Source organism: Paucibacter soli, assembly GCF_037482845.1.
GTDB classification, from domain to species: Bacteria; Pseudomonadota; Gammaproteobacteria; order Burkholderiales; family Burkholderiaceae_C; genus Paucibacter_B; species Paucibacter_B soli.
Genome location: NZ_JBBHJW010000013.1, coordinates 57338 through 113235, shown reverse-complemented (window position 1 = coordinate 113235; position 55898 = coordinate 57338). Strand labels below are relative to the sequence as shown.

Annotated in this window: 52 protein-coding genes (2 of these 52 running past the window's edge); 41 read left to right on the top strand and 11 right to left on the bottom strand. The window is 69.0% G+C overall.

The window, feature by feature from the left end; genetic code table 11:
* The 14 genes in view from WG898_RS23395 to tolA are tightly spaced (at most 45 nt apart) and all read left to right on the top strand, a layout consistent with a single transcriptional unit that may run on beyond the window.
* Nucleotides 1–429 carry the 3' portion of a type IV pilin protein gene (locus tag WG898_RS23395; protein WP_339605192.1) on the top strand. The gene continues 42 nt to the left of window position 1, outside the view, so 429 of the gene's 471 nt are visible here — the last part of the coding sequence; the start codon falls outside the window, past its left edge; it ends in the stop codon at nt 427–429.
* Nucleotides 414–992 (top strand): pilus assembly FimT family protein, encoded by a 579-nt coding sequence (locus WG898_RS23390; protein ID WP_339605191.1) that lies wholly within the window; start codon nt 414–416, stop codon nt 990–992. Before WG898_RS23395 ends, WG898_RS23390 begins: the two co-directional genes overlap by 16 nt.
* On the top strand, nt 983–1696 hold the full coding sequence (locus WG898_RS23385) for a PilW family protein (protein ID WP_339605190.1): 714 nt from the start codon (nt 983–985) through the stop codon (nt 1694–1696). The genes WG898_RS23390 and WG898_RS23385 overlap by 10 nt, the downstream gene beginning before the upstream one ends.
* Nucleotides 1678–2973 (top strand): pilus assembly PilX family protein, encoded by a 1296-nt coding sequence (locus tag WG898_RS23380; RefSeq protein WP_339605189.1) that lies wholly within the window; start codon nt 1678–1680, stop codon nt 2971–2973. The genes WG898_RS23385 and WG898_RS23380 overlap by 19 nt, the downstream gene beginning before the upstream one ends.
* A gap of 5 nt (nt 2974–2978) precedes the next feature.
* Complete coding sequence (locus WG898_RS23375) at nt 2979–4145, top strand: type IV pilus modification PilV family protein (RefSeq protein WP_339605188.1); 1167 nt, start codon at nt 2979–2981, stop codon at nt 4143–4145.
* Nucleotides 4146–4161: 16 nt separating this feature from the next.
* Nucleotides 4162–5298 carry a bifunctional diaminohydroxyphosphoribosylaminopyrimidine deaminase/5-amino-6-(5-phosphoribosylamino)uracil reductase RibD gene (ribD, locus tag WG898_RS23370; protein ID WP_339605187.1) on the top strand — a complete coding sequence of 379 codons (1137 nt, stop codon included), beginning with the start codon at nt 4162–4164 and terminating at the stop codon, nt 5296–5298.
* 45 nt (nt 5299–5343) lie between these two features.
* Complete coding sequence (gene ribBA / locus WG898_RS23365) at nt 5344–6441, top strand: bifunctional 3,4-dihydroxy-2-butanone-4-phosphate synthase/GTP cyclohydrolase II (protein ID WP_339605186.1); 1098 nt, start codon at nt 5344–5346, stop codon at nt 6439–6441.
* 13 nt (nt 6442–6454) lie between these two features.
* Nucleotides 6455–6919 (top strand): 6,7-dimethyl-8-ribityllumazine synthase, encoded by a 465-nt coding sequence (ribH, locus tag WG898_RS23360; protein ID WP_339605185.1) that lies wholly within the window; start codon nt 6455–6457, stop codon nt 6917–6919.
* Nucleotides 6916–7413 carry a transcription antitermination factor NusB gene (gene nusB / locus WG898_RS23355; protein ID WP_339605184.1) on the top strand — a complete coding sequence of 166 codons (498 nt, stop codon included), beginning with the start codon at nt 6916–6918 and terminating at the stop codon, nt 7411–7413. Before ribH ends, nusB begins: the two co-directional genes overlap by 4 nt.
* A 20-nt stretch (nt 7414–7433) precedes the next feature.
* Nucleotides 7434–8624: a pyridoxal phosphate-dependent aminotransferase gene (locus WG898_RS23350; RefSeq protein ID WP_339605183.1), complete on the top strand. Its 1191-nt coding sequence runs from the start codon at nt 7434–7436 to the stop codon at nt 8622–8624.
* Entirely contained in the window at nt 8621–9040 is a 420-nt protein-coding gene (gene ybgC, locus WG898_RS23345; RefSeq protein WP_339605182.1) for a tol-pal system-associated acyl-CoA thioesterase, read from the top strand. The genes WG898_RS23350 and ybgC overlap by 4 nt, the downstream gene beginning before the upstream one ends.
* A 17-nt stretch (nt 9041–9057) precedes the next feature.
* Nucleotides 9058–9771 (top strand): protein TolQ, encoded by a 714-nt coding sequence (gene tolQ / locus WG898_RS23340; protein WP_339605181.1) that lies wholly within the window; start codon nt 9058–9060, stop codon nt 9769–9771.
* A gap of 19 nt (nt 9772–9790) precedes the next feature.
* Entirely contained in the window at nt 9791–10231 is a 441-nt protein-coding gene (gene tolR, locus WG898_RS23335; protein ID WP_339605180.1) for a protein TolR, read from the top strand.
* 24 nt (nt 10232–10255) lie between these two features.
* Entirely contained in the window at nt 10256–11164 is a 909-nt protein-coding gene (gene tolA / locus WG898_RS23330) for a cell envelope integrity protein TolA (protein WP_339605179.1), read from the top strand.
* 3 nt (nt 11165–11167) lie between these two features.
* On the opposite strand, the gene WG898_RS23325 is transcribed toward tolA, so the two are convergent.
* From WG898_RS23325 to WG898_RS23310, 4 genes are read right to left on the bottom strand one after another with little or no spacing between them, the layout of a single operon-like run.
* Complete coding sequence (locus tag WG898_RS23325; protein WP_339605178.1) at nt 11168–11656, bottom strand: DoxX family protein; 489 nt, start codon at nt 11654–11656, stop codon at nt 11168–11170.
* Nucleotides 11653–12351 carry an HvfC/BufC family peptide modification chaperone gene (locus WG898_RS23320; RefSeq protein WP_339605177.1) on the bottom strand — a complete coding sequence of 233 codons (699 nt, stop codon included), beginning with the start codon at nt 12349–12351 and terminating at the stop codon, nt 11653–11655. The genes WG898_RS23325 and WG898_RS23320 overlap by 4 nt, the downstream gene beginning before the upstream one ends.
* A gap of 3 nt (nt 12352–12354) precedes the next feature.
* Nucleotides 12355–13215, bottom strand: a complete 861-nt coding sequence (locus WG898_RS23315) for an MbnB/TglH/ChrH family RiPP precursor modification enzyme (protein WP_339605176.1) — start codon at nt 13213–13215, stop codon at nt 12355–12357.
* A gap of 5 nt (nt 13216–13220) precedes the next feature.
* Nucleotides 13221–13505: a BufA1 family periplasmic bufferin-type metallophore gene (locus WG898_RS23310; RefSeq protein WP_339605175.1), complete on the bottom strand. Its 285-nt coding sequence runs from the start codon at nt 13503–13505 to the stop codon at nt 13221–13223.
* 122 nt (nt 13506–13627) lie between these two features.
* On the opposite strand from WG898_RS23310, the gene WG898_RS23305 reads away from it, so the two are divergent.
* Nucleotides 13628–14191, top strand: a complete 564-nt coding sequence (locus WG898_RS23305; RefSeq protein ID WP_339605174.1) for a sigma-70 family RNA polymerase sigma factor — start codon at nt 13628–13630, stop codon at nt 14189–14191.
* A 3-nt stretch (nt 14192–14194) separates the two neighbouring features.
* Nucleotides 14195–14389, top strand: a complete 195-nt coding sequence (locus WG898_RS23300) for a zf-HC2 domain-containing protein (RefSeq protein WP_339605173.1) — start codon at nt 14195–14197, stop codon at nt 14387–14389.
* 4 nt (nt 14390–14393) lie between these two features.
* Here WG898_RS23300 and pcp read toward each other — a convergent pair whose 3' ends face one another.
* From pcp to WG898_RS23285, 3 genes are all read right to left on the bottom strand, one after another.
* On the bottom strand, nt 14394–15044 hold the full coding sequence (gene pcp / locus WG898_RS23295; protein WP_339605172.1) for a pyroglutamyl-peptidase I: 651 nt from the start codon (nt 15042–15044) through the stop codon (nt 14394–14396).
* A complete protein-coding gene (locus tag WG898_RS23290) occupies nt 15041–18694 on the bottom strand; it encodes a hydantoinase B/oxoprolinase family protein (RefSeq protein ID WP_339605171.1) in 3654 nt (1217 codons plus the stop codon). The genes pcp and WG898_RS23290 overlap by 4 nt, the downstream gene beginning before the upstream one ends.
* A gap of 149 nt (nt 18695–18843) precedes the next feature.
* Nucleotides 18844–19395, bottom strand: coding sequence for a winged helix DNA-binding protein (locus WG898_RS23285; protein ID WP_339605170.1), 552 nt, complete (start codon nt 19393–19395; stop codon nt 18844–18846).
* A gap of 145 nt (nt 19396–19540) precedes the next feature.
* On the opposite strand from WG898_RS23285, the gene WG898_RS23280 reads away from it, so the two are divergent.
* The 20 genes from WG898_RS23280 to WG898_RS23185 all read left to right on the top strand — a co-directional run bounded on the left by WG898_RS23280 (nt 19541) and on the right by WG898_RS23185 (nt 42380).
* On the top strand, nt 19541–20512 hold the full coding sequence (locus tag WG898_RS23280) for a TRAP transporter substrate-binding protein (RefSeq protein WP_339605169.1): 972 nt from the start codon (nt 19541–19543) through the stop codon (nt 20510–20512).
* Nucleotides 20509–21018: a TRAP transporter small permease gene (locus WG898_RS23275; RefSeq protein ID WP_339605168.1), complete on the top strand. Its 510-nt coding sequence runs from the start codon at nt 20509–20511 to the stop codon at nt 21016–21018. The genes WG898_RS23280 and WG898_RS23275 overlap by 4 nt, the downstream gene beginning before the upstream one ends.
* On the top strand, nt 21015–22316 hold the full coding sequence (locus WG898_RS23270; protein WP_339605167.1) for a TRAP transporter large permease: 1302 nt from the start codon (nt 21015–21017) through the stop codon (nt 22314–22316). Before WG898_RS23275 ends, WG898_RS23270 begins: the two co-directional genes overlap by 4 nt.
* A 114-nt stretch (nt 22317–22430) precedes the next feature.
* Entirely contained in the window at nt 22431–24956 is a 2526-nt protein-coding gene (locus WG898_RS23265; protein WP_444718991.1) for a GspE/PulE family protein, read from the top strand.
* 6 nt (nt 24957–24962) lie between these two features.
* On the top strand, nt 24963–26708 hold the full coding sequence (locus WG898_RS23260) for a GspE/PulE family protein (protein WP_339605166.1): 1746 nt from the start codon (nt 24963–24965) through the stop codon (nt 26706–26708).
* 6 nt (nt 26709–26714) lie between these two features.
* Complete coding sequence (locus tag WG898_RS23255) at nt 26715–27947, top strand: type II secretion system F family protein (RefSeq protein ID WP_339605165.1); 1233 nt, start codon at nt 26715–26717, stop codon at nt 27945–27947.
* Nucleotides 27948–28080: 133 nt separating this feature from the next.
* On the top strand, nt 28081–28470 hold the full coding sequence (locus WG898_RS23250) for a pilin (protein WP_339605164.1): 390 nt from the start codon (nt 28081–28083) through the stop codon (nt 28468–28470).
* Nucleotides 28467–28958, top strand: a complete 492-nt coding sequence (locus WG898_RS23245) for a pilus assembly FimT family protein (protein ID WP_339605163.1) — start codon at nt 28467–28469, stop codon at nt 28956–28958. Before WG898_RS23250 ends, WG898_RS23245 begins: the two co-directional genes overlap by 4 nt.
* 51 nt (nt 28959–29009) lie before the next feature.
* Nucleotides 29010–29600, top strand: coding sequence for a type IV pilus modification PilV family protein (locus WG898_RS23240; RefSeq protein WP_339605162.1), 591 nt, complete (start codon nt 29010–29012; stop codon nt 29598–29600).
* Nucleotides 29587–30411, top strand: a complete 825-nt coding sequence (locus tag WG898_RS23235; RefSeq protein WP_339605161.1) for a PulJ/GspJ family protein — start codon at nt 29587–29589, stop codon at nt 30409–30411. Before WG898_RS23240 ends, WG898_RS23235 begins: the two co-directional genes overlap by 14 nt.
* Nucleotides 30392–30859: a pilus assembly FimT family protein gene (locus WG898_RS23230; protein WP_339605160.1), complete on the top strand. Its 468-nt coding sequence runs from the start codon at nt 30392–30394 to the stop codon at nt 30857–30859. The genes WG898_RS23235 and WG898_RS23230 overlap by 20 nt, the downstream gene beginning before the upstream one ends.
* A complete protein-coding gene (locus WG898_RS23225; protein ID WP_339605159.1) occupies nt 30856–34599 on the top strand; it encodes a LamG-like jellyroll fold domain-containing protein in 3744 nt (1247 codons plus the stop codon). The genes WG898_RS23230 and WG898_RS23225 overlap by 4 nt, the downstream gene beginning before the upstream one ends.
* The gene (locus WG898_RS23220; RefSeq protein WP_339605158.1) at nt 34599–35627 is read left to right on the top strand and encodes a hypothetical protein; all 1029 of its coding nucleotides are present in this window, start codon (nt 34599–34601) and stop codon (nt 35625–35627) included. Before WG898_RS23225 ends, WG898_RS23220 begins: the two co-directional genes overlap by 1 nt.
* Before the next feature lie 20 nt (nt 35628–35647).
* Nucleotides 35648–36367 carry a PilN domain-containing protein gene (locus WG898_RS23215; RefSeq protein ID WP_339605157.1) on the top strand — a complete coding sequence of 240 codons (720 nt, stop codon included), beginning with the start codon at nt 35648–35650 and terminating at the stop codon, nt 36365–36367.
* Nucleotides 36364–37023, top strand: a complete 660-nt coding sequence (locus WG898_RS23210; protein ID WP_339605156.1) for a hypothetical protein — start codon at nt 36364–36366, stop codon at nt 37021–37023. Before WG898_RS23215 ends, WG898_RS23210 begins: the two co-directional genes overlap by 4 nt.
* The gene (locus WG898_RS23205) at nt 37020–37421 is read left to right on the top strand and encodes a hypothetical protein (RefSeq protein ID WP_339605155.1); all 402 of its coding nucleotides are present in this window, start codon (nt 37020–37022) and stop codon (nt 37419–37421) included. The genes WG898_RS23210 and WG898_RS23205 overlap by 4 nt, the downstream gene beginning before the upstream one ends.
* Nucleotides 37418–39208 carry a secretin GspD/PilQ domain-containing protein gene (locus WG898_RS23200; RefSeq protein WP_339605154.1) on the top strand — a complete coding sequence of 597 codons (1791 nt, stop codon included), beginning with the start codon at nt 37418–37420 and terminating at the stop codon, nt 39206–39208. The genes WG898_RS23205 and WG898_RS23200 overlap by 4 nt, the downstream gene beginning before the upstream one ends.
* A 118-nt stretch (nt 39209–39326) precedes the next feature.
* Nucleotides 39327–40487, top strand: coding sequence for a sigma-54-dependent Fis family transcriptional regulator (locus WG898_RS23195; protein ID WP_339605153.1), 1161 nt, complete (start codon nt 39327–39329; stop codon nt 40485–40487).
* Between the two features lie 83 nt (nt 40488–40570).
* The gene (gene soxC, locus WG898_RS23190) at nt 40571–41830 is read left to right on the top strand and encodes a sulfite dehydrogenase (protein ID WP_339605152.1); all 1260 of its coding nucleotides are present in this window, start codon (nt 40571–40573) and stop codon (nt 41828–41830) included.
* A complete protein-coding gene (locus WG898_RS23185; protein ID WP_339605151.1) occupies nt 41817–42380 on the top strand; it encodes a c-type cytochrome in 564 nt (187 codons plus the stop codon). Before soxC ends, WG898_RS23185 begins: the two co-directional genes overlap by 14 nt.
* Nucleotides 42381–42383: 3 nt before the next feature.
* Here the strand turns inward: WG898_RS23185 and WG898_RS23180 are convergent, their stop codons facing one another.
* Together WG898_RS23180 and WG898_RS23175 are read right to left on the bottom strand one after the other, a co-directional pair.
* Nucleotides 42384–43679, bottom strand: coding sequence for a 3-deoxy-D-manno-octulosonic acid transferase (locus tag WG898_RS23180; RefSeq protein ID WP_339605150.1), 1296 nt, complete (start codon nt 43677–43679; stop codon nt 42384–42386).
* The gene (locus tag WG898_RS23175; protein WP_339605149.1) at nt 43676–45064 is read right to left on the bottom strand and encodes a phosphomannomutase/phosphoglucomutase; all 1389 of its coding nucleotides are present in this window, start codon (nt 45062–45064) and stop codon (nt 43676–43678) included. The genes WG898_RS23180 and WG898_RS23175 overlap by 4 nt, the downstream gene beginning before the upstream one ends.
* 427 nt (nt 45065–45491) lie before the next feature.
* Here WG898_RS23175 and WG898_RS23170 point away from each other — a divergent pair, with 427 nt between their 5' ends.
* The 3 genes from WG898_RS23170 to WG898_RS23160 all read left to right on the top strand — a co-directional run bounded on the left by WG898_RS23170 (nt 45492) and on the right by WG898_RS23160 (nt 48789).
* Entirely contained in the window at nt 45492–46223 is a 732-nt protein-coding gene (locus WG898_RS23170; RefSeq protein ID WP_339605148.1) for a substrate-binding periplasmic protein, read from the top strand.
* 62 nt (nt 46224–46285) lie between these two features.
* Nucleotides 46286–47839 (top strand): DNA-3-methyladenine glycosylase 2 family protein, encoded by a 1554-nt coding sequence (locus WG898_RS23165; protein WP_339605147.1) that lies wholly within the window; start codon nt 46286–46288, stop codon nt 47837–47839.
* On the top strand, nt 47836–48789 hold the full coding sequence (locus WG898_RS23160) for a DMT family transporter (RefSeq protein WP_339605146.1): 954 nt from the start codon (nt 47836–47838) through the stop codon (nt 48787–48789). The genes WG898_RS23165 and WG898_RS23160 overlap by 4 nt, the downstream gene beginning before the upstream one ends.
* A gap of 70 nt (nt 48790–48859) precedes the next feature.
* On the opposite strand, the gene WG898_RS23155 is transcribed toward WG898_RS23160, so the two are convergent.
* Entirely contained in the window at nt 48860–49537 is a 678-nt protein-coding gene (locus WG898_RS23155; RefSeq protein WP_339605145.1) for a PEP-CTERM sorting domain-containing protein, read from the bottom strand.
* Nucleotides 49538–49709: 172 nt separating this feature from the next.
* Between WG898_RS23155 and WG898_RS23150 the strand changes: the two genes are divergently transcribed.
* A complete protein-coding gene (locus tag WG898_RS23150) occupies nt 49710–51446 on the top strand; it encodes a winged helix-turn-helix domain-containing protein (RefSeq protein ID WP_339605144.1) in 1737 nt (578 codons plus the stop codon).
* Nucleotides 51447–51599: 153 nt separating this feature from the next.
* Here the strand turns inward: WG898_RS23150 and ligA are convergent, their stop codons facing one another.
* Nucleotides 51600–53702, bottom strand: coding sequence for an NAD-dependent DNA ligase LigA (gene ligA / locus WG898_RS23145; protein WP_339605143.1), 2103 nt, complete (start codon nt 53700–53702; stop codon nt 51600–51602).
* 169 nt (nt 53703–53871) lie between these two features.
* Between ligA and WG898_RS23140 the strand changes: the two genes are divergently transcribed.
* A protein-coding gene (locus tag WG898_RS23140) for a diguanylate cyclase (protein WP_339605142.1) crosses the window boundary here: on the top strand, nt 53872–55898 show its 5' portion. 529 nt of this gene lie beyond the right edge of the window; 2027 of the gene's 2556 nt are visible here — the first part of the coding sequence; it begins with the start codon at nt 53872–53874; its stop codon lies beyond the right edge, outside the window.

Sequence of the window (55898 nt, the reverse complement as noted above, 5' to 3'; positions counted from 1 at the left end):
GCCAGGAGCGCCGCTGGCTTCACGCTGGTTGAACTGATAGTCACCGTGGCCATTCTGGCCATACTGGCCGTGGTGGCCCTGCCGGCTTATCGGCAATATGTTGCCAAGAGCCGGCGTGCCGATGCCATTTCGGCCTTGGCCACCGTACAGCAGGCCCAGGAGCGCTGGCGCGCCAACAAGCCAGGCTATGCGGACTCCTTGGCGGACATGGGCCTGCCGGCCAATGCCGATGCCAAGCATTACGACATCGCCATCAAGAACGCGTCGGCAACGGGTTACACGCTTGTTGCCACACCCCGTGCCGGTGGCCTGCAAACGGCTGACAGCGACTGCAGCAGCATGTCCATCACGATGAAGGGCGGTACGTCCAAGTACGGCGCCCTGAACGGGGCCAACTCGGACAGTGCAGATACATGCTGGCCAAAATGAGCAAGCGGCAACAGCATCAACACCAGGGCGTGGGCCTCGTCGAGGTGATGGTCGCACTCGCCATTCTGGGCGTGTTGCTGGGCGTGGCCTGGCCCAATCTGGCCGACATGCTGGCGCGCTACCGCGTCGAGGCGGTGGCCGCCGAGTTGCGCGCCAACCTGGCCTATGCGCGTTCGGAGGCGGGACTGCGCTCGATGGAACTGGAGTTTTGGTTCAATCGCGATCTCAAGCAAAGCTGCTACACCTTGTCGGCGGCAAAAGGGCCAGGGATGGATTGCGTTTGCACGCGGCCTGCCGGAACGGCCTGCGTGAGCGGGCCTCTTGTACAGCTGATTGAATCGAAAACGGTGCAGGTGTCGCGCATGACGGGGGTCGAGCTAAAGCCGCAGGCAGGCGACAGACTGAAATTCGTGGGGGCTCAGATGCCGCCAGTCCCGCCCAATTTTTCCGTGTTGGTACAAAGCAGTCGGGTTGGGCAATTGCAGATCAGCATGAATCCGCTTGGGCGTATCTCGATGTGTACGCCCGACCAATCCATGCCGGGGGTTTCGCCATGCCAGTAGAACGCCTGCACCAACATGGCATGACGCTCGTCGAGCTGATGGTGGGCCTGGCCGTCGGCATGATCGTGGTGGCCGGCGCGGTGGTGATGGCCACCAGCCAGATCGGTGACCACAAGCGGCTGGTGCTGGAAACCCAGGTTCAGCAGGATCTGCGTGCCGCCGCCGACATGATGCTGCGCGACATCAAGCGTGCAGGTGCCTGGCCAAAGGCGAGCACTTCGGTCTGGGCGCCCGATAACAGCTCGCCCGACAGCAACCCCTATACCGGCATGCAAATTCTGGCCGCCGGTGATCCAGCCGCCGTGAGCGGCGACGAGATCGCCTACAGCTACTGGGACGACAAGCAGAATCATGCGCCGCCGGCCGTGCTGCCGCTCGACGCCGAGCAGCATGGCTTCCGGCTCAGAAACAAGCGGCTGGAATACCGCCTGGGTGGCAGCTACCAGCCGCTGACCGATCCGGCCATGCTGGAGGTCAGGGAATTCACGGTCACGCTTAACACCCAGGCGGTGCCGCTGCCCGACTACTGCCTGATGCCCTGCAACGGCTTGGCCAATTGCCCGCCGGCACTGCAGGTGCACGATGTGCGGATCAACATACGCGGTGTAGCCACGCACGATGCCGAGGTCGAGCGAACCCTGAGCCTGCGCGCGCGCGTGCGCAACGATGAAATCGTGACCGGCGCATGCCCGCCAACGCCATGAACGCGCTTGCCTGCCCTCGGTTCCGGTCCGCCAAGGCGGCCCAGCAAGGCGCGGCCACGCTCGTCACGGTGATGGTGCTGTTCTTCGTGCTCGCCATGATGGCCGCCTACGCCAATCGCAATCTGGTATTCGAGCAGCGCATTGCCAGCAACTACTTCCGCTCCGGCGTGGCCGCCGAAGCGGCCGAGTCCGGCATCGAGTGGGCGATCGCCATGCTCAATGGCGGGAATGTGGATGCCAGCTGCCAAGCCGTCAACGCGCCGGGCAGCAACTTCAGGCAGCGCTATCTGACGGCCCTGCCCACCCAGGGATATGGGCCCGTACTGCCCGTTGCCAACTTCAGTCGCGCCGGCTGCACGGCCAATGGTCCGAACACCTGGGTTTGCGATTGCCCGGCCGCTGGCGCCGCGACCAGCCCGGCGGCCAATGCCAGCGCGCTGCAACCCAGCTTTGGCGTGCGCTTTCCCGGCCTGGGATCGCAGAAGAACATCGTGCTGCTCAACGTCACCGGATGTAGCAGCCTGTTGTCGGATTGCGCCACGTTCAACCAGGCCATGGTGGACAGTGCTATAGGGCAAACCTCGGTTACCGTCGGGCTCGGTTTTCTGAGTGCCTTGCGCATGCCGCCGGCCAGCCCGCTGGTGGCCGCACTGGACGTCAACCTCGGCACCAATCTGGGCCTGCACAACAGCGATCCAAGCACCAACGGGCTGGTGGTGCAGACCGGTGGCCAGTTGCTGGGCAGCTCGGACCGCCTCACCAGCGTGCCGGGCACGCCGGCCCAGGACGCGATCGTCAAGCAGGATGCCAACCTGCAGCCGGCGACCATGTTCCGCAGGTATTTCGGCATGTCGCTGACCCGCTACCAGGGTCAACCGAATGTGCGGACGGTGCAGTGCAATGGCGATTGTCTGGCCGCGGCCGGCGTTGCGGCCACCGCGGCGGCCGATGTCATCTGGATCAACGAGGACGCGACGCTGGCTGACAACGTGGTGCTTGGCAGCGCCGCTGCCCCGGTGCTGTTGATCGTGAATGGCAATCTGACCGTGACCGGTCCGATCCAGATCCATGGCGTCATCTACGTCACCGGCAATGTGAAATGGGACAACGCCAGCGCCATGCCTTCGCAACTGATCGGCGCCCTGGTGACCCAGGGCAGCTTCGGCGCCACCGGCCTGGTCGACCTGGCCTACGACCCGCAAATCATCTCCATTCTGAACAAGCAGCATGGCGCGTTTGTGCGCATACCGGGCAGTTGGATACCTGGCCTCAACTGAGCATCATGTTCATATCCTCAGCACATCTTCAGCGCGGCGTGACCCTCATCGAGGCCATGGTGGCCGTGGTCGTGATGGCGTTTGGCATGGTCGCGCTGGCCGGGCTGCAGAGCAATTTCAGGCGCAGTGCCGATGTGGCCAAGCAGCGGGGCGAGGCAATACGCATGTCGCAGCAGGACGTCGAATTGCAGCGCGCGTTTTCCGAGTTGACCCCGCCCGCCAACCCCGCATCCGGCGTGCGGACCTTTGCCGACATCGCGGACGGTGACGAGACCCAGTCCACCGGCACCAACACCAGCTTTGGCATCGAACGCAAGGTTGTCGCGCTGCCGCAGTACGGGGTGACCTCGGTCACCACGACGGTGCGCTGGGCCGATCGTACGGGCGAGCCCTTGACGCTGCAGCTTGATTCCCTGGTCGCGCCGGTTGATCCCGCCCTGGCGGCTTTCCTCCAGCAGCCCGTCGAAGGCGCCCCGGCACGGCGGCCGCTTGAGCGCAACGCGCAGATTCCCAAGGGTGCGAAGAACATGGGCGACGGTACCAGCGTGTTCAAACCGGTGCAGGGCGCCAATCTGGTCTGGGTGTTCAACAACCTGACCGGCATGATCACCAACAAGTGCAATGTGGACAAGGCGATCGCGGACATCTCCAAGGACGACCTGGCCGGCTGCAACATCGTCACCACCGGCTACTTCGTGAGCGGTTATGTGCGCTTCTCCACCGGGGTTGCCGCCGATCCCGAGAGCCCGGCCAGCCCAGCCCTGCCGATGCATGTGCAATTGCAGCTCGTGGACCTTGGCAAATACCTGACGCCGGCCTACGAGTGCTTTGACGATGCACCTGGCGTGGTGGGCGCCCAAAGCGTGGTGGCCTATTACTGCATCGTCTATCCCAACAGCGCAGTGCTGACTACCTGGTCCGGCCGCATCACCTTGAGCGGCATTCCCCTGGGCGCCGGCAACTACCGCGTGTGCCGCTACAGCGCCGACTACGACGGCAGCGGCAAGGTCGACAACGCCGAACACCCGCTTGACTACCTCAAGGTCAACGGCCCGCTGTCCAGGCAGAATTTCCTGGTGGTGAGTTTTGCCAACAATTGCCCGGCGGGGCAGCCCGCCGATCCCGCCAACGGCCGCTTCGTCAACACCGCCACCGCCAGTCTGCAGCCCTGAGGGCTAGACTGCGCGCATGTCCAACCCAAGCCTCCCCGATCGCCATGGCAATGATGCCGATGCCATGGCCCATGCCCTGGCGCTTGCCGAACTCGCCATCGGCCTGAGCGAACCGAATCCGCGCGTGGGCTGCGTCATCACCGATGCGAAGGGCATGGTGCTCGGCGTCGGCCATACCCAGGCAGCGGGCCAGGCCCATGCCGAGGTGATGGCGCTGCGCGAGGTGCAGGCGCGCGGCCACAGCGCATTCGGCGCTACCGCCTATGTGACCCTGGAGCCCTGCTCGCACCATGGCCGCACCCCGCCCTGCTGCGACGCCCTGATCGCCGCCGGCCTGGCCCGCGTGGTGGCGGCCACCACCGACCCCAACCCCCTGGTCGCCGGCCAGGGCCTGGCGCGGCTGGAGAGCGCCGGCATCGCCATCGAGCATGGCCTGCTGGCCGGGCCGGCGCGCGAGCTCAATATCGGCTTCTTCTCGCGCATGCTGCGCCAGCGCCCCTTTGTGCGCATGAAGATGGCCGCCTCGCTGGACGGTCGCACCGCGCTCGGCAACGGCGTCAGCCAATGGATCACCGGGCCCGAGGCGCGGCTCGATGGGCAGCGCTGGCGCAAGCGCGCCGGCGCCGTCCTCACCGGCATCGGCACGGTGCGCGAGGATGACCCGCGGCTGGACGTGCGTGGCATCGACACTCACCTGCAGCCGCTGCGCGTGATCGTCGACGCTCGCCTGGAAACCTCGCCGCAGGCGCGCATCCTGCAGCCACCCGGCCAGGTCCTGCTGGCCTGCGGGCAGGTCGATCTGCAGGGCGCCGCGGTGCGTGCCCTGCGCGAGCGCGGCGCCGAAATCGTCGCCCTGCCCGGCCCGGGCGGCAAGGTCGATCTGCCCGCGCTGCTGCAGTACCTAGGTCAACGTGGCATCAACGAACTGCACGTCGAGGCCGGCCACAAGCTCAATGCCTCGCTGCTGCGCGAGCACCTGGTGGACGAGTTGCTGCTCTACCTGGCCCCCAAGCTGATCGGCCCCGGCCGCGATCTCGCCGCGCTGGACGCGCTGCAAAGCCTGGACGGCGTGCCGAGCTGGGATTGGCAGGCGGTCGACCGCATCGGCAGCGACCTGCGCCTGCGGCTTCGTCCAATGGGTGGTTGGCACTAAGCCTGCGCTCTTCGGCAGCGTCCCGGGCCGCCTACAATGGCGCCCATGCCGATATCCCCTATTCCCGAGCTGGTGGCCGAACTGGCGGCCGGCCGCATGGTCATCCTGGTTGACGAAGAAGACCGCGAAAACGAGGGTGACCTTGTGCTCGCGGCCGAACATGTCACCCCCGAGGCCATCAACTTCATGGCCAAGTATGGCCGCGGCCTGATCTGCCTGACGCTCACGCGCGAGCGCTGCGAGCGCCTGCAGCTGCCGCCCATGGCCACGCGCAACGGTACCAAACATGGCACCGCCTTCACGGTTTCGATCGAGGCCGCCACCGGCGTCACCACCGGCATCTCGGCGGCCGACCGCGCCCGCACCGTGCAGGCCGCGGTGGCGCGCGGCGCCGAGGCCCGCGACCTGGTGCAGCCCGGCCATATCTTCCCGCTGCAGGCCCAGGACGGTGGCGTGCTGATGCGCGCCGGCCATACCGAGGCGGGTTGCGATCTCTCGCAGATGGCCGGGCTCACGCCCGCCGCGGTGATCTGCGAGATCATGAAGGACGACGGCACCATGGCGCGCCTGCCGGACCTGGAGATCTTCGCCCAGGAGCATGGCCTGAAGATCGGCACCATCGCCGACCTGATCGAATACCGCAGCCGCAACGAATCGCTGGTGCAGCGTGTGGCCACGCGCAGCATGCGCACGCCGCAGGGCGACTTTGACTGCCAGGTGTTCCGCGACCGCACCGGTGCCCTGCACCTGGCCCTCACGCTGGGCAGCTGGCAGCCCGGCGAAGAGGTCACCGTGCGCGTGCACGAGCCCTTCTCGGCGCTGGACCTGCTGGACATCGGCCCCTGCAGCCATTCCTGGCCCCTGCCCCAGGCACTCGCGCAGATCCAGGCCGAGGGTCGCGGCGCCGCCCTGCTGCTCAACGCCGGCGAGGACACCGAGGCCCTGCTGGGCCGCCTGCAGCCCGAGGCCAGCGCGCCCGCGGCCAGCAGCATGGATCTGCGCACCTATGGCGTGGGCGCACAGATCCTGCGCGAGCTGGGCGTGCACAAGATGAAGCTGCTGGGCAGCCCGCGCCGCATGCCCAGCATGACGGGTTATGGTCTCGAGGTCACCGGCTTTGTGGCCGCCGGCCAGCCAAGCTGAGGAAGCAGACACCATGCAAGGATCAGACAAGGGCCAGAGCGCCTCGCTGGACGGCCAGAACCTGCGCATCGGCCTGGTGCAGGCGCGCTTCAACGACAAGATCACCAGCGCGCTGGCCGAGGCCTGCACCCAGGAGCTGCTGGCCCTGGGCGTGCCCGAGCGCCATATCCGCCATATCAGCGTGCCGGGTGCGCTGGAGGTCTCTATCGCCCTGCAAGCCATGGCCGACAGCGAGCATTACGACGCGCTGGTGGCGCTGGGCTGCATCATCCGCGGCGAGACCTACCACTTCGAGTTGGTGGCCAATGAAAGCGGCGCCGGCGTGACGCGCGTCTCGCTGGACCGCAGCATCCCGATCGCGAATGCGGTGCTGACGGTCGAAAACGAAGCACAAGCCTGGGCACGCACCGAGGAAAAAGGCCGAGACGCCGCCCGTGTGGCGGTCGAGATGGCCAATTTGATGAAAGAACTGCAGTGAGCGAAGCGAACGAAAACAAGAAGCCCGCGGCCAAGCCAGCGGCCAAACGCGCGGCGCCAAAATCGGCGCGCCGCCGCGCGCGCGAGCTGGCCCTGCAAGGCCTCTACCAATGGCTGCTCACCGGTGAGGACGCCGGCTCGATCGACGCCCACACCCGCGAACAGGAAGGCTTTGGCAAGAGCGACACGGCGCATTTCGACGCCCTGCTGCATGGCTGCGTGCTGGAGGCCGCCGACCTCGACGCGGTGCTCTCGCGCCATGTGGATCGCAAGACCACCGAACTCTCGCCCATCGAGCATGCGGTGCTGATGATCGGCGCCTACGAGCTCAAGCATTGCATGGACGTGCCCTACAAGGTGGCGGTGAACGAGGCGGTGGAACTGGCCAAGTCCTTCGGCGGCACCGACGGCCACAAATATGTGAACGCCGTGCTGGACCGCGCCGCCGTCGACCTGCGCCCGCGCGAGGTCGAGGCCGCCCGCAAGCGCAGCTGAAGCCCCTCCCGAGACAAGGCATGAAGCTGGCCAGGCGGCTCGACCATATCGAGCCCTTTTACGTGATGGAGTGCGCCAAGGCCGCCGCGGAGATCGCGCGCAGCCCGGCCTGCGACCCGGCCCAGGGCGGCCGGCGCATGATTTACCTGAACATCGGCGAGCCCGACTTTGCTGCGGCCCCTGCTGTGCAAGCGGCCGCGCAGGCCTGCATCGCGCAGGGCCGCACCCAGTACACGCCGGCCACCGGCCTGCCGGCGCTGCGCGAGGCGCTGTCGCGCTGGTATGCGCAGCATTTCGGCCTGGCCGTCGCGGCCGAGCGCATCGTCATCACCGCGGGCGCCTCGGCGGCCCTGCAACTCGCCTGCCTGGCCCTGTTCGAGGCCGGCGACGAGGTGCTGATGCCCGACCCCTGCTACCCCTGCAACCGCCATTTCGTGGCCGCCGCCGACGCCAGCGCCGTGCTGCTGCCGGCCGGGCCGGCGCAGCGCTTCCAGCCCAGCGCGGCGCAGATCGAGGCGGCCTGGACCGCGCACAGCCGCGGCGTGCTGCTGGCCTCGCCCAGCAACCCCACCGGCACCTCGATCGACCCCGACGAGTTGCGCGCCATCGTCGCGGCGGTGCGCGCACGCGGCGGCATCAGCATCGTCGACGAGATCTACCTCGGCCTGTCCTACGACGAGCGCTTCGGCCATAGCGTGCTCGCCCTGGGCGAGGACCTGATCTCGGTGAACAGCTTCTCCAAATACTTCGGCATGACCGGCTGGCGCCTGGGCTGGCTGGTGCTGCCGCCGGCGCTGGTGGCGCCGGTCGAGAAGCTGGCCCAGAACCTCTTCATCTGCGCCAGCGCGCCGGCCCAGCATGCGGCGCTGGCCTGCTTCGAGGCCGACTCGATGGCCGAGTACGAGCGCCGCCGTGCCGAGCTGCGCGCGCGCCGCGATCTGGTGGTGCCGGCGCTCGAGGCCATGGGCCTGCCAGTGCCGGTGCTGCCCGACGGCGCCTTCTACGCCTGGGCCGATGTCTCGGCCTATTCGAACAGCAGCTGGGACTTCTGCTTCGAGCTGATGCGCGCCTGCCATGTGGCACTGACGCCCGGGCGCGATTTCGGCCCGGCCTTTGGCGAGCGCTATATGCGGCTCTCGTTCGCCAGCAGCCAGGACGAGCTGCGCGAGGCCCTGCAGCGCATGCGCGCCTATCTGCAGGCACGCGCATGAATAGCGGCAGCGCCTTCGAGCTCCAGCTGCGGGTCTATTGGGAAGACACCGACGCTGGCGGCGTGGTGTTCTATGCCAACTACCTGAAGTTTTTCGAGCGCGCCCGCACCGAATGGCTGCGCGGCCTGGGCTTCGAGCAGGAGCGCCTGCGCACCGAGCTGGGCGCGCTCTTCGTGGTGGGCGCCACCAGCGTGCGCTACCTCAGCCCGGCACGCCTGGACGATCAGTTGCGCGTCACCGTGAAGCCGATCAAGCTGGGCCGCGCCAGCATGGAGCTGGTGCAGCAGGCCTGGCGCGGCCAGACCCTGCTGGCCGAGAGCGAGATCCGCATCGGCTGCGTGGGCGCGGCCGATTTCAAACCCAGCCGCATACCCGCTGCCATCCTGCAGGCCATCGCCATCACGCCTGCGCCCTGACCGATTCTTCTGCAGACATGAACCAAGACCTGTCCATCTTCAGCCTGATTGCCCACGCCAGCCTGGTGGTGCAACTGGTGATCGCCGCGCTCCTGCTGGTCTCGCTGGCGAGCTGGAGCGTGATCTTCAGCAAGCTGCTCTCGCTGGGCCGGGTGAAGGCCAGCAACGAGGCCTTCGAGACCGAGTTCTGGTCGGGCAAGAACCTCAACGAGCTCTACAGCAGCGTTGCCAGCAAGACCGTTGGTGCGCCGCTGGAGCGCATCTTCGCCTCCGGCATGCGCGAATTCCTCAAGCTGCGCGAGCGCCGCGTGGTCGAGCCCACCGCCCTGCTCGACGGCGCGCGCCGCGCCATGCGTGCCAGCTTCCAGCGCGAGCTCGATGCGATGGAGAGCAATCTCTCCTTCCTTGCCTCGGTGGGTTCGGTCTCGCCCTATGTGGGCCTGTTCGGCACCATCTGGGGCATCATGCACGCCTTCGTGGGTCTGTCCAACCTGCAGCAGGTCACGCTCGCCACCGTGGCGCCCGGCATTGCCGAGGCCCTGGTGGCCACCGCGATCGGCCTGTTCGCCGCCATTCCCGCGGTGCTGGCCTACAACCGCTTTGCGCGCCAGATCGACCGCAGCGCCATCACGCTGGAGACCTTCATCGAGGAGTTCTCCAACATCCTGCAGCGCAACGCCAGCCAGCCGGCCCCCGCCGGCCAGCAGGGCCAACGGGACAATACGCGCTGAGGCGCCGGAGCACGCAAGCATGGCAGCCATCGCCTCGCGCGGCCGCGGACGCCGCCGCACCATCAATGAAATCAATATGGTGCCCTTCATCGACGTGATGCTGGTGCTGCTCATCATCTTCATGGTGAGCGCGCCGCTGATCACCACCGGCCTGGTGGACCTGCCCTCGGTTGGCAAGAGCCGCCAGCAGCCCGAGCATGTGATCCATGTGATCGTGGGCGCCGATGAAAAACTCAAGCTCAAGCTCGACAAGGAAGAGCCGCAGCCGCTGCAGCTCAAGCAGCTGGCCGAGCGCGTCAAGACCGCCCAGGGCAGCGACGCCAACACCCCGGTGGTGATCTCGGCCGACCGCAACGTCAAGTACGAGGCGGTGGTGAAGGCCATGGACGTGCTGCAGGGCGCGGGCATCGCGCGCGTGGGCCTGGCGGTGCGCAACGGCCCGGCCGCCGGCGCCAACTGAAGCCGCCACGACCACGCAGCCGCCATGAGCGCCCTGGCCTCACGCTTTCACCATCATCTCGACCGCGACCCGCTGCGTCCGCCACAGGCGCCGGGCCTGGGCCGCGGTTTCGCCTTTGCGGTGGCCGCCCACCTGGTGTTGGTGCTGGCCCTGAGCGCCGGCGTGCACTGGCGCACCCAGACCCTGCCCAGCTACGAGGCCGAGCTCTGGGCCGCCGTGCCCCAGGCCGCCGCCCCGCGCGAGCAGCTGCCGCCCGAGGAGCCGCCAGCGCCCAAGCCTCAGCCTAGGCCAGAACCCAAACCCGCCGAGCCCGACCCGCGCGAGCTGCAGGCGCAGCGCGATGCCCAGATCGCCATCGCCAAGGCCGAGAAAAAGAAGAAGGACCTCGAACAAAAGCGCCTGGCCGAGTTGGAAGCAGCCGAGCGCAAGGCCAAGGAACTGGCCGCCAAGAAGGAGCAGGCCAGGAAGGAAGAACTGGCCATGAAGCAGCGCCAGGCCGAGGCGGCGGCCAGGGACGCCAAAGAGGCCAAGGAAGCGAAGGAAGCCAAGCAGGCCGAGGCCAAGCGTGAGGCGCTGCGCCAGGAGAATCTGCGCCGCATCCAGGGCATGGCCGGTGCCTCGGGCGGGCCCGCTGCCACCGGCAGCGCGCTGCAAAGCTCGGGCCCCTCGGCCAGCTACGGCGGCCGCATCAAGGCGCGCATCCGGCCCAACATCATTTACTCGGACATGCCCAGCGGCAACCCGGTCGCCGAGGTGGAAGTGCGCGTGGCCCCCGACGGCAGCATCATCGGCCGCAAGATCATCAAGCCCAGCGGCGATGCCGAATGGGACAAGGCCGTGCTGCGCGCGATCGACAAGACCGAGACCCTGCCGCGCGATGTGGATGGCCGCGTGCCATCGCTGCTGGTGATCAGCTTCCAACCACGCGAATAGGTCTCAGCGGCGTCGGGCGAGCCAAGCATCCACCGACCAGCGCCCCGGCCCCCACAGCGCCAGCGCGATCAGCAGCGCGCCCCAGAGCTGGTGGCCGGCCAGCGCGGCCGGCGCGATCTCCTCCAGGCTCAGCACCGCCATCACATTCATCACGCTCAGGCCCAGGGCCGCGAAGCGGCCGCCCAGACCCAGCACCAGCAGCACCGGCAGGCACAGCTCGCCGCCGGTGCCCAGGTAGGCGGCCAGCTCGGGCGGCAGCAGGGGCACATGGTATTCGTCCTGGAACAGCGCCAACGTCGTGCCCCAGTCGCGCAGCTTGGTCAGGCCCGAAAGCCAGAACACCTGGGCCACATAAAGCCTGGCGCCCAGTTGTGCCAGCGCCTGTACCTGCTGCAGCAGGACGCGCAAGCTGGCGGGCAGGCGCGCGCCATCGTCCGCGCCGGGGTCGCTCAGGCTCAGCCAGGCCGTTTTTACAAAAGGTCTGAGTTTCATAGCAGTTCCACGCGCCACAGCTGTTGCTGCAGCAAGGCCTGCTGAAGCCAGGCCGAAAAATCGAAGTCCGGATGCGCCGCCAGGCAGGCATCCAGTGCGGATTGCAGATCGGCGCCAGCCAGCAGCCGCGCCATCAGCAGGGCCTGGGCCGCGCCCAGCGGCTCGACCCGGGCGCGCCAGCCCTGGCGCCATACCAGCAAGACCTGACCCTGGCTATCGGCGGGCAGCAGCCGCAGGCCTGGCCGCATGCGCAGGCGCAGCAGGCCGGGCTCGGTGTCGCCAAGCCGCAGCAGGCTGTCGGCGTCCAGGCTGGCATCGGGCGCGCGCTCGGCCTCGTGCATGGCCCATTCCAGGCGGCTCAAACCCAGCCAGGCGGCTTCCATCTCGGGCTGCTCGGCCAGGAACTCATGCAGATCGGAGCCCCATTCGCCCATATCGCCACGCCGCGGCGGCCGCCAGCGCCAGAAGGCCCAGGCCATGGCGGCAAACTCGGCATCCCCCATGGCCTCGCGCAGCTGGGCGAATACCGCAGCCAAGGCGCGCTCGGCCAAGGCCGCTGCATTCAGGCGGTAGGCCAGCAGGCCGCGCGCCGCCCCGCCCTGCACGCCGGCAGGTGCGCGCCAGGGCCCCTCGGCAGGGCCGCCAAGCACGGCCTGGATCAGCTGACGCTGGCGCGCTAGCTCGGTCGCGCTCATGGCTCAGGCCTCCACCGCGCACAGGGCGTCGATGCAGGTCTGGGCCTTGGAGGCCTCGTCCAGCAGCACCGCCAGCTCGGGCACATCGGTGTCCCACTCGATCAGGCTGGGCACGGGCCCGAGGCGTCGCAGCGCATGCCGGTAGACCTGCCAGACCGGCGCATGCACGCGGCTGCCATGGTCGTCGATCACCAGCGCCGGCGTGCGCGCATAGCCGGCCAGGTGGATCTCGCCCACCGAGCCGGGGCTGATCGCATCCACCCAGGCCGCGGCGCGCACGGCGGCCTGCGCCTCCGTGTCACCTTCGTTGAGCGCGTTCACCACCAGGTTGTTGACGTCCAGCAGCAGGCCGCAGCCGCTGCGCCGCGTCAGCTCGTTGAAGAACTCGGGTTCGGCCAGGGTGTCGCCCTGCCAGCCCAGGTAGGCGCTGATGTTCTCCACCAGCAGTTGGCGCCCCAGGCGCTGCTGCACCTGGTCCACATGGCGCAGCATCAGCGCCAGGCTGGCCTCGTTGAAGGCAATCGGCAGCAGGTCGTTGCCATGCGAGACCTCGGCGGCCCCCTGCAGCAATGGCACGCGGGCAAAGCTGGCGTGGTCGGACACGCGCAGCGGCTGCAACTCCGCCACCAGCTCGGCCAGGCGCTCCAGATGCCAGGCATCCAGCCCGCAGGCCGAGCCCAGCGACAGGCCCACGCCATGCAGGCTCAGCGCATAGCTGGCGCGCGCATCGCGTAGCAACTGGCGGCTGGCGCCGCCGGCGGCGAAGAAGTTCTCCGAGTGGACCTCGATGAAACCCAACGCCGGCCGCAAGTCCAGCAGTTGCGCGTAATGCGGCTGGCGCCAGCCTATGCCCAATTGCTTCATGCCGATTACTTCTTCAGCTTGGCCTTGGCTTCCTCGGCCGTCAGGCCCATTTCCTTGGTCTTGCAGCTGCCCTTGGCCACGTACTTCCACTCGTCCGGCGAGCCATCGGTCTTGGACTGCCCGGCGCAGGAATGGCTGCCGCTCAGATTGGCGCAGTCGTTCTGGCCGGCCTTGACGATGCCGAAGCATTTTTCCTTGGCGGCCTTGTCGTCGGCGGCCACGGCCTGGCCGACGGCACCAAGCGTCAGCGCGGCAAGCAGGGCGGAAGAGATCAGTTGGTTGGTGGACATGGAAAGTCTCCGTGATGAATGGGGTTGCTGGAGTGACGCATCATCGCGTCGCCTGCCTTGTGTCGCAAGCGAGCGTCCAGTCCTTACACTCGGGCCCACAAAATCATTCTTCCGGATTGCCGATGGCTGATTTCTCCGCCGCGCTCGAAGGCCTGCGGCCGCAGCTGCTGAAATATGCGCGCCTGCAATTGCGCAACGCCGCCTGGGCCGAGGACGCGGTGTCCGAGACCCTGCTGGCCGCGCTCGAGCGGCCGCAGACCTTTGCCGGCCAGTCGCAGCTCAAGACCTGGCTGATCGGCATCCTCAAGCACAAGCTGATCGACCAGATCCGCCGCAACAGCCGGGAACTTTCTACCTCCACCACGCACGAGGACGAGGCGCCGATCGAGGACGAGCTGTTCGACAGCAGCGGCCACTGGCGCGAGCGCCCGCAGGACTGGGGCGACCCCGAGCATGCGCTGCGGCAAATGGATTTCATGCGCGTACTGGAGGCCTGCGTGGAGTTGCTGCCGGGGCAGCAGGGCCGGCTCTTCATGATGCGCGAATGGCTGGAGCTGGAGACCGAGGAGATCTGTAAGGAACTCGCGATCAGCCCGACCAATCTCTGGGTGATGCTGCACCGAGCCCGTCTGCGCTTGCGCGAATGCCTGCAGCTGAACTGGTTCAGCAGTGCCAAGGAGTCCTGAGTGATGATGATGCGGCGCACCTGCCAACAAGTCAGCCTGCTGCTCATGCAGGCCGAGGAGCGGCGCCTGCCCTGGCGCGAGCGCCTCGTGCTGCGCCTTCATATGCTGGCCTGCGATGCCTGCCCGCGTGTGGCCCAGCAATGGGCGCTGATGCGCGCGGCCAGCCAGCGCTGGCGCAGCTACAGCGAGAAGGAATAGAGCGTCAGGCGATCGTGCCACCGCCCTGGCGCACATCGTTCCTGACGCGCCAGGCCACGCCCAGCGCCAGGCGCACGCCGGCAATCATGGTTTCCAGCGCCATGCTGGGCTGGCCCGGCTGCAGCGCTGCCTGCTGGGGCAGCAAGGGGATGTGCAAGAAGCCGCTGCGCACCTCGCTGCCGGCGAGCTGGTGCTGCATGCCGTAGAACAGATGGTTGCAGACAAAGGTGCCGGCACTTTGCGAGACGCCCGCCGGATAGCCGGCCACTCGCAGCGCCGCCACCATGGACTTGATCGGCAGGGTCGAGAAATAGGCCGCCGGCGCGCCCGCGATCACCGCCTCGTCGATCGGCTGGCTGCCGCGGTTGTCGGCGATGCGCGCATCGTCCACATTGATGGCCACGCGCTCCACCGAGAGTTCGCTGCGCCCGGCGGCCTGGCCCAGCGCCAGCACCATGGCCGGCCGGTGTTGCGCAATGCCCTGGGCCAGGCCCTGCAAGGCCGCGCCGAACACGCAGGGCAGCTGCAGCGCCTGCACCCTGGCGCCAGCAATGAGTTCGCCGTCCAGCGCCCGGGCCACCTCCCAGGAGGGGTTGATGTGCTCGCCGCCAAAGGGCTCGAAGCCCGTCAGCAAGATGACGCCCCCCCGCTTCATCTCGTCTGCTCCTCGGCGCCATAGCCGCCGCCACCGGGCGTCTCGATCACGAACACATCGCCCGGCGCCATCTCCACGGTGGCGATATGGTCCAGTTGCTCGACGCTGCCATCGCGGCGCTCGACCCGGTTCAGCCCCACCGCGCCGGCCGTGCCTCCGGCCATGCCGAAGGCGCCCTGCTTGCGGCCATTGCTGAGAATGCCGGCGCTCATGGCCTCCAGGAAGCGCAGCCGCCGCACCCCGCCGTCGCCGCCGCGCCAGCGCCCTGCACCGCCCGAGCCGGCTCGAATCGCATAACTCTCCAGCCGCACGGGGTAGCGGAACTCCAGCACCTCGGGGTCGGTGAGGCGCGAGTTGGTCATATGCGTCTGCACCACGCTGGTCCCGGCAAAACCTGGCCCCGCGCCCGAGCCGCCCGAGATGGTCTCGTAGTACTGGTAGCGCGCATTGCCGAAGCTGAAGTTGTTCATGGTGCATTGCGCCGCCGCCATCACGCCCAGCGCGCCATAGATGGCATTGGTGACGCAGCTGGAGGTCTCGACATTGCCGGCCACCACGGCGGCCGGATGGCGCGGATTGAGCATGCAGCCCTCGGGCACGATCACCTCCAGCGGCTTGAGGCAGCCGGCATTGAGCGGGATCTCGTCGTCCACCAGGCTGCGAAAGGCGTACAGCACCGCCGCCATGGTGACCGACTTGGGCGCATTGAAGTTGTTGGGCAGCTGGGCACTGCTGCCGCTGAAGTCGATCTGCGCACTGCGCCGCGCCCGGTCCACGCGCAGCGACACCTGGATGAGGGCTCCGTTGTCGAGCTCCATGCGGTAGCTGCCGTCCTTGAGCGCGCCGATGACGCGGCGCACCGCCTCCTCGGCGTTGTCCTGCACATGGCCCATATAGGCGCTCACGGTCTGCTGGCCGTATTGCGCCACCATGGCGCGCAGCTCCTGCACGCCCTTCTCGTTGGCGGCCACCTGGGCACGCAGATCGGCCAGGGTCTGCTCCGGGTTGCGCGCGGGCCAGGGCCCGGCCTGCAGCAGCGCGCGCAGCTCGGCCTCGCGCAGCGCGCCGTCGCGCAGCAGCAGCACATTGTCGAGCAGCACGCCCTCCTCCTCGATGCTTGTCGACAGCGGCGGCATCGAACCCGGGCTGATGCCGCCGATGTCGGCATGGTGGCCGCGCGAGGCCACGTAGAAGGCCGGTGCCGCACCAGCGTCCAGATAGGTTGGCGTGATCACCGTCACGTCGGGCAGATGGGTGCCGCCGTGATACGGGTCGTTGAGCACATACACGTCGCCCGGCCGCATATCGGGGTTGCGTGCGATCACGGTCTTGATCGATTCGCTCATCGAACCCAGATGCACCGGCATATGCGGCGCATTGGCGATCAGCTGGCCCTGGGCGTCGAACAGCGCGCAGGAGAAATCCAGGCGCTCCTTGATGTTGACCGAATGCGCGCTGTTCTGCAGGCGCAGGCCCATCTGCTCGGCGATGTTCATGAAGAGGTTGTTGAAGACCTCAAGCATCACCGGATCGGCACGCGTGCCCAGGGCCTGGGCCTGCGGACGCGGCAGCACGCGCAGCAGCTCCAGGCCGCCGCCGGCGCTGATGCGCGCCTGCCAGCCGGGCTCGACCACCGTGGTGGCATTGCGCTCGGCGATCAGCGCCGGCCCGTCCACCCGCGCGCCGGGGCGCAATTGCTCCCGCTGGTAGAGGCCGGCGGCGCGCCAGCGCTGGCCATCGGCGCCGCCGCAGTACATGCGCAGCTGCTCCAGCGGCGCGGCCTGATGCGGCTCGGCTTCCTCCCCACCTGCTTCATCGGCCGATTCCCCGGGGGACTCCCCTGACGCAAGGGCCTCCACCACGGCCGCCTCGATCACCAGCGCGCGCCCCGGCATCAGGAAGGCAAAGCGCTGGCGGTAGGCGGCCTCGAAGGCCTGCTGCAGCAGGGTCAGGTCTTGCGTGGCGCCGACCTGCAGCGCGGTGTCGGTGCCCTGGTAGCGCAGGAGCAGGTGGGCGCGTGTCTGCAGGCGCTCGGCCGGCAGGCCCTGGGCCAGCAGCTCGGCGCGCGCGCCTTCTGCCAGCCGCGCCAGCTGGGCCTGCGCCCGCGCCAAGCCGGCGGCGTCCAGCGGCAGTTCCACCGCCGCCTCGCGCATCGCCAGCTGGTCGGCCAGGCCCATGCCATAGGCGCTCAGCACGCCCGCCAGCGGGTGCACGAACACGCGCGACATGCCCAGCGCGTCGGCCACCAGGCAGGCGTGCTGGCCACCGGCGCCGCCAAAACACTGCAGGGTGTAGTCGCTGACGTCATAGCCCCTGGCCACCGAGACGCGCTTGATCGCATTGGCCATGGCCGCCACCGCGATCTGCAGCGCACCGGCCGCCACCTCCTCGGCGCTGCTGCCGTGGCCGGTGGCCGCAGCCATCTGCGCCGCCAAATCCTCGAAGCCGCGGCGGGCGGCGTCGCAATCGAGTGCCTCATCGGCATGGGGGCCGAACACATGGGGGAAATGCGCGGGCTGGATCTTGCCCAGCAGCACATTGGCATCGGTCAGCGCCAGCGGGCCGCCACGCCGATAGCTGGCCGGGCCGGGGTTGGCACCGGCGCTCTCCGGGCCGACGCGCAGGCGCGCGCCGTCGAAGCGGATCACCGAGCCACCGCCGGCGGCCACCGTGTGGATGCTCAGCATCGGCGCACGCATGCGCACGCCCGCCACCTGGGTCTCGAAGGCGCGTTCAAACTCGCCCGCATAGTGCGACACATCGGTGGAGGTGCCGCCCATGTCGAAGCCGATCACCTTGGCATGCCCGGCCTGCAGCGCGGTGCGCACCATGCCAACGATGCCGCCGGCCGGGCCCGAGAGGATGGCGTCCTTGCCCTGGAACTGCCCGGCCTCGGTGAGGCCGCCGCTGCTCTGCATGAACAGCAGCGGCACGCCCGGCATCTGCGCCGCCACCTGCTCCACATAGCGGCGCAGGATGGGCGAGAGATAGGCATCCACCACGGTGGTGTCGCCGCGCCCCACCAGGCGCATCAGGGGGCTCGCCTGGTGCGAGACCGAGACCTGCGTAAACCCGAGCTCGCGTGCCAGCGCCGCCGCGGCCAGCTCATGGGCGTGGTAGCGGTAGCCATGCATGAAGACGATGGCGCAGGCGCGCAGCCCGGCCGCATGGGCGGCCTGCAGTTGCTGGCGCAGATCGGCCAGATCGATTGCCTGTTCCAGCTCGCCATGCGCACCGACGCGCTCGCGCGCCTCGATGACGCGCTCGTAGAGCAGCTCGGGCAGCTGGATGCGCCGGTCGAAGAGGCGTGGCCGCGCCTGGTAGGCGATGCGCAGCGCATCGCGAAAGCCCTGGGTGATCACCAGCACGGTGGGCTCGCCCTTGCGCTCCAGCAGCGCATTGGTGGCCACCGTGGTGCCCATCTTCACGCATGCCACCTGCGCGGCGCTGATCGTCTCATGCGCCTGCAGGCCCAGCAGCCGGCGTATGCCCTCCACCGCGGCGTCGCGGTACTGCTCGGGGTTTTCCGACAGCAGCTTGAGGGTGTGCAGCGCGCCGTCCGGCGCGCGCCCCACCAGATCGGTGAAGGTGCCGCCGCGGTCGATCCAGAACTGCCAGCGCCCTGCCGCCGGTTGGGCGGGGGCGCTCACAAGCAAACGAAGGGCCGTTCCCGAGTTGGCTTGCCCCCCTCGGGGGGCTGAGAGCCGCGGCTCCAAGTCCGCCAGCGCGGACTTGGACGGCTCGAAGGCCAACGGCGTCTCGCCGATGGCCTGACGCGCAGCGGCAGGTCTGGGGGCGCTCATAGCGAGCTGGCGGCACGCGCCGCCTGGTCATACATGCCCGACATGCTGCGCAGCAGCCGCGCGTGGGCGCCGATGTCGTGGTTGAGCTCGGCGTCGAAGCTGTCCATCAGGCAGGTCTCGCGCACCTCGCGGTAACGCTCCACCAGCGCCTCGCCCTCGGGCGTGGGGCTGTAGAAGACCTCCTTGCCCTGCTTCTCGGCGCTCACCAGGCCGGCCGCCAGCAGTTTCTTGAGCGCATAGGCCACCACATGCGTGTCCTCGTAGTTCAGCACGAAGCAGATGTCGGCCAGCTTCTTGTTGCGCGCGCGGTGGTTCACATGGTGCAGCACCAGCACGTCGGTGATCGCCAGGTCGCCACGCCCGGCCGCGGCCATGCAGCGCATGGCCCAGCGCGAGAAGGCATTCCAGGCCACGATCAGGCCGAACTCGAACTCGCTCAGCTCGACGCTGCGCGGCGACACCAGGTGCGAGGAAGAGACGATGCCGGCCGACTTGGCCGGCGGCCGCGCCTTGCCGGGCTTGGCTCTACTAGTGCTGCTGCGGCTCATGCTGCTCCTTTGATGCCGGCATTTTATTGACGATTTATCGGCATATCGCCAAAAAACCCTGATCCTGGGGTCAACCCCGATCGGCGCGCGGGCCGCCATCGCCGATGCTGCGGCATCCGCCGTGTACACCGTCAAGGAGAGCGCCATGAACCGTCGCCGCCAGCTGTCACTGTGCCTGCTGGGCCTCGCCTGCAGCCAGGCCTTGGCCCAGACCAAATGGGACCTGCCCTCGGCCTACCCGGCCAGCAACTTCCACACCGAGAACCTGCAGCAATTCGCCGCCGAGGTCGAGAAGGCCAGCGCCGGCAGGCTCAAGATCACCGTGCACGCGAACGCCTCGCTGTTCAAGGCCGGCGAGATCAAGCGCGCGGTGCAGGGCGGCCAGGCGCAGATCGGCGAGCTGCTGCTGGCCAATTTCGAGAACGAGAACCCGCTCTTCGGCGTCGACGGCATCCCGCTGCTGGCCAGCGGCTATGCGCAGGCGCGCAAGCTGGCCGCGGCGCAAAAGCCCTTTCTCAACAAGCTGCTGAACGCGCAGGGCATGCAGCTGCTGTATGCGGTGGCCTGGCCGCCGCAGGGCATCTTCGTGAAGAAGGAGATCAGCTCGGTGGCCGATATGCGCGGCATCAAGTGGCGCGCCTACAGCCCGGCCACGGCCAAGATCGCCGAGCTGATCGGCGCCCAGCCGGTCACCATCCAGGCCGCCGAGCTGAGCCAGGCGCTGGCCACCGGCGTGGTCGAGTCCTATATGTCCTCGGGCGCCACCGGCTACGACAGCAAGACCTACGAGAGCGTCAAGTACTTCTACGACACCCAGGCCTGGTTGCCCAAGAACGCGGTGATCGTCAACAAGAAGGCCTTCGAGGCCCTCGACAAGCCCAGCCAGGACGCGCTGCTGCAGGCCGCCAGCGCGGCCGAGGAACGCGGCTGGAAGCTCAGCCAGGAAAAGAACGACTGGACCAAGAAGGCCCTGGCAGACAAGGGCATGAAGATCATGACCCCGCCGGCCAAGCTGCTGCAGGACCTGCAGCAGATGGGCGGCCTGATGCTGGCCGACTGGGAGAAGAAGGCCGGCGCCGAGGGTCAGGCCTTGCTCGCCGCCTACCGCAAGCCATGAGGCGCTGGCTGGACGCGCTCTACGACGGCGCGGCCGCGCTGGCGGCGCTCTTCATGGTCGGCCTGTTGCTGATGGTGCTGCTGGCGGTGCTGGGGCGCCAGCTGAATTTCTATCTGCCCGGCACCGACGCCTATGCCGGCTACCTGATGGCGGCCAGCAGCTTCCTGGCGCTGGCCCACACGCTCAAGCGCGGCGAGCATATCCGCGTCACGCTGGTGCTGCATGCGCTGGGCGCCAGGGCCCGCCACAGGCTGGAGCTGCTGGCGCTCAGCATGGCCAGCCTGCTGGCCGGCGTCACGGCCTGGTACAGCCTGCGCCTGGTGTGGCAGTCTTGGGTCTTCCACGACGTCTCAACCCTCAACGACGCCACCCCGCTGTGGCTGCCGCAGCTGAGCATGGCGGCGGGCAGCCTGGTGCTGGCAATCGCCTTTGTCGACGAATGGTGGCTGGAGTGGCGCGGCACGCGCCGCAGCAGCCAGCCCAACGAAGCCCTGCACAACGAATGAACGATATCGCCATCACCCTCATTCTGGTGCTCGCCCTGTTTGCCATCCTGGGCAGCGGGGTCTGGATAGGCCTGGCCCTGTCGGGCGTGGCCTGGCTGGGCATGCAGCTGTTCAGCGCGCGCCCGGCGGGCGACGCGATGGCGGTGACGATCTGGGGCAGCTCGTCCTCGTGGACGCTGACCGCCCTGCCGCTGTTCATCTGGATGGGCGAGATCCTGTTCCGTACCCGCTTGTCCAGCGATATGTTCAAGGGCCTGGCGCCCTGGATGCAGGCCCTGCCGGGGCGGCTGCTGCACACCAATGTGGTGGGCTGCGCGATCTTCGCGGCGGTCTCGGGCTCCAGCGCCGCCACCTGTGCCACCATCGGCAAGATGACCCTGCCCGAGTTGAAGCGGCGCGGCTACCCCGACCAGATCGCGATCGGCTCGCTGGCCGGCGCCGGCACCCTGGGCCTGCTGATCCCGCCCTCCATCATCATGATCGTCTACGGCGTGATGGCCGATGTCTCGATCTCCGCGCTCTTCATGGCCGGCGTGCTGCCGGGCCTGCTGCTGGCCGCGCTGTTCTCGGGCTATCTGGTGCTGTGGGCCTGGCGCCATCCCGAGCTGATCCCGCCCGCCGATGCGCCGCTGAGCCTGGCGCAAAAGCTCGCCGCCTCGCGCAGCCTGATCCCGGTGCTGCTGCTGATCGCCGCGGTGCTGGGTTCGATCTACACCGGCATCGCCACCGCCACCGAGGCCGCGGCGGTGGGCGTGCTGGGGGCCTTGCTGCTGTCGGGCCTGCAGGGCTCGCTGGGCTGGGCCAACTTCCGCGCTGCGCTGATGGGCGCCACCCGGCTGTACTGCATGATCGCGCTGATCCTGGCCGGCGCCTCCTTCCTGACCCTGGCGATGGGCTATATCGGCCTGCCGCGGCACCTGGCCGAATGGATCGCAAGCCTGGGGCTGAGCCCGCTGGGCCTGCTGCTGGGCCTGCTGCTCTTCTATGTGGTGCTGGGCTGCTTCCTGGACGGCATCTCGATGGTGGTGCTGACCATGGGCGTGATCATGCCCACGGTGCAGCGCGCCGGCATCGACCCGCTGTGGTTCGGCATCTTCATCGTGCTGGTGGTGGAGATGGCGCAGATCACGCCGCCGGTGGGCTTCAACCTCTTCGTGCTGCAGGGCATGACGGGGCGCGAGATCGGCAGCCTGGCGCGCATGGCCCTGCCCTTCTTCCTGCTGCTGTTCGCCGCGGTGGCGCTGATCTACCTGCTGCCCGAGATCGTCACCTATTTGCCACAGCGGATGCGGAATTGAGCCGGGGCCCGGGCCCAGTTCCGCTGACCAGCGGGCGCCGCAGGGCTTAGCATGGCAGGACGTGGCGCGGCCGCGTACGCGCGTGCACGCCCGCCGAACCCTAGGAGCCCTTCGATGTCCGCAGACCCGTCCGTCCCACTGAGCTGGCCCTATGCGCCCAAGCCAGGCAGCGACGCGACGCCGGACGCGCTGTTCTACTGGCCCACCCCGCCGTTTGCCGCCTATCCGCAGCCCAGCGCCCATATCGGCCCCGAGGCCTGCGAGATCATCGGCCCCAACAACAGCCGCACCGTCGGCTCGGTGCTCCTGATCTCGGCGGCCGAACGCACGCTGCAGGTGAATGTGCCACCGGCACGCAATGCCATGGCGGTGAAGTTCGGGCAGATACGCGCGCTCAAGCTGATGCGCGTGATCCCGGCCGCGCCGCGCGAGACCGATCAACCCGATGTGCGCCTGAGCCTTGACCAGCGCCCGCGCAGCAGCTTCAAGGTGCTGTTCCAGGGCGGTGGCGAATTCAGCGGCACGACCATAGGCCACCAGCACGATAACAACGGCCTGTTCCTGTTCCCGCCCTTGAGCGAGGGCAACGACGCGGTGCGCTGCGTCTTCATCCCGCGCGAGGTGCTGGGCAGCGTCGAACTCGGCGAGCGCATCGGCGAGGTGCTGGTGCAGGAGGCCCTGGTCACCGAGGAACAGGTGGAGGAAGTGGCGCGCGAGCAGCAGGACCTGCGCAGCCGCCGCGTCGGCGACATCCTGGTGGCGCAGCAAATCGTCAGCGCCGAGCAGCTGCTGCAGGCGATCGAGCAGCAGGCCCGCATGCCCATGGTGCGCATCGGCGAGGCCCTGCTGGCGCTGGACCTGGTCTCGCCCCAGCAGCTCGAGGACGCGCTGGCCCAGCAACGCATGGACCGCTCGGTGCCGCTGGGCGAGCTGCTGGTGCGCCGCGGCATCGTCAGCCGCCAGCAGCTGCAGTCGGCGCTGGCGCGCAAGATGGGTTATCCGCTCGTCGACGTCGAGCATTTCCCGGTCGAACCCGATGCGGTGCGCAAGCTGCCGCATTCGGTGGCCAAGCGACTGGAGATCCTGCCGCTGGTGCTGCGCGAGGGCAAGCTGATCGTCGCGATGGAGGACCCGACGCGGCGCGATGCGATCGACGAGGCTGAATTCGTCTCGCAGCTCAAGCTCGTGCCCACCCTGGCCAAGCTGGGCAGCCTGGCGTTTGCGATCCCGGCCGCCTACAGCCGCTTCGGCACCGAGCCGATCAGCGCACGCGAGATCGGGTTGCCGCCGCTGCAGGCCGACTTCGTGCTCGACAACGCCGACAAGCTGGTCGAGACCCTGGAGCGCGAGGGCCAGGCGAGCAGTTCGCGCGAGGACGAGAGCCCGATCGAGCAGAGCGACAACTCGCTGGTGCGCATGATCAACACCATGATCATCGAGGCGCATGCGCAGGGCGTGTCCGACATCCATATCGAAACCCACCCGGGGCGCGAAAAGCTCAAGATCCGCTTCCGCAAGGACGGCGTGCTGCACCCCTATCTGGAGCTGCCGCACACCTACCGCAGCGCCATGATCGCGCGCATCAAGATCATGTGCGACCTCGACATCTCCGAGCGCCGCAAGCCGCAGGACGGCAAGATCAACTTCGCGCGCTTCTCGCCCCAGCACAAGCTGGAGCTGCGCGTCGCCACCATTCCCACCAGCAACGGCCTGGAAGACGTGGTGATGCGCATCCTGGCCTCGGCCAGGCCGATCCCGATCGAGCAGCTGGGCCTCACGCCGCACAACCGCCGCGCGCTCGAGGCCGCGGTGCAGCGCCCCTATGGCATGGTGCTGTGCGTGGGCCCCACCGGCTCGGGCAAGACCACCACCCTGCACTCGGTGCTGAGCCAGATCAACACGCCCGAGCGCAAGATCTGGACCGCCGAGGACCCGGTCGAAATCACCCAGGCCGGGCTGCGCCAGGTGCAGGTGAATCCCAAGATCGACTGGACCTTTGCCAAGGCCCTGCGCGCCTTTTTGCGCGCCGACCCGGATGTCATCATGGTGGGCGAGATCCGCGACGAGGAGACCGCGCAGATCGCCGTCGAGGCCTCGCTGACCGGCCACCTGGTGCTCTCCACCCTGCACACCAACAGCGCGCCCGAAACGGTCACGCGCCTGCTGGACATGGGCATGGACCCCTTCAACTTCGCCGACTCGCTCTTGGCGGTGCTGGCCCAGCGCCTGGTGCGCCGCCTATGCCCCAGCTGCCGCCGTTCCGAGCCGATCGCCGAGGCCGCGCTGACCGAGTTGCTGGACGATTACTTGCACGCCTTCGATCCCGCCCAGCGCCCGACACGCCAGGCCCTGCTGGCCGAATGGCAGGCCGAGCATGGCGCGCGCGGCCAGCTGATGCATTTCCACAGCCCCGGCTGCACGCAATGCGATCACAGCGGTTTCAAGGGCCGTGCCGGCCTGCACGAGCTGCTGAGCGTGACGCGGCCGATACGCCGCCTGATCCAGACCGGCGCGCGCGCCGAGGAGATCCAGCAGGCCGCCATGCTTGAGGGCATGCGCACGCTGCGCCAGGACGGCATCGTCAAGGTGCTCCAAGGCATCACCACGCTCGCCGAGGTGCGGGCCACCAGCAACAACTGACCCTGCATGGACACCACCGCCAATCCCGACACGACCGCCACCGCAAACAGCGCCGGCCGCCCGCAGAAACTGCGCCTGGGCGACGTGCTGGTGCAGCAGGAGCTGATCACCGAGGCGCAGCTGCAGCAGGCCCTGGAGCTGCAGCGCGCCACCGGCAAGAAGCTCGGGCGCCTCTTGATCGACGCCGGCCTCATCACCGAGGAAGCGCTGGCCCATGTGCTGGCGCGCCAGCTGCGTGTGCCCTTCGTCAACCTGAAGAGCTTCCCGACCCGCAGCGAGCTGGTGCGGCTGCTGCCGGAAACGCCGGCACGCCGCTTCAAGGCCCTGGTGCTGGAGGACAAGGGCGACTACCTGCTGGTGGCGATGGCCGACCCGCTGGACCTGTTCGGCTTCGACGAGCTGAGCCGGCTGCTGAAGCGCCGCATCAGCATGGCGGTGGTGGCCGAGAGCCAGCTGCCCGCCGCCTTCGACCGCCATTACCGCCGCACCGAGGAAATCTCGGGCCTGGCCAAGGCGCTGGAAAAAGACATCGGCGATGCGGTGGACTTCGGCGCCCTGCAGGCCAGCGTGGGCCAGGAGGGCGCGCCGGTGGTGCGCCTCTTGCAATCGGTGTTCGAGGACGCCGCCGCCGCGGGCGCCTCGGACGTGCATGTGGAGCCCCAGGAGGCCGAGCTGCTGATACGCAACCGCATCGACGGCGTGCTGCAGACCCAGACCCAGGCCGACAAGCGCATCGCCGCGGCGATCGCGCAGCGCCTCAAGCTGATGGCCGGCCTGGACATCTCCGAGAAGCGCCTGCCGCAGGACGGCCGCTTCTCGCTGCGCCTGCGCGAGCGCACCATCGACGTGCGCCTCTCCACCCTGCCAGGCCAGTACGGCGAATCGGTGGTGATGCGCCTCTTGGGCCAGGGCAACGCGATCCGGCGCCTCGACCAGATCCACATGCCCGAAGAGATGCTGGCACGCTTTCGCGAGCTGCTGGGCCGCATCTCGGGCATGGTGCTGGTGACCGGTCCCACCGGCTCGGGCAAGACCACCACGCTCTACGCCGCGCTCTCCGAGATCAATGCCGAGCAGCACAAGATCATCACCGTCGAAGACCCGGTGGAATACCGCCTGCCGGGCCTGACCCAGGTGCAGGTGAACGAGAAGATCGAGCTCTCGTTCTCGCGCGTGCTGCGCGCCACCCTGCGCCAGGACCCCGACGTGATCCTGGTGGGCGAGATGCGCGACGCCGAGACCGCCGAGATCGGCCTGCGCGCCGCCATCACCGGCCATATGGTGCTCTCCACCCTGCACACCAAGGATGCCGCCAGCACGCCGTTTCGCCTGCTGGACATGGGCGCGCCGCCCTTTATGGTGGCCACCAGCCTGCAGGCGGTGATCGCCCAGCGCCTTTTGCGCGCGATCTGCGAGAACTGCGCCGAGCCGCATGAGCCCTCGCCGCAGGAGGCCGCCTGGCTGGCCGCCAATGCGCAAGAGGACGGCAAGCCGCTGCAAAGCCTGCGCGGGCGCGGCTGCTCGGTCTGCAACGGCACCGGCTACCACGGCAGGCGCGGCATCTACGAGATGCTGGAGATCGATACCGAGATGGCCCTGGCCATCACCCACAGCGACAGCCAGGCCTTCTTCCGCGCCTCGCGCGAACGCCTGCGCGGCCACACCCTGGCCGATGGCGCACTCGCGCTGGTGCGCCAGGGCAAGACCACGGTGGCCGAGGCCATGCGCGTTGCCACCGACGCTGGAGACTAAAGCGCGGTGAGATCCTATGCCTGGCGTGGCCGCAACAACCGCGGCGAGCAACTCAGCGGCGTGATCGACGCCGAGGGCATGGACGCGGTGGCGGCGCAGCTGAGCGCCGGCGGCGTCATCCCGATCGACATCAAGCCTGCCGGCAGCAGCCTCTCTGCCCCCAAGCAGGACTGGTGGGCGGCGATGCGCGCGCGCCCGGTCGGCATGGTCGATCTGCTGGTGATGACGCGCCAGCTCTACACCCTGCAAAAGGCCGGCGTGCCCATCCTGCGTTCGCTCGCCGGCCTGGAGGCCTCCACCGCCCAGCCGGCCATGATCGCGCTGCTGCAGGACCTGCGCTCCAGCCTCGACCAGGGGCGCGAGCTCTCCACCGCGATGGCGCGCCATCCGCAGGTGTTCACGCCTTTTTACGTCGCCATGGTGCGCGTGGGCGAGATGACGGGCCGGCTCACCGAGGTGTTCGAACGCCTCGGCCAGCATCTGGAATTCGAGATCGACACGCGCGCCCGCATCAAGCAGGCGCTGCGCTATCCCACCATGGTGGTGGCGGCGATGGCAATCGCCATCGTGGTGATCAATATCTTCGTGCTGCCCACCTTTGCCGCGGTGTTCGCGGGCTTCAAGGCCGAGCTGCCGCTGATGACCCGCCTGCTCCTGGGCTTCTCGGCCTGGATGCTCAACTGGTGGCCCGGCCTGCTGGCCGCGGCGGCGGCGGCGGTGCTGGCGGTGCGCAGCTGGCTCGCCACCTCGGTCGGCCGCTACCGCTGGGACCGCCTCAAGCTGCGCCTGCCGATCGCCGGCCCCATCATCCTGAAGGCCACGCTGTCGCGCTTTGCGCGCAGCTTTGCGCTGGCCTCGCGCAGCGGCGTGCCGATCAGCCAGGCCATGACGGTGGTGGCGCAGACCGTGGACAACGCCTTCATCGGCGCGCGCATCGACCAGATGCGCGACGGCGTGGAGCGCGGCGAAAGCATCTCGCGCTGCGCCACCGCGGCCGGCGTGTTCACCCCCATCGTGCTGCAGATGGTTGCGGTGGGCGAGGAGACCGGCGAGCTCGACAATCTGATGGTCGAGATCGCCGGCATGTACGAGCGCGAGACCGACTACGCCATCAAGGGACTCAGCGCCGCGATCGAACCCATCCTGCTGCTGCTGATCGGCGCCATGGTGCTGATGCTGGCCCTGGGCGTGTTCCTGCCGCTGTGGAATCTGGGCCAGGCGGCGATGGGGCGTGGCTGATTTCACGCGCGGGCGCAGATTGCGCTCAAGTGTGGCGGGTTTTGGACGATGAGCGGGGGGTATCCCCGGCTAAGCTGGGCCCATGGCCGCGAACGGCCACAGCGAATTCAGGCATTCAAAGAGGTATCCATCCATGAAAAAGACGCAAGCTGGTTTCACCCTTATCGAGCTCGTGATGGTCATCGTCATCCTGGGCGTGTTGGCCGCGGTGGCCCTGCCCAAGTTCGTCGACCTCAAGACCGACGCCCAGAAGGCCGCGATCTCGGGCATCGCCGGCGCGCTGAGTTCGGCCTCGACCGTCAATTACGCGGCCCGCAAGGCCAATGGCGCCAAGGGTGTCGCCATCGCCAACTGCACCGACGTGGCGAATGCGCTGCAGGGCGGCCTGCCCACCAGCGGCGGCGCGGCCCCCTACACCATCACGGCAGCCGCCGTGGCTGCAGACGCCTCGGTGACCTGCACCCTGAGCGACAGCGCCACGCCGGTCAATACCGCCAACTTCACCGCCATCGGTATCTCGTGATTCCTGGCGCTCGCGCCAAACAAGAACAGCCCGCCTCCTGCCCGCCGCGGCAGGAGGCGGGTTTTACCTTGATCGAGCTGATCGTCGTGATGGTGTTGGTCGGCGCACTCGCGGTGGTGGCCCTGCCGCGGCTGATCGACACCAACGACTGGCGCCTGCGCGCCTTTGGCGACCAGCTGCTGGCCGAGTTGCCGGCCATGCAGCGCCTGGCACTGACGCAGCGCCGCCCCATCGTCGCCACCATCACCGGCAGCGGCATCAGCTTTGCCTATGTGGCCGGCGGCGCCCTGGGCACGCTGGACTGCCCGGCCGGCGCCAGCCCCTGCATCGCCGAGGGTGGCTCGCGCACTTTTACCTTCAACGCCGCCAACAGCGGGCGCAGCGTGAGCGGCAGCAATAGCAGCCTGAGCATCACCGTGGCCTACGGCAGCTACAGCCAGGCCTACCAGCTGGAACACGAAACAGGGCTGGTTTTCCGCCTTCCTTGAGCGCTTGCGGCCGCGCCGCAGCGGCTAGCATGCCGGCTGGAGCCCCCACGCATGCCTTGCCAGCACCTTCGTCATCACCACCCCTCACGCCCCACCGCTCGGCAGCAAGGCCTGACCCTGGTCGAGCTGATCGTGTTCATGGTGGTGGTGAGCGCGGCACTGGCGGGCGTGCTGCAGATCTTTGTGCAGGCCGGTGCCAAGAGCGCCGACCCGATGATCCGCCGCCAGGCGCTGGCGATCGCCGAGTCGCTGCTGCAGGAGGTGCAGCTGATGCCGTTCACCTTCTGCGACCCCGATGACCCCAACGTCGATCAGGCCGCCAACAGCGCCGACTGCCCAACGCAGCCCGAAAGCATAGGCCCCGAGCCCGGCGAGACCCGGTACTCCAGCAGCAAGCCCTTCGACAATGTGAACGACTACCAGGGCTTCAATATGTCGGGCATCAGGGACATCAGCGACACCGCCATCGCCGGGCTGGAAGCCTACAGCGCCAGCGTTACGGTGGCCGCCGCCGCGCTGGGCAGCATTGGCGCCGGCAGCGGCGACGCGCTGCAGATCACCGTCACCGTCAACGGACCCGGCGGCGAAACCATCAGCCTGCAGGGTTGGCGCACCCGCCATGCACCCAATGCCGCGCTCTGAGCTGCAAAAGGGTTTCACCCTGGTCGAGGCGGTGCTGGTCATCGTGCTGACCGGCATCGTGGCGGCCATCGTCTCGGTCTTCATCGTCGCGCCGGTGCAGAGCTATCTGGCCAGCAGCGCGCGCGCGCAACTGGTGGACCAGGCCGACACCGCGCTGCGCCGCATCGGCCGCGATGTGGCGTTGGCCCTGCCCAACAGCCTGCGCACGCTCGACAACGCCGCCAGCACCAGCCTGGAGCTGATCCCCAGCAGCGGCGCGGCGCGCTATGCCACCGCGGGCGCCGACCCCCTGGACTTCGGCGTGGCCGACAATAGCTTCAAGCTCGTGGGGCCAGGTCTTGCCCTGACGGCCGCCGGCCAGCAGCTGGTGTTCTACAACCTCGGCCCCGACAACCCCGATGCCGATGCCTACACCGGCAGCAACCGGCGCAGCGCCAGCAACGGCGCCGGCGTCGCCACCGACATCACGATGGCCAACAACGGCGCCGGCCTGCCGGTCACGCTCGCCGCCCCGCCCTACCGCGTCTACGCGGTGGAGCAGCCGGTCAGCTACCGCTGCGACAAGGCCGCCCGTACGCTGACGCGCTACAGCGGCTACGGCTTCCAGGCCGCGCAACCCGACCCGCCCAGCGGCGGCAGCGCCGCCTTGCTGGCGCGCGGGGTGAGCAACTGCCAGTTCACCTACAGTGGAGGCCCGGCGGCCACGCGCACCGCGCTGGTGACGCTGCGCCTCACGCTGGACAGTGGCGCCAGCACCGGCAACGAAACCATCACCCTGCACCATGCCCTGCATGTCGACAACCAGCCCTGAACCCAGCCGGCGGCAACGTGTCCAGCAGCATGGCTTCACCATGGTGTCGGTGATCTTCATCCTGGTGGTGCTGGCCGCGCTGGGCGCGGCAATGGCGCGCTTCAGCCAGCGCCAACATCTGGGCTCGGCCGCCGAGCTCAATGCCGCGCGCGCCTACCAGGCCGCCTTCGCCGGACTGGAATGGGCCAGCTTCCAGGTGCTGCGCAACCCGGCCCCGCCCGGCGTCGCCCCCGTCTGCCCGGGCAATACCAACATCAGCCTGGGCGACTTCGTGGTGACGGTGAGCTGCAGCCGCGTCGATGGCGTCGACGGCGCCAGCAACCCGGTCTTCTACCAACTGGTGGCGAACGCCTGCAACGCGCCCACTGCCAACGCCTGCCCGGGCAGCGGCACGCCGGCGCCCACCTATGCGGAGCGGCAGCTGAGCCGCATGGTGGTGCGGCCATGATGATGCGCTGGCTAAGCCGGCTGCTGGCCGTGCTGCTGCTGCAATGGCTGTGCAGCGGCGCCGCCGGCGCCTGCACCATGAGCCTGGGCGCGGTCACGGCCAGCCCCAACCCCGTGGCCGTCGGCGCGACCGTGACGGTGTCGATTCCGATCTCGTACGCGCATTGCAAGGGCGGCGCCATCCAACTGGGCGACGACGCGCCGGCCGGCCTCAGCTACGCCGGCTGCTCAAGTTCGGCCGAATGGGACTGCGACAATGTCTATGCCTCGGGCGGCGCCACCTTCTCGGTCTATGTGCCCGGCAACAACGGCAACAAGAGCGCCACCCTCAGCTTTTCCTACACCGCCACCAGCGCCGGCAACCGCTCGATCACCTTCACCGAGTACCAGACCCAAACCACCTCCACGGTGAACATCACGGTGGGCGGCAGCCCGCCGACCGTGACCACCAATGCCGCCACGGCGATAACGAACGCCGGCGCGACCCTGAACGGCAGCGTGTCCAGCAACGGCTCGGCGACCACGGTGAGCTTTGACTACGGCACCACGCTGGCCTACGGGAGCAATATCGCGGCCACGCCGAGCCCCCTTGCCAGCGGTGCCAGCAACAGTGCCGTGTCGGCCAATCTGGGCAGCCTGTTCTGCGGCACGCAGTACCACTTCCGTGTGCGGGCGGTCAACAGCGCCGGCACCAGCCTCGGCAGCAACGCCACGTTCACGACCGCCAGTTGCGGCTCGATCGCCGACTACCGCATGGACGAAGCCAGTTGGAACGGCAGCGCCGGCGAGGTCAAGGACGCCAGCGGCAACGGCTATCACGCCCAAAGCCTGCTCGCCAACACCTCGGCCAACGTCGCCACCACAGCTTCCACATCGCCCGCCTACACGGCCGGCGCGCAAAGCACCTGCTCCTACGGCCTGTTCGACCGCAGCAGCGCGCCCGCCGCCACCTACACCTACCTGGGCCTGCCCTCCTCCTTCCCGGCCTTGAGCAGCAGCTTCACGGTAACGGCGTGGATACGCTCCAGCAACGCCGGCCAGTCCGGCCAGCGCGTGATCGTGAACGACGATGCCGACAACGGCTGGGCCATCAGCCTGGGCGATGCCGGCAGCGGCCAGCTGCGCGTGTTCAGCCGGCGCGTATCGCCCACCGGCAGCGTGAGCGGCAGCGGCTCCAACAACGCGTGCGGCAGCGTGTTCTGCCTGGATACGCCCAATGTGGTGGCCAGCAATACCTGGTACTTCATCGCGGCCACGGTCGATACGGTCGGCAAGCGCATCAGCTCCTCGGTTTACAGCAGCGCGGGCGCCTTGCTCGCCAACGCCAGCAGTGCCTTCACCGGCAGCTGGAGCATGGGCAGCGGCGCGGTGTCCATCGGTGGCGAGGGCATCGCCTCCAGCGAAGGCCGAAGCTCGTCATTCCACTTCATGGGCAATATCGACGAGCTTCAGGTCTTCTCCGGCCTGCTCTCCGCCTCGGCCATCGACCAGCAACGCACGCGCGTGCGCAGCTGCCCCGCGATCGGCGTGGCGTCCTTCAGCATCGCCGGCACCGGCAGCGCCTCCACCTGCACGCCGCAAACCCTCACCATCACGGCCAGGGATGCCAACGGCAACACGCTCACTTCCTACACCGGCACGGTGAACCTCAGCACCTCGATCGGCCGCGGCAACTGGAGCGCAGGCGTTGGCCCGGCACCCGCGGGCACGCTCACGCCGGGCGCCGCCAACAGCGGCCTGGCCAGCTACACCTTTGCGCCCGGCGATGCCGGCGTGGTGAGGCTCATGCTGCAACATGGCCTGGCGCAGGACCTGACGGTCACGGTGGTGGACAACGCCCTGCCCGCCAGCGCCAGCAGCTCGGCCAGCATCCAATACCGCGACACCGTGTTTGTCTGGAGCGAAGACCTGGCCAACAAGATCGCCGGCAGCCAGGTGGTGGTGGCGGGGCGCAACCATGATCTGCAGGTCGCGCTCTGGAAAAAGGACGCCGTCAGCGGCAATTGCGCGATCGCCAGCGACTACACCGGGGCGCGCAACCTGAAGCTCTGGCGCACCGACAACGGCGGCCCCTGGACCGCGCCCGGCATTGTCAGCCCGGCGCTGGCCAGCGTGCCGGCGAGCCGACCAGTGGCCAATAACCTCATCGGGCTGAACTTCAACGCCGGCGTGGCGAGTCTGATGATGAGCAGCAGCGACGTCGGCAAGTTCAGCTTCACGCTGGAAGACGATTCGCGCGACTACGCGGCCAACACCATCAGCGCCAACAGCGGCGACCTGACCCTACGCCCCTTTGCCCTGGTGATCTCGGGCATTGCGATGGGGGCGACCAACAACCCCAACGGCAGCGCCGCCAGCGATGCGCTGTTCGGCAAGGCCGGCGCCAACTTCAGCGCTACGGTGGGCGCCTACCGCTGGAGTGCCGGCGCCGACGCCAATGGCGACGGCGTGCCCGATGGCGGCGCCACGCTGGCCCAGGTGAGCGCCGGCGGGCTGGCGCCGTCCTTCAACACCCCGCTCACGCTCAGCCCCCTGGCTGGCTCGCAAACCCCTGCCTCCGGGGTGCTGGGCGGCCTCAACAACGGCAGCTTCAGCGGCTTCAGCGGCGGCAGCAAGACGGTTGGCAGTCTGCAGTACACCGAGGTCGGCAGCTTCCAGCTCGCCACCGCCGCCCTGGTGAGCAATTACCTGGGCAGCGGCCAGAACCTGGACGCCCTGGTGTTCAACAGCGCGGGCGTGCAGAACAAGGTGGTGGGGCGTTTCAGCCCCGCGAACTTCACGCTCACTCAAGACGCATTGACGCTGCGCAGCGTCCTCGCCTGCACCCCCGCCTCCAGCTTCAATTACCTGGGTGAGAACTTCGAGCAAGCCCTGACCCTCACGGCCAGGAATGTTCAGGGTGCCATCACCCAGAATTACGATGGCGCCTTCGCGCGCCTGGACCCGAGCAGTAGCGGCGCCTGGAATTTGCGCGGCATCGCCGGCAGCACGCGCTTCCTGAGCAGCGGCACGCCGACCCGGCTCTCGCTCACCAGCAGCGGCAGCTGGGACCACGGGGTCAGCAAGGACCTCAAGGTCACGATCGCGGCGCTGCGGTCCAGCGCCGGGCCGGATGGCCCGTTCGAGAACGCCAATGCGCTGCAGCTAGGCATCGCGCCCAGCGACCTCGACGGTGTCACCATGGCCAGCTTCAATCTCGACACCGACAGCCCCGCCGATGGGGTAAACGATCGCAGCCTGATTGCCACAGTGCCGCTGCGTTTCGGTCGCTTGCGCCTGCAAAATGCCATAGGCTCGCAGCATCGCGATCTGGTCATGGCCCTGCAGGCCGAATACTGGAATGGCAGCGCCTTCAGCATCAACAGCGCCGACGGCTGCACCGGCATCGCTGCCGCTCACCTGAACTTTGGCAACTACCGCAAGACCTTGATCGCAGCCGACGCCCAACTGAAGACCAGCCCCGTGCAACTCGCCAGCGGCCGTGCCCGCCTGATCCTGGCCGCGCCCGCTGCCGGCCATTCGGGCAGCTACGACCTCAGCATCAAGCTGGGCAATGCCGACGCCTCCTGTCTGGCGCCCTGGGCACCCAATCCCGCGGCCGCCAGCAGCGCCAACCTGGCCTATCTGCAGGGCGGCTGGTGCACCGGCGGTGCCAGCCACGACAAAGACCCCTCGGCGCGCGCCAGCTTCGGCCTCTACGGCAGCAGCCCCAACCTGATTTACCAGCGGGAGAACTACTGATGCGATGGCCCTGGCGTAGCGCCAGATCGAACACCCGCCTGGTGCTGCAGCTCGGCCGCGAACAGCTGGCCTATGTGCAGGCGCCCAATGGCGCCACGCCGCCCTTGGCGCCCGGCCGTTGGGGCGTGCTCGATCTTGGCCAGCTGACCGACGAGGCGCTGCAGCATGAGCTCGCCGCGCTGGGCCTGGGCGGCGGCGAGGTTTTGGCCCTGCTGGACGCCGACGCCTACCAGATCCTCAAGATCGACACCCCCCCGGTGCCGCAGGACGAGCTCAAGGCCGCGGCACGCTGGCAGATCAAGGACCTGCTGGAGGTGCCGCTGGACGAGCTCACCCTGGACGTGATGCATGTGGGCGACGACCAGCCGCGCGCGCACAAACAGCTCTTCGTGGTGGCCGGCAGCAACCGTGCGATCGAGCGCGTCAGCCGCATCGGCAGCACCGCCGGCCTGCAGCTGGACGTGGTGGATATCGCCGAGACCGCCTTGCGCAATCTGCAGAGCGCTGCCGCCGCGGCCGAGGACCTGACCAAGCGCGCCACCGCGGCGCTGCTGCTACAAGGCGGCCAATGCCTGCTGACCATTTGCGCGCATGGCGAGCTGTTCTACACGCGCCGGCTCGACTGGGACGCCCGCCTGCTCAAGCGCGCCACCCAGGCCAGCGCCCCCAAGGCCGACACCCCGGTGCCGCTGGGCTATGAATACATGCCAGGCGACGCGCTGAATTTTGGTGGCCTGGACGCCGAACACGACGAGTCCTCGCCCCTGGTGCTGGAGCTGCAGCGCTCCATCGACGTCTGGGAGCGTTCCTGGCCCGACCTGCCGCTGGCGCGGCTCTACCTGCTGGTGCCCGAACATGGCCAGCAGCTGGCCACCCTGCTGCAGCGCGAACTGGGCCTGCGCACCAGCGCCATCGATCCTGCCACCCTGTTTCCCGGTTTCGAGCCCGCCACCCATGGGCCGGAGGCCTATGCGGCCTGCCTGCCGCTGCTGGGTGCCCTGCTGCGGCAGGAAGAGCGCGCGCTGTAGGGCTACAAGAAGCCAACAAGATGGCACAGCAAATCAATCTCCTCACCCCCATCCTGATGGCGCCGCGGCGGCTGTTCTCGGCCGTTGCCATGCTGCAGGGCCTGCTGCTGCTGCTGGGCGGCGGCCTGCTCATCAGCCTCACCCTGATCTGGCAGGCCAAGCAGAGCAGCAGCGCGCTGGCCGCCGCCCATCTGCAGGCACGCAACGAGCGCCAGTCGCTGCAACAGGCCATGGCGGCCCTGCCGGGCGGCGGCGACGCCACCGCCTTGCAACAGCAGCTGGCCCAACTCAAGCAGGACAACGCCCGCCAGGCCCAGGCCCTGGCCGACTGGCAGAGCGGCCTGCCGCAGCCCGGTCGCAGCCATGCCGATCTGCTGCGCCTGCTGGCCCAGACCACGCCGGCCACGGTCTGGCTGCAGGAACTGCGCTGGAACGGCCAGGGCCTGCAACTGGAGGGCCGCACCGTCGATCCCGCCAGCCTGCAGCCCTGGCTGGCGCGCCTGGCCGCACATCCGCTCTTGCGCGGCCAGCGGCTCGCGGCGGTGCGCGTCGAGCGCCAGCCCGGCGGCGCCAGCGGCGGCACGCTGCGCTTCGGCGATGATGCAGGCGGGGCGGGCGCGGCGGCCGGCTCGGCAGGGCCGGCCGAAACCGCTGGCCAGGCGGTATGGGGCTTTCGCGTCGTCAGCGCCGCGCCGGCCGCCGCGTCGGCCGCAGCATCGATGCCGGGGAGGCAGCCATGAACTGGCGCCAACAGCTGCAAAGCGCCTGGACCCAGCAGTCCGCGCGCATCGACGCCCTCTCGGTGCGCGAGCGCCTCTTCATCTTCCTGACCCTGGCGGTGCTGCTCTTGGGCCTGCTGGACCGCCTGCTGGTGACGCCGTTGAGCCAGGAGCAAAGCCTGCAACTGAGCGGCCAGCGCAAGGTCGAGACCGAGCTGCAGGCGCTGCGCCAACAATTCCTGCTGGCCGGCCAGCAGCAGGGCCCCAACAGCCCGCAGGCCAGGCTGCGCGCCGAGCTGGACGAGCAAGGCGCCAGGCAGCTCGCGCTGCAGCAGGCCATGCAGGGCGCCGGTGCGGGCGCCGCGAGCGCGGGCGCCACGCTGCCCAGCGTGCTCGACAGGCTGCTGCAAAGCCACGCCCATTTGCGCCTGCTGCGCCTGCAGACGCTCGACGAGCTGCCGCCCGGCCTGCCCGCGCCGCCGCCCGCCTGGCGCCTGCAGGCGGTGGAGCTGCGCGTGCAGGGTAACTACCTGGACCTGACGAAATACCTGAGCGAGCTGCAGTCCGAACTGCCCGGCCTGCGCTGGGGTGAACTGCGCCTGGCCGCGCAGGGCGAAGGCGCGGCGGCCAAGGCGGTGCTGCAGCTGCAGCTGGTGTTGGCGAGTCCGCAGCCATGATGAACATGCACCCCATCGCGATCCTCGCGCTCGCCCTTGCCATATCGGGCTGCGCCCTGCCCGCATGCGCCCAGGGCGAGCTGCGCGACCCCCTGCAGGCGCCCGCCAGCCTGCGCGCGGCCAGCCCCGCCGCCTCGGCCGCCGAGACGGAGACGCTGCTGCCGCAACAAATCATCGTTGTTGAGGGGCGCCCCTATCTGGTGGTGCAGGGCCGCCGCCTGGGCGTGGGCGAGCGCTGGGGCGAGGCCCGCATCCTGGCCATCGACGAACAGGCGGTCACGCTCAGCGAGGGCGGCGTGAAGCGCCGCCTGCCGCTCTATCAGGGAGTGGAGAAACGCCCACTCACCGCCGCACCTGCCGCCGGCCGTGCACGCAAAAAAACATCGGAGAAGTCATGAGTTCTGGCCGTCTGATCCCACTCGCGCTATGCCTGCTGCTGGGTGGCTGCGCTTTCAAGCCCCTGCGCCTGAGCCAGCCCGGCAGCGAACTGCAGGCCGAACTGCAGAAGCAGCAGGCGGCGCGCAAGCCCGCGCCGGCCGCCTCGGCAGTCATGCCGGAGGCAGCGTCGCCGCAAGCCGCGCCCGAGGCTGCAGCACCGCGCCCCGAGCCGCCGGCCGAGCCGCGCTTTGACCTGGTGGTCAATGGCGCGCAGGTGCGCGACGTGTTTCTCTCGCTGGTGGCCGACACCCGCTACAGCATGATGGTGCATCCCGGCGTTGCCGGCGTGCTCTCGGTGACGCTCAAGGGCGTGACCCTGCGCGAGGCGCTGGAGGCGATCCGCGACGTCTATGGCTACGACTTCAAGATCGATGGCCGGCGCATCACCGTCTACCCGCCCACCATGCAAACGCGCGTGTTCAGCGTCAACTACCTGCCCGGCCAGCGTGTCGGCCGCAGCGAGCTGCGCGTCAGCTCGGGCTCGGCGCCCACGCCGCCCGGCAGCGGCGGCGGCAGCGCCAACACACCGGCCACCCCCGGCACGGCGCTGGCCGCGCCCGAGAGCTCGCAGGTGTCCACCAGCACCAAGAGCGACTTCTGGGCCGAGCTGGGCACGGGCCTGCGCGCCCTGGTGGGCGTTGACGCCGGCCGCAACGTCATCGTCAGCCCGCAGGCGGGCACGATCGCGGTGCGCGCCATGCCCGACGAGCTGCGTCATGTGGAGGCGTTTCTGCGCGCCACCAAGCTGGCGGTGGAGCGCCAGGTCATGCTGGAGGCCAAGCTGGTCGAGGTGGAGCTGCGCGAGGGCTTCCAGAGCGGCATCGACTGGTCCTACCTCGGCAAGCAAGGCGCCATCGGCCAGACCGGCGTGAACCCCTCGCTGCCCAGCGGCGTCAACACCATCGTCAACCCGCTGGTCAGCAACAGCCGCGGCCTGCCGGTGCTCTCGACCACCACCAATGCCTCGGGCTGGCCCGACCTGATCCCCCTGCCCTCGCCCGGCGGCGGCGCCTTCGGCCTGGCCCTGGCCAAGGGCGGTTTCCAGGGACTCCTGAGTTTTCTGGAGAACTACGGCGATCTGCAGATCCTCTCCAGCCCGCGCGTGGCCACGCTCAACAACCAGAAGGCGGTGCTCAAGGTCGGCGCCGACGATTACTTCGTCACCGGCATCTCGGGCGGCAACAGCAACAACAGCAATAACAACAACACCAGCAACAACAACAGCGGCATCAGCATGCCGACGCTGACGCTCACGCCCTTCTTCTCCGGCATCGCGCTGGACGTGACGCCGCAGATCGACGACGCCAACATGATCACCCTGCACATCCACCCCTCGGTGACCACGGTGACCGAGAAGATCAAACAGGTGGACCTGGGCGCGGTGGGCAACTACCGCCTGCCGCTGGCGTCCAGCAGCGTCAACGAAACCGACACCATGGTGCGCATACCGGATGGCGCGATCGTCGCGATCGGCGGGCTGATGCAGATGGAATCCTCGCGGCGCGGCTCGGGCCTGCCCGGCAGCGGCGACAACGCCCTCACCTCGGCGCTGTTCGGCAACCGTGCCAGCGTCGGCCGCAAGCGCGAGCTGGTGGTGTTGATCAAACCCACCATCATCCGCAGCCAGGACGACTGGGAGCAGGCCAACCAGGCGCTCAGCCAGCGCCTGGACGAGATGGAGGCCGGGCGGCGCCGCGTCATCACCGTGAACGGCACGCCGCCGGCCGGCAGCAATCAGCAACCCTGAATCGGTGACAGCGGCGGGCCGTCCCGCCGACAGTCAGTCTTGCCAGGCCCGCCCCGCTGATGGATAGTCAGGCGCTCATTGTTCATGCGCTGACCAGCCAGCTCTTGCGGGAGGCCTCTTGGTTGCACCCTATGCTCCACCGTCCGCTGCGGGACAGCTGGCGAACTTCGCCGGCCTGAGCCCGAGCCTGCACGCCCAGGCGATTGCCAACTCGCACGAGCGCTGCCGCGCCTTCGGCCTGGTCAGCACCGGCAGCCCCGACCTCGGCCGCCTGGCCCCCGAGCCGCTGCGCGAGCTGCAGGCGCGCAATGCCCGCCTATGTGCCCAGGCCCTGCCGGTGATGGACATGCTGTACGAGCAGCTCATGCATGCGCAAAGCATGGTGCTGTTGACCGACGCCAGCGGCACCATCCTGCATGCCCTGGGCGACCCGGGCTTTCTGGGCCGCGCCCAGCAGGTGGCGCTGGCGCCCGGCGCGCTCTGGGCCGAGGCCGACAAGGGCACCAACGCGGTCGGCACGGCGCTGATGACCGAGGCCCCCACCCTGGTGCATGGCCAGGAGCATTACCTCAAGGCGATGCAGTTCCTGACCTGCTCGGCGGCGCCCATCTTCGACCACCGAGGCGGCCTGCTGGGCGTGATCGACGTCTCTGGCGACCGCCGCTCCTACCATCCGCACACGCTCGCCCTGGCCGGCATGTCGGCGCGCATGATAGAGGCGCAGTGGTTTGTCGACCGCTTCCGCCACAGCATGCGCCTGCATTTCCACGCCCAGCCGCAAGCCCTGGGCACGCTGCGCGAGGCGGTGCTGGCGCTCGACGAGGACGGCCGCATCCTCGGCGCGAACAGGCCCGCGATGGACTTGCTGGCGCTCACGCCCGCGGCGCTGCGGCGCGAGACCGTCGGCTCGCTGCTGGGCTGCGGCCTGGGCGCGCTGGCCGAGGCCGGCCGGCGCTGCGGCGAGGAATACCTGCGCCTGCGGCTGCCGCAGCGCGGCGAAGAAGAGATGTTCCTGAAACTCTGCCTGCCGCAGTCCGGCCTGGCTCAGCAGCGCGCCGTGGCGCAGCAGGAGTTCGCGCAAGACCCGACCCCGGCGCGGGAAGCCATGCCAAGCCAGGCCGCGGCGCCCGTCAGCCACAGCCTGCGCGAGGCCGAGGCCCAGACCATCCAGGCCGCCGTGCTGGCCGCCGCCGGCAATCTCTCGCTGGCGGCGCGCCAGCTGGGCATTGGGCGCAGCACGCTGTATCGCAAGTTGCGCGAAGTAGGCCCCCGGTCATGAACCCAGGTTAATGCACCAGCCCGCAGCGGGCCCCACAGTCGCGCTGCGGCCAATTTGCGCCGCGCCTACCCATCGGGATCCTCGTGGCATTGATAGAAAAAAGAAGTGACCATAGATTTCTGCCGCCAGCCAGCGCCGGCGGCGGCCTGCTGGAACGCCGCTCGTTCCTGGCCAGCGGCCTGGGCCTGAGCGTGGCGCTGGCGCCCGGAAAATCCGCCGCCGCGAGCGTCGTGGCGCCCGGCGGCCCCGACCTGGCCTATGGCCAGCCCTCCGCCCACGAGGCCGCGGTACAGCGCAGCGAATCGCGCCTGGCGGGTTTCAGCGTGTGGCGCACGCCGCTGGCGCAGCAGCGCGGCATCATCACCCCCAGCGGCCTGCACTTTGCCGTGCATCACAACGGACTGCCCGAGATCGACCCGCAGCGCCATGCGCTGATGATCCACGGCCTGGTGGATCGCCCGCTGCGCTTTGACCTGCAGCGCCTGGCGCGCTACCCGATGCGCAGCCAGATCCGCTTTCTCGAATGCGCGGGCAATACCGCCGCCAACGCCCTGTCGCCCTTCGCCAAGGACGAGTCGGCCACCGAGTTGTTTGGCGAACTCTCCGGCACCGAGTGGACGGGCATCCCGCTGGCCCTGCTGCTCAGGGAGGCCGGCATCAAGCCAAGCGCCAAATGGCTGGTGGCCGAGGGCGCCGATGCCGGCGCGCACAGCCGCAGCCTGCCGCTGGACGCCGTGCTCCAGCACGGCCTGCTGGCGCTCTACCAGAACGGCGAGCGCCTGCGCCCCTCGCAGGGCTATCCCATGCGCCTCATCATGCCGGGCTGGGAGGGCAATGTGAACGTCAAGTGGCTGCAGCGCCTGGAGCTCAGCGATCAGCCCGCCTACAGCAAGGACGAATCGGGCCTCTACACCCAGGTGCTGGCGGATGGGCGTATCGAGCGCTTTGCCTTTGCCATGGACGTGAAATCCGTGATCACCCATCCCAGCGGCGGCCAGCAGCTGGCCGATCCCAAGGGCTTTTACGAGATCTCGGGGCTGGCCTGGTCGGGCCATGGGCGCATCGCCCAGGTCGAGGTGTCCGCCGATGGCGGGCGCAGCTGGGCGCGCGCCGAGCTGCAGCCCCCCGTGCTGGACCGCGCCCTGACGCGCTTTTCCATACCCTGGCAATGGAGCGGCAAGCCCGCGCTGCTGATGAGCCGCGCCAGCGACGAACAGGGTCGCAGCCAACCGACACGCGCCGACTGGAAGCGCCGCTATGCCGCGCATTCCTTCAACCACTACAACGCCATCCAGGCCTGGCAGGTGGCGCGCGACGGGAGGGTCAGCAATGTCTATGCCTGAGTCGCTATGGTTTCTTTTTGCCTTGCTCGCCGGCCCGGCCCTGGCACAGCCCGCCGACATCGGCCTGGGCGAGCCCCTGACGGCCGCGCAACTGGAGCCCTATGCCATCACCGTGTTCCCCGACGGCCGTGGCCTGCCGCCCGGCCAGGGCAATGCGCGCGCGGGTGCCCTCGTCTATGCCCGGCAATGCGCGGCCTGCCATGGCGCGCGCGGCATCGAGGGCCCGGCGGCCCGCCTGGCCGGCAGCGACGGTTTTATCGCCTGGAGCGATCCCTTGCGTCCGCTGCGCATCCTGAAGTACCCGCTGCTGGTGCAATCGGTGGGGGCGCGCTGGCCCTATGCCACCACGCTGTTCGACTATGTGCGCCGCGCCATGCCCTACCACGCACCGCGCAGCCTGAGCGCCGACGAGCTCTATGCCGTCACCGCCCATGTGCTGCATTTGAACGGGCTGGTGGATGAGCAGACGCTGCTGCACCAAGGCAATCTGGCCAAGGTGCGCATGCCGGCGCTGGAGCGCAGCGTCTCGGCGTGGCCGGCGCCACCTTGAGCATCAGCGCAACAAGCCGCCCACCGCCTCGGCCATGCGCTTGGCCGCGCCGCGGTGCGCGGCCGCAAAGCGCTCGGCCCGCTGGCCGGCCTGCGCCAATGCGCCAGGGTCGGCCAGCAGGGCCAGCGCGGCGTCCAGGCCTTGCTGCATATCGCCGACCCGCTGGGCCGCACCGGCCGCCAGCGCCAGCTCCGCCGCCTCGGCGAAATTGAAGGTATGCGGCCCCATCACCAGCGGGCAGGCGCAGGCGGCGGCCTCGATCAGGTTCTGGCCGCCCAGCGGCGCGAAGCTGCCGCCCAGCAGAGCGACATCGGCCAGGCCGTAATAGAGCGCCATCTCGCGCATGCTGTCGCCCAGCCAGGCGTCGGCATTGAGTGCCGCTTCGGGGGGCAGGTCTTGCCACTCACTGCGGCGTGCCAGGCTCAGGCCTTGCGCGAGCATGAGCGCCGCCACCTCGTCGAAGCGCTGCGGATGGCGCGGCACGATCAGCAACAGGGGCCGGCCGGCGGCCGGCAGCCGCGCCCAGGCCTGCAGCAGCATCGCCTCCTCGCCCTCGCGCGAGACCGCCAGCAGCAGCACCTGGCGCGCACCCAGCGCGGCGCGCCAGGCGCGGCCACGCGCCAGCAGCGCGGCGTCGGGCTGCAGGTCGTACTTCAGATTGCCCATCACTTCGACGCGCGGCACACCGCCCGCGCGCAGGCGCTGGGCATCGGCCTCGGTCTGCGCCAGGGCCAGGGCCAGGCCGCGCACCGCCGGCGCCAGCAGCAGCCGAAAACGGTCGCCCTGGCGCGCGCTCTTGGCCGAGAGCCGCGCATTCGCCGAGACCATGGGCACGCCCGCCACACGCGCGGCGTGCAGCAAATTGGGCCAGATCTCGGTTTCCATCAAAAGGCCGATGGCCGGGCGCTGGCGCCGCATGAAGCGACGCACCGCGCCGGGCGTGTCGTAGGGCAGCCAGACTTGTGTATCGCCGGCGCGCAGCAGGGCCTGGCCGGCCTCGCGGCCGGTGGCCGTGCCATGGGTGAGCAGCAGCCTCATGCCGGGGTGCTGGGCGCGCAGCGCGTCGATGAGGGCGGCGGCGGCGCGCGTCTCGCCCAGCGAGACCGCATGCAGCCAGACCGCACCGGCTGCGGCCACCGGCCCGCCCAGGGCCAGGCGCTCACGCCAATGCGCGCGGTAGAGCGGCTCGACCGCGCCGCGCCGCCACAGCCGCAGCAGGTAGTAGGGCGTGAGCAGACGCAGCAGCGCACCGTAGACCCAGCGGGCCAGGCGTTCGGCGAGGCTTTCCTTGCCTGTCAATGGCCGGCCGCGAAGGTGGCGTCGGGCTTGACGCGCTTGAGCTGCGCCAGCACGTCGTGCTGGATGCGCTCCAGCGCCGCGGGCGTGTGGCCCTCGAAGCGCAGCACCAGCACCGGCGTGGTGTTGGAGGGCCGCACCAAGCCGAAGCCGTCCTCGTACTCGACACGCAGGCCGTCGATGGTGACGATCTCCCGGGCGCCCGGGAACTCGGCCACCTCTTTGAGCCTGGCCACCACCTCATGGTGCTCGCCCTCGGCGCAGGGCACGTTGATCTCGGGCGTGTTGAAGCTGTTGGGCAGGTCGTTCAGCATCGCGCTTGGGTCGGCCGAACGCGAAAGGATTTCCAGCATGCGGCCGGCCGTGTACATGGCGTCGTCAAAACCGTACCAGCGTTCGGCGAAGAAGATATGGCCGGAGAGCTCGCCGGCCAGCGGCGCGCCGGTTTCCTTGAGCTTGGCCTTGGCGAGCGAATGGCCGGTCATCCACATCAGCGGGCGGCCGCCATGCGCGCGTATCCAGGGGCCCAGGCGCTGGCTGCACTTGACGTCGAAGATGATCTCGGCGCCGGGCTGGCGCGCCAGCACGTCGGCGGCCAGCAGCATGATCTGACGGTCCGGCATGATCATCTGGCCGTCCTTGGTGACGATGCCCAAACGATCGCCGTCGCCGTCGAAGGCCAGGCCCAGCTCGGCGTCGCAGGCATGCACGATGCGCTTGAGGTCTTCCAGGTTCTCGGGGCGCGAGGGATCGGGATGGTGGTTGGGGAAGTCGCCATCGACCCTGGAATAGATGTCGATCACCTCGCAACCAAGCGCGCGCAGGATCGCCGGGGCGCTGGCGCCGGGAATGCCGTTGCCGCTGTCGACCACGATCTTCATCGGGCGGGCCAGCTTGCAGTCGCTGACGATGCGGTGCGCGTACTCGGCGCCCACGTCCATCTGCGCCACGCGTCCCCTGCCCTTGGCATAGTCCTCGGCCTCGATGCGCCGGCGCAGGCCCTGGATCTGCTCGCCGTAGACGGCCGCGCCCTTGAGCACCATCTTGAAGCCGTTGTAGTCCTTGGGGTTGTGGCTGCCCGTGACCATGATGCCGGAGTTGCAGCCATGCTGGCCGCGCGTGGCCGCCACGTAGTAAAGCATGGGCGTGGTGACGGCGCCGATGTCCACCACGTCCAGGCCGGTAGCACGCAGGCCACGGATCAGCGCGGCGACCAGGGCGGGGCCGGAGATGCGGCCGTCGCGGCCCACCGCCACCGCCTTCTCGCCGAGCTTGCGGGCCTCGGTGCCGAAGGCGCGGCCCAGGTGCTCGGCCAGTTCTTCGTTCAGCGTCGTGCCGACCACGCCGCGGATGTCATAGGCCTTGAAGATGGATGCATTGACTTGCATGAATGTCCTGTCTTGCCTTGCTCGGCGAATTGGATTTGGGCGGATTGTAGGCACGCGTGCTGTGGCGGCCATGTAACTTGCCGAGCGTCGGCCAGCGGCCCCTGCCCTGGGAGCATCCCTCTACGCTTGGCCAGACTCGACCACGACACTGCACGCCATGCCCACCCTCGACGCCCTCATGCAAGACCTGGCCTATGCCCGCAGCCGCTATTTTTCAAGCTGCACAAGCGGCGCGATGAGCTGAGCCGGTTTTTTGTGCGCTTTCGCGGCCTGCCCCGCGAGCTGCCGGTGAGCCGCGCCTATGTGCACCTGTTCAAATCCATGTAGGACGGCGCGTCCATGGAACGACATGAATCAGGCGCGGTGCTAGAGTCGGCAGGGTCCAGGGAGTCAACGGCCGGCACAGGCTTTTTACGCAACCATGCCCATGAACTTGCGCCGTCAGCTGCTTGCTCTGTTGTCTGGCCTGCTGCTCGCTGCTGCCGCCGTGGCCGGCCCGCCCAACACCCTGCGCTGGATCGCGGGCGATCTGCCGCCCTTCGTCTGGCAGGGCAGCCAGGGGCCCGAGGGCTATGCCTACGAATTGGCGCAGCAGATGTCGCAGCGCCTGGGGCGCAACGACGTGGTGGAGTTCTACCCCTGGGCGCGCGCGGTGCGCATGGCCGAGGAGGGCGAGATCTTCGGCATCTTTCCGCTCGCGCGCACACCCGACCGCGAAGCCAAATTCCGCTGGCTGATCCTGTTGGCCCATGTGCGCTACAGCTTCATTGGCCGGGCTGGCGAGCCCAACCTGAGCCTAGATCAGCTGCGACCGGCCCGCATCGGTGTGCTGCGCGGCTCGCCCATCATCAAGAACCTGCAGGCCGAAAAGTTCACCAGCATCACCGAGGCCAAGGACTACAGAGACCTGCTGCGCATGCTGCGCAGCGACATGCTGACGGCCGTCTATGCCGGTGCGCCGATGCTGCAGGCCGCCATCGAGCAGTACGGCTACGCGCGCGACGAATTCAAGACCCATACCAGCCTGGGCGAGGCCGACCTCTATATGGGCAGCTCGCTGCGCCTGCCCGACGCCGAAGCCGAACGCTGGCTGCAGGCCTACCAGCAACTCGTCGCCGATGGCACCGTGGCCAGGTTGCAGCAGCGCTACCTGAAGTAGCGGCGCAGGGATATGTCCGGATCCGGCCAGTGCCGCGCCGGGTGCGCCCCTATCATGGCTGCATGCCCGCAAGCTCCGAAATCAGCTCCGAACCCAGCCCAGAGCTCAGCGCCGAACAATGCTACCCCGCCCTGCTGGCGCGCGATGCGCGCTTCGACGGACGCTGGTTTGTGGGCGTCACCTCCACCGGCGTCTACTGCCGACCGATCTGCCGGGTGCGCACGCCCAAGGCCGAGAACTGCCGCTTCTTCGGCAGCGCCGCGCTCGCCGAGGCCGCGCGCTTCAGGCCCTGCCTGAAATGCCGGCCCGAGCTGGCGCCGCGTCCGGGCCGGCTCGCCTGGTCGGTGATGGATGCCTCGCGCACCCTGGCCCTGCAGGCCGCCGCCTGGCTGGACCGCGCCGAGGAGGCCGAGCATGGCGAGGGCTCGATGGAGGTGCTGGCCGCGCATCTGGGCATCACCAGCCGCCATCTGCGCCGCATCTTCCTGGCCGAGCATGGCGTCACGCCGCTGCAATACCTGCGGACGCGCCGCCTGCTGCTGGCCAAGCAGCTGCTCAGCGAGACCTTCATGCCGATCGCCGAGGTGGCGCATAGCGCCGGCTTCGGCAGCCTGCGGCGCTTCAACGCCGCCTTTGCCGAGCAGTACCGGCTCCAGCCCTCGGCGCTGCGGCGCGGCCAGAGCCCCAATCTGAGCGCCTGCGGCGAGCCCAGGCTGGCGCTGAATTACCGCCCGCCCTATGCGGTCGATGCGCTGCTGCAATTCCTGGCGGCGCGCGCCATACCCGGCATCGAGGAAGTGAGCCTGGCCGAGCGCCGCATCGTGCGCAGCCTGCGCGTGCGCCATGGCGGGCAATGGCTGGCGGGGCGGGTCGAGCTGCAGTTCGATGCCTTGCGGCCGCGCGTCTGGCTGCTGCCCTGCTCGACCGTCTGGCCGGCGGTGGCCAGCCTGATGCCCAGCCTGCGCCGCTGGCTGGATCTGGATGCCGAGCCCGCCAGCATCGATGCCTGCCTGGGCGCGCTCGCGCAGGCGGAGCCCGGCATGCGACTGCCCGGCTGCGTCGACCGCTACGAGCTGGCGGTACGCGCGGTGCTGGGCCAGCAGGTCACGGTGGCGGCGGCGCGCACCCTGGCCAGCCGCTTTGTCGAGCGCTTCGGCGAGCCCCTGCCCGAGGGTCAGGCCAGTGCCAGCGTGCACCGGCTGTTCCCGAGCCCGGCGCGCATCGCCCTGGCGGGCGTGGACGAGATCGCCGCTTTAGGCATCATCCGGCGCCGCGCCGAGGCCCTGATCGCGCTGGCGCGCGCCTGGCCCGAGCTGCGCTTTGCCGCCGGCCTGGGCACGCGGGCCGAGGCCCTGGCCGAGCTGCAGGCCCTGCCCGGCCTGGGCCCCTGGACGGCGCAATACATGCTGATGCGCGGCTGGAGCTGGCCCGATATGTTTCCCGAGGCCGATGTGGTGCTGCGCAAGCAGCTCAGCCCACCGGACGCGCCGCTCAAGCCGCGCGATGTACAGCAAGCGGCCGCGGCCTTTGCGCCCTACCGCAGCTATGCGGTGCTGCAGCTCTGGCGCCGCGCCGCGCTGGCCGATGCGGCCAAGAAGAAAGCGAAGAAGCCATGAAATCGATAGACCTGGGCGAGCTGGCCCTGCTGGCCGCCATCTGGGGCGCCTCTTTTCTCTTCATGCGCCTGGGCGCGCATGAGTTCGGCCCGCTGGCGATGGCGGCGCTGCGCGTGGCCGGCGCCAGCCTGTTCCTGCTGCCGATACTGGCGGCGCGCCAGGGCCTGAGCGAGCTGCGGCGCGAGTGGCGCCCGCTGCTGGTGGTGGGCCTGCTCAACAGCGCCATCCCCTTCGCGCTCTACGCATACGCGGCGCTTTCCATCAGCGCGGGGCTGTCCAGCATCCTCAACGCCACCACGCCGCTGTGGGGCGCGCTGGTGGCCTGGATCTGGCTCTCCCAGGGCCTGAATGCCAGCCGCTTGAGCGGCCTGGCGCTGGGCTTTGCCGGCGTCGCCTTCCTGGCCTGGGACAAGGCCAGCTTCAAGCCCGGCGGCAGCGGCTGGGCCATCCTGGCCTGCCTGCTGGCGACGCTGGGCTACGGCATCGCGGCCAACTACACCAAGCGTTATCTCGTCAAGGTCGCCCCGCTCACGGTGGCCACCGGCAGCCAGCTCACGGCGGCCCTGATGCTGGCACCGCTGGCCGCCTGGCAATGGCCGGCCCAGTGGCCCAGCGCCCAGGCCTGGACCAGCGTGGCGCTCTTGGCGGTGCTGTGCTCGGGCATCGCCTACATCCTCTATTTCCGCCTGATGCAGCGGGTGGGGCCCACCAACACCATCGCGGTGACCTTTCTGATCCCGGTGTTTGCGGTGCTGTGGGGCTATCTCTTCCTGGCCGAGGCCTTCACCCTGCACATGGCGGCGGGCTGCGCCATCGTGCTCTTGGGCACGGCGCTGGCGGTGGGGTTGCTACGGCTGCCAGCGCGCAGGCGTTCGCCCCCGAACTGGCAAAGTCCGCCGCACAAGGCACAAGAGCAAGGTCGTGCAGGCACAGGCATGGAGAATAACTAGCTGAGTGATCGTCGAGGTGGCCGCATGAACTTCATGGGCCTGCCAAATGGCGCAAGGCCAGGGATACGGTTCATGGCAGCGTGCTGCGTCGGCGGCGCAGTACCCACAGCGCCCCGGCGGCGAACAGCAGCGCCGACGCCGGCTCGGGAACGGCGACCACATTGCCTTCGAGCAGTACGCGGTCGAAGATCGCCAGGCTCGCCGGACTGTTGCCCTTCAGTGAGAGCTGGACGCGCAAGGTCTGCAGGTCGTCGCGCGTCACGAAGGCACTCCAGTTGGCCTCCTTCCAACCAAAGCCGCCCGGCCCCAGGTCGGTGACGGTGATGTCGCCACCGGCGCTGTCGAACCAGTTGACGCCTGCATCGGCATTCGGCCACACGGCAATATTGCGGTTGCTGCCGGCCGTGTTGCGCGCGATGAACCCGAAGTGGGCGTCGGTGACCTGGAACGTGAAGCCCGGGTCCGCGCTCAGCGTGAAGTCGAACATGTAGCCGCCTTCGCTCTTCAGGAGCTGCATCGCCATGTTGCCGCCACCCAGGTCGACGAAGCTGTGCGGCGCGACGCTGCCGTCGGCCTTGCGGCCTGCCACCGGCGTCGCCGCGAGATGCGTCGCGACCGTCTGCGCCGTCGTCGTGCCGACACCGCTGCCGAAGGTGAACTCGACCAGGTTGATGGCCTGTGCAGGCAGATGCAACAGCGCCAAGGCGAAGAGCGGCGCCACGCGGGCGCCCAGGAAGCTGCGTGTCATGACGGACCTCCAGGTTGATGAGCTGCTGTCACGCGGCTCTCCGGCAGGCGGAAAGCAATGCCATGCTGCCGCAGCGGCAGCCCTTGCGACCGAGGGATCGCCGAGGTTTGACCGAGGTTTTGGCCGATTAAGATGCACCCGAGGGACGGGGTGAACCTGAGCGAGGGAGCCTGTGGAGTTCGAGTCGGGATTTGTAATCGCCGGGCGGGAAGTCTTTCCGCTCGAGGGACGCATCGGCAGCAGCAAGGGCAAGCTGCGCGTCGAACCCAAGGCCATGGCCGTCCTGATCGAACTCGCGCGGCACGCGCCGCAGGTACGCACGCGCAAGCAGATCGAGCAAGCCGTTTGGCCGCGCGGCTATGTGAGCAACGACGTGCTCACGCGCTGCATCGGACAGCTCCGGCGCTCGCTCGGCGACAACCCCAAGGCGCCCAGCCTGCTGGAGACGATCCCGCGTCGCGGCTACCGGCTCTGCGCCCAACCACAGCCCATGGTCAGGGCGCCATCCGACACCGCGATGCCTTCAGCCTCCGCCGTCGAGACGCTGCTCGTGCTGCCGTTTCGACACCTTGCGGCCCAGCGCGAGGGCTTTGTCGCTGAGGGCCTCACCGAACTGCTGATCCTGCGGCTGTGCGGGCTGCGCGGCATGCGCATCCTGTCGCGCACGACGGCCATGCAGTTCGCCAGCACCACGGCCAGCATAGGCGACATTGCCGCCCGCACCGGCGCGGACTGGGTCGTCGAAGGGTCGGTGCTGCAGGCGGGCGACAGGGTGCAGGTCATCGCCCAGCTCATCGACGCGCGCACCGACGCTCACATCTGGGCCGCCGACTACTCACGCGGGCTCGAGGACCTGCTGGCAATGCAGAACGAGATTGCCGAGCGCGTTGCCATGGCGATTCGCGCCCAGCTCGGCGCGGCCGAAGTCCCGACGCCCGCCGCGCCGGCGCTGGCCTCGGCCGGAGTGCGCGACTATCTGCGCGGGCGCCATCTGCTGAGCCGACGCACCGTGCCGGCGCTGCGCGAGGCGATCCAGGCCTTCGCTGCCGTGACCCAGGGCGCGCCCGACTACGCCCCGGCATGGGCCTCGCGCGCCGAGTGCGAGATGTTACTGATGCACTATGGCGCCGCGCCCGCTGCCGAGCTGCTCGCGCCCTGCGAGGCGCATCTCGAGCACGCCCTGGCACTGGACCCGCAACTCGGCATCGGCCTGTCGACGCGTGGAGCGATGCGCTTCTTCTTCGCGCTTGACTTCGAAGGCGCCGCGCGTGACCTGCAGCAAGCCTTGCACCTGCTGCCGAGCTACGGCTTGGCCATGGTGCAACTCGCCAGCGTGGCCCTGGTGCGCCACCAGTTCGACGAGGCGCGAGCCTGGATCGAGCAGGCCTTGCTCGTCGACCCGCTGGACGTCGGGGTGAACATGAACTTTGGCGACCACATGATCCTGCAGCGCCGTTACGGCGACGCGGCCGTGGCGCTGCAACGCGCCCTCGAACTCGCCCCGTCACACCGCCCGAGCCGGCTGCGCCTGGCCTGGGCACTCGCGCTGGCCGGCCAGGCCGACGCAGCGGCCAGGGCCCTGGCGGCCTGCGGACCCGAGAACGACGCCGATGCGACCTGGCTGGAATACGCAGCACTGGTCGCGGCGGCACAAGGCGCCACGGCGCGGGCCGCCGCCTACGATGACGCGCTCCGATGCATCGCGGCGCAGCAGCGCGTCTCCCCCTGGACATTGGCGCGCAGCGCGGCGGCCGCGGGGCGCCTTGCTGCGGCGCTCGACGAACTCGCCGTCGCTGGCCGCGAGCGCTCGAGTTCATGGCCCTTCCTGCGCCTGACCCCGGCCTTCGACGCACTGCACGGCGACGCGCGCTTCGAGGCGCTGGCAGCGAGCCTGCCCGGCGCACCTTGACCGCCAGCCGCTGGTGGCCACCGCGCTGTAGACCCCGCCGTTGGCCAGCGTGCGGTAGGCATTGGCCAGCGCCAGACCCCGAATCGCCTTGATGATTCTTCGCAGCGTCCCCGCATGCCCTCCCAGGCCGTTGGTGCGGCGAGTCTAGGGTGCTCAGGACTCGGTCTGCCGCAAAAGCGCCTGCAGGCCCGCCTCGTCCAGCACCGCCACCCCCAGCTCGCGCGCCTTGTCGAGCTTGGAGCCGGCCTCTTCGCCTGCCACCACGTAGTGGGTCTTCTTCGAGACCGAGCCGCTGACCTTGCCGCCCGCGGCCTCGATCAACTCCTTGGCGGCGTCGCGCGAGAGCGTGGGCAGGGTGCCGGTGAGCACCAGGGTCTTGCCCAGCAGCGGCTTGGGGCCTTGATCGGCGGCAGCGCCCTCGCCCTCGGGCCAGTGCACGCCGGCGGCGCGCAGCTGCTCGACCACATCGCGGTTGTGCGGCTGGGCGAAGAAGGTGTGAATGCTTTGCGCCACGATGGGGCCGACGTCGCGCACCTGCAGCAGCTGCTCGACGCTGGCGTCCATCAGCGCGTCGAGCGCGCCGAAATGTCGCGCCAGGTCCTTGGCGGTGGTTTCACCGATCTGGCGTATCCCCAGCCCGAACAGAAAGCGCGCCAGCGTGGTGCTCTTGCTCTTCTCCAAGGCAGCGACGATGTTCTGCGCGCTCTTCTCGGCCATGCGCTCCAGCGCCGCCAGCTTGGCCCTTCCTTCCGGTTCAGCCAGCTTGTAGAGGCCGGGCAGGCTGTCGACGATGCCGGCGTCCACCAGTTGCTCGACCAGCTTGTCGCCCAGGCCCTCGATGTCCATGGCGCGGCGGCCGGCAAAGTGCAGCAGCGCCTGCTTGCGCTGGGCCGGGCAGAAGATGCCGCCGCTGCAGCGGTAGTCCATGCCACCCTTCTCACGCACGGTGGCGCTGCCGCACACCGGGCAGGCACGCGGCATGCGGAAATTGGGCACGTAGGTGGCGCGTTCGGCCTTCAGCACCCCGACCACCTCGGGAATCACATCGCCGGCGCGCCGCACGATCACCTGGTCGCCCAGACGCACGCCCTTGCGGCGCAGCTCGAAGAGGTTGTGCAGGGTGGCGTTGCTGACCGTAGTGCCGCCGACGAACACGGGGTCAAGTCTTGCCACCGGCGTGAGCTTGCCGGTGCGGCCGACCTGGATGTCGATCGCCAGGAGGCGCGTGAGCTGTTCCTGCGCCGGGTATTTGTGCGCCACCGCCCAGCGCGGCTCGCGCGTCACAAAGCCCAGGCGCTGCTGCAGGGTGCGGCTGTTGACCTTGTAGACGATTCCGTCGATGTCGAAGGGCAGCGCGTCGCGCCGCGCGCCCATGGCCTGGTGAAAGGCGATCAGGCCGGCCGCCCCCTGGGTGACGACGCGGTGCTCGCACACCGGCATGCCCATGGCCTGCAGCGCGTCCAGCAGCGCACTGTGCGTGGCCGGCACATCCCAGCCCTGCACCTCGCCCAGGCCATAGGCGTAAAAGCTCAGCGGGCGCTTGGCGGCGATCGAGGGGTCGAGCTGGCGCACCGCACCGGCGGCGGCGTTGCGCGGGTTCACAAAGGTCTTGTCACCGGCCTCGCGCTGGCGCTCGTTCAGCGCCTCGAAATCGTCGCGCCGCATATAGACCTCGCCGCGCACCTCGAGCACCGGCGCGTCCACGCCCTTGAGCCGCAGGGGGATTTGCCCGACGGTGCGGATGTTCTGCGTCACGTCCTCGCCGGTCTCGCCATCGCCGCGCGTGGCGGCCTGCACCAGCACGCCCTGTTCGTAACGCAGATTGATGGCCAGGCCATCGAACTTGAGCTCGGCGGCATATTCCACCGGCGGCGCGTCCTCACCCAGCTCGAGTTGGCGGCGCACGCGCTCGTCAAAGGCCTGGGCGCCGCTGGGCGAGGTGTCGGTCTCGGTGCGTATGCTCAGCATCGGCACGGCATGGCGCACCGGCGCAAAGCCGTCCAGCAGCCTGCCGAGCACGCGCTGGGTGGGCGAGTCGGGCGTGAGCAGTTCGGGATGCGCGGCCTCCAGGGCCTGCAGCTCCTGGAACAGCTTGTCGTACTCGGCGTCCGGCAGTTGCGGGGCATCGAGCACGTAGTAGAGATGGGCGTGGTGATGGAGTTGCTCACGCAGGCTGCGCGCACGCGCGGCGGCAGCGTCGGTGCTGCCAATTGGGAGGGTCGAGAGGGTCGGGAGAGTCGGAAGGGGCTGGCTCATGGCCACGATTGTGGCGCAGCTCGCGACTGAGGCATCGCGCCAACAGGGCTGGCGCAAGCGTCGGCCAGGCATCAAAATCTGCCCCAAGGCCGGACCGTTCCTCACCCCGGAAACGGCTGCTGATTGGGATCGCGAGCGGCCGGCTGGCCGGCGCCATAAGGACAAGACGGTGCGGCTTTTTGACAGCGATGACGAACTCGCGGCGCTAGAACGGCGCGTGGCGGGCCTGGCACAGGCGAGCGAGGACCCGCAGGCCTGGGTGGAACTGGCCTGGCAGCTGCGCCAACGCGACAGCACGCGCGCCTTGGCGCTTGCCGAGGCCGCAAGGTCCGCCATTGCTGCCATGCCGAGACAGGCCGTACCTCCCAAACTGCGCGCAGCGTGGACGGCCCGACTTGCCCTGGTGCGTGGCGAAGTGCAGGGTTTGGCAGGCGACTATGCGGCGGCCCGACACGAGTTTGACACGGCGCTGCGCAGCTTCAGGAGGCTGGGGGACGCCGTGGGGGTGGGCGACACGCATTGGTTGTCCCTCACCCTCGCGATCGACCATGGCGACGTCAAGCGTCGCGACCAGGAGTTGCAGGCGGCGATCCAGGCCTACGCCCAGGCCGGCGACGCCTTGCGGCACGGCATCGCCGACTTGCGCCGCAGCTGGTATCTGGCCAGCGCCGATCCGGAAGCGGCACGCCAGCATCTGCAGGCCTTTGATCGCGAAGCGGCCGGCTTGCATCACCCCAGCCTGATGGCATGGCGCAGCTGGGTGCAGGCCTATCTGCAACCGCTTGGTGGCCAGGCCATTCTGGCCAATCTGAGCAGCTACCAGCTGGCCCAGCAGAGTGGCCAGCTGCGCATGGCCATCACCGCGGCGCTGGCCGCTGGCGACAAGCTGATGGACCTGAACGACGCCGATGGTGCGCTGGAGTGGATGGAGCGCGGCCTGGACCTGGCGCGGCGTGCCGCCTGGCGCCCGGTGATTGCCACATGCCTGCAGCAAACCGCGAATGTGCTGCGTGTGCTGGGGCGGCATGAAGCGGCCGCCGAGATGCTGCGGCAGGCCTTGGCCGACGCCCTGCCCGGCTCACGCAACCAGGTGATCGCGCTGCACTATATGGGGCTGCTGGCGATGGAAACCGGCGCGCTGTGCTCGGCCGCCGACATGCTGGCCCGTGCCGAGCATGGCTTCAGGCGCCTCGGCGTGCTGCGCCCGCTGATCAGGGTGCAATACGGCCGCGCCAAGGCCTTGCTGAGGCTGGGCCGCTTCGAGCAGGCCCAGGCGCTCGCACAGGCCGCATTGCAGAGCGCGCAGGCACATGATTTGCGCGAGGACCAGATCAGCGCCTACCGCGTGCTGGCCGAGCTGGAACAGGCCCGTCCCGGTGGCAGCGCCGAGCAAGGCCTGCGCCTGCTGCGTGCAGCGCAGGCCATTGCGGGCAGCATCGAAGGCTATCTGGCGCCGCCCGATCTGCTCGAAGCCCTGGCCGCCGGCCATGCCGCGGCGCAGCGCTACCAAGAGGCCTACCAACTGGCCATGGAGGCCAACGCGGTGCGCCAACAGGCGCATGGGCGCAGTGCCATCAACCGGGCCGTGTCGCTGCAGGTGGCACAGGACACCGAGCGCCTACGTGCCCAGGCCGAAAGGCTGCGCCTGCTCGCGCGGGCCGAGGCCGAGCGAGCAGACTTGCTGCAGCAGGGCAACCAGACCTTGCAGCACCTCAGCGCCATCGGCCGCGAGCTGACGGCAAGGCTGGACGTGACGCAGATCGCCGCGCTGCTGGAGCGTCATGTCAAGGCCATGCTGGATGCTTATTCCTTCCTCTGCTACCGCGTCGACGAGTCCGGCGAGCGCTTGCTGCCGGTGCTGTGCCTGGAGGGCGGCCAGCCGGTGCAGGCTCCCGCGGTATCCCTGGCCGACCCGAAGCGCCAGACGGCGCGCTGTGCGCGCGAGCGTTGCGAGATGGTGTTGCACGTCGAGCCCGAGCCCGATCAGGTGCTGCCGGGCACGGTGGCCTGCCGCAGCCTGATGTTTGCCCCCCTGCAACTGGCCGGGCGCCTGCTCGGCGTGCTGAGCATCCAGTCCCCCAGGGCGAACGCCTATGGCGAGCGCGAGCTGGCGATCTTTCGCAGCCTCTCGGCCTATAGCGCCATCGCCCTGGCGAACGCAGACGCCATGAGCAGCTTGAGCCAGGCCCAGCATGA

What these genes read in the sequence shown, in the direction of transcription:
- WG898_RS23390 (WP_339605191.1), top strand. Translation starts at nt 414, where the DNA reads ATGCTGGCCAAAATGAGCAAGCGGCAACAGCATCAACACCAGGGCGTG.
- WG898_RS23385 (WP_339605190.1), top strand. Translation starts at nt 983, where the DNA reads ATGCCAGTAGAACGCCTGCACCAACATGGCATGACGCTCGTCGAGCTG.
- WG898_RS23380 (WP_339605189.1), top strand. Translation starts at nt 1,678, where the DNA reads ATGCCCGCCAACGCCATGAACGCGCTTGCCTGCCCTCGGTTCCGGTCC.
- WG898_RS23375 (WP_339605188.1), top strand. Translation starts at nt 2,979, where the DNA reads ATGTTCATATCCTCAGCACATCTTCAGCGCGGCGTGACCCTCATCGAG.
- ribD (WP_339605187.1), top strand. Translation starts at nt 4,162, where the DNA reads ATGTCCAACCCAAGCCTCCCCGATCGCCATGGCAATGATGCCGATGCC.
- ribBA (WP_339605186.1), top strand. Translation starts at nt 5,344, where the DNA reads ATGCCGATATCCCCTATTCCCGAGCTGGTGGCCGAACTGGCGGCCGGC.
- ribH (WP_339605185.1), top strand. Translation starts at nt 6,455, where the DNA reads ATGCAAGGATCAGACAAGGGCCAGAGCGCCTCGCTGGACGGCCAGAAC.
- WG898_RS23350 (WP_339605183.1), top strand. Translation starts at nt 7,434, where the DNA reads ATGAAGCTGGCCAGGCGGCTCGACCATATCGAGCCCTTTTACGTGATG.
- ybgC (WP_339605182.1), top strand. Translation starts at nt 8,621, where the DNA reads ATGAATAGCGGCAGCGCCTTCGAGCTCCAGCTGCGGGTCTATTGGGAA.
- tolQ (WP_339605181.1), top strand. Translation starts at nt 9,058, where the DNA reads ATGAACCAAGACCTGTCCATCTTCAGCCTGATTGCCCACGCCAGCCTG.
- tolR (WP_339605180.1), top strand. Translation starts at nt 9,791, where the DNA reads ATGGCAGCCATCGCCTCGCGCGGCCGCGGACGCCGCCGCACCATCAAT.
- tolA (WP_339605179.1), top strand. Translation starts at nt 10,256, where the DNA reads ATGAGCGCCCTGGCCTCACGCTTTCACCATCATCTCGACCGCGACCCG.
- WG898_RS23325 (WP_339605178.1), bottom strand. Translation starts at nt 11,656, where the DNA reads ATGAAACTCAGACCTTTTGTAAAAACGGCCTGGCTGAGCCTGAGCGAC.
- WG898_RS23320 (WP_339605177.1), bottom strand. Translation starts at nt 12,351, where the DNA reads ATGAGCGCGACCGAGCTAGCGCGCCAGCGTCAGCTGATCCAGGCCGTG.
- WG898_RS23315 (WP_339605176.1), bottom strand. Translation starts at nt 13,215, where the DNA reads ATGAAGCAATTGGGCATAGGCTGGCGCCAGCCGCATTACGCGCAACTG.
- WG898_RS23310 (WP_339605175.1), bottom strand. Translation starts at nt 13,505, where the DNA reads ATGTCCACCAACCAACTGATCTCTTCCGCCCTGCTTGCCGCGCTGACG.
- WG898_RS23305 (WP_339605174.1), top strand. Translation starts at nt 13,628, where the DNA reads ATGGCTGATTTCTCCGCCGCGCTCGAAGGCCTGCGGCCGCAGCTGCTG.
- WG898_RS23300 (WP_339605173.1), top strand. Translation starts at nt 14,195, where the DNA reads ATGATGATGCGGCGCACCTGCCAACAAGTCAGCCTGCTGCTCATGCAG.
- pcp (WP_339605172.1), bottom strand. Translation starts at nt 15,044, where the DNA reads ATGAAGCGGGGGGGCGTCATCTTGCTGACGGGCTTCGAGCCCTTTGGC.
- WG898_RS23285 (WP_339605170.1), bottom strand. Translation starts at nt 19,395, where the DNA reads ATGAGCCGCAGCAGCACTAGTAGAGCCAAGCCCGGCAAGGCGCGGCCG.
- WG898_RS23280 (WP_339605169.1), top strand. Translation starts at nt 19,541, where the DNA reads ATGAACCGTCGCCGCCAGCTGTCACTGTGCCTGCTGGGCCTCGCCTGC.
- WG898_RS23275 (WP_339605168.1), top strand. Translation starts at nt 20,509, where the DNA reads ATGAGGCGCTGGCTGGACGCGCTCTACGACGGCGCGGCCGCGCTGGCG.
- WG898_RS23270 (WP_339605167.1), top strand. Translation starts at nt 21,015, where the DNA reads ATGAACGATATCGCCATCACCCTCATTCTGGTGCTCGCCCTGTTTGCC.
- WG898_RS23265 (WP_444718991.1), top strand. Translation starts at nt 22,431, where the DNA reads ATGTCCGCAGACCCGTCCGTCCCACTGAGCTGGCCCTATGCGCCCAAG.
- WG898_RS23260 (WP_339605166.1), top strand. Translation starts at nt 24,963, where the DNA reads ATGGACACCACCGCCAATCCCGACACGACCGCCACCGCAAACAGCGCC.
- WG898_RS23250 (WP_339605164.1), top strand. Translation starts at nt 28,081, where the DNA reads ATGAAAAAGACGCAAGCTGGTTTCACCCTTATCGAGCTCGTGATGGTC.
- WG898_RS23240 (WP_339605162.1), top strand. Translation starts at nt 29,010, where the DNA reads ATGCCTTGCCAGCACCTTCGTCATCACCACCCCTCACGCCCCACCGCT.
- WG898_RS23235 (WP_339605161.1), top strand. Translation starts at nt 29,587, where the DNA reads ATGCCGCGCTCTGAGCTGCAAAAGGGTTTCACCCTGGTCGAGGCGGTG.
- WG898_RS23230 (WP_339605160.1), top strand. Translation starts at nt 30,392, where the DNA reads ATGTCGACAACCAGCCCTGAACCCAGCCGGCGGCAACGTGTCCAGCAG.
- WG898_RS23225 (WP_339605159.1), top strand. Translation starts at nt 30,856, where the DNA reads ATGATGATGCGCTGGCTAAGCCGGCTGCTGGCCGTGCTGCTGCTGCAA.
- WG898_RS23220 (WP_339605158.1), top strand. Translation starts at nt 34,599, where the DNA reads ATGCGATGGCCCTGGCGTAGCGCCAGATCGAACACCCGCCTGGTGCTG.
- WG898_RS23215 (WP_339605157.1), top strand. Translation starts at nt 35,648, where the DNA reads ATGGCACAGCAAATCAATCTCCTCACCCCCATCCTGATGGCGCCGCGG.
- WG898_RS23210 (WP_339605156.1), top strand. Translation starts at nt 36,364, where the DNA reads ATGAACTGGCGCCAACAGCTGCAAAGCGCCTGGACCCAGCAGTCCGCG.
- WG898_RS23205 (WP_339605155.1), top strand. Translation starts at nt 37,020, where the DNA reads ATGATGAACATGCACCCCATCGCGATCCTCGCGCTCGCCCTTGCCATA.
- WG898_RS23200 (WP_339605154.1), top strand. Translation starts at nt 37,418, where the DNA reads ATGAGTTCTGGCCGTCTGATCCCACTCGCGCTATGCCTGCTGCTGGGT.
- WG898_RS23185 (WP_339605151.1), top strand. Translation starts at nt 41,817, where the DNA reads ATGTCTATGCCTGAGTCGCTATGGTTTCTTTTTGCCTTGCTCGCCGGC.
- WG898_RS23175 (WP_339605149.1), bottom strand. Translation starts at nt 45,064, where the DNA reads ATGCAAGTCAATGCATCCATCTTCAAGGCCTATGACATCCGCGGCGTG.
- WG898_RS23170 (WP_339605148.1), top strand. Translation starts at nt 45,492, where the DNA reads ATGAACTTGCGCCGTCAGCTGCTTGCTCTGTTGTCTGGCCTGCTGCTC.
- WG898_RS23165 (WP_339605147.1), top strand. Translation starts at nt 46,286, where the DNA reads ATGCCCGCAAGCTCCGAAATCAGCTCCGAACCCAGCCCAGAGCTCAGC.
- WG898_RS23160 (WP_339605146.1), top strand. Translation starts at nt 47,836, where the DNA reads ATGAAATCGATAGACCTGGGCGAGCTGGCCCTGCTGGCCGCCATCTGG.
- WG898_RS23155 (WP_339605145.1), bottom strand. Translation starts at nt 49,537, where the DNA reads ATGACACGCAGCTTCCTGGGCGCCCGCGTGGCGCCGCTCTTCGCCTTG.
- ligA (WP_339605143.1), bottom strand. Translation starts at nt 53,702, where the DNA reads ATGAGCCAGCCCCTTCCGACTCTCCCGACCCTCTCGACCCTCCCAATT.